Source organism: Aestuariivivens insulae (assembly GCF_022662195.1).
Taxonomy (GTDB): Bacteria; Bacteroidota; Bacteroidia; order Flavobacteriales; family Flavobacteriaceae; genus Aestuariivivens; species Aestuariivivens insulae.
Window position 1 is genome coordinate 57,672 of record NZ_JAKMCS010000011.1, and the last position, 54,667, is coordinate 112,338.

Genomic DNA, 54,667 nt, shown 5'->3' on the forward strand with positions numbered 1-54,667 from the left:
AAATACTTTTGATTTAGCCCATTATTAGTAATAATATCGCTAAGCTATTCAGAATGGAAGACAACCAAGCATAGAACCTATTGATTATGAGATGAGTTACTCTTTTCACTTCAATTATGTTCAGTATAACACATCAAAATAACAAAACACTGTCCCTTTATATTATGACATATATAGATATCCAAAATATTTTAAAAGGAATTTGTGTATTCGTGACTAAGATTTTTTAGAAGCTAAAGCATTAAATTACATAGTTTCAACTATTTTTGAGATCAACAAATTGTTAGCGATGAAAAAACATATTGTAGTCCTTACTGGAGCAGGTATGAGTGCCGAAAGCGGCATTAAAACATTTCGTGATGCCGATGGGTTATGGGAAGGACACGATGTGATGCAAGTTGCTTCACCACAAGGCTTTGCCGCCAACCCAAAACTGGTTTTGGATTTTTACAACCAACGACGAAGACAATTATTAACGGTTGAACCCAATAGTGCACATTATGCTTTAGCTGAGTTGGAACGCAATTTTAAGATGACCATCATTACCCAAAATATCGATGATCTCCACGAACGTGCTGGAAGCAGCAATATTGTTCATTTGCACGGCGAGTTATTTAAAGTAAGAAGTACCGTTGATAAAACCGATGTACAGGAATGGAAAACCGATTTGGTTTTAGGCGATGTTTGCAGCAAAGGGCATCAGTTGCGTCCACATATTGTTTGGTTTGGCGAGGATGTCCCCATGATTGGGAAAGCCATTAGTATTTGTGAAACCGCAGATATCTTAATCATTATTGGTACATCCATGCAGGTATATCCCGCAGCAGGGTTAATGCATTATGTACCTGGAGATACTCCTGTCTATTTTATTGATCCAAACCCCAATATTAACAGCAATGAAAATTTAACGGTTATCTCGGAAAAAGCAACTATTGGCATTCAACAAGCTATCAAAATGATTAAGAGTGAACAATCCTAAAGGTTAAGTTTATTCTTGGATCAATTGCCCTAGTAGTTTTAGGTATTTTATGTTTCCAAAAATGCTGTGTTGTACCCTTCATAAGCAACAAACTACCATGGTTTAAAGGAATGCTAACCGTTTTTAAATTGGCATTATTAATATGTTTTAGTTTGAATGGCCTGGTTTCCCCAAAAGACACCGAAGCTATAACTGGATTCACCCCTAACTCTTTCTCATTATCTTGGTGCCAATCGTTACTATCCTGCCCTGAACGATAAAGGTTTAACAAACAGCTTGTAAACTTAGTTTTTGCTAGAATCTCAATACGGTTTTTAACAAACAACAAATCGGTATTCCATGGATGTGGGTGCATAGAAATACCCGAGTATCTATAACTTTTGTTCGTATCACCATAAAGCGCCGTTAATCTTGGCACATTAAATTCCTTGCCATAAAATTTAATCTTATCCTGTTGCCAATTAATGGTACTATACAAACTCTTATAAAGTGTATCACTCTCTTCTAAAGTAAATACGTTATCGTAAAGTATTATATCGGCATCTGGCAAATTAAAATGTTGTATTTCAAGCCGATCTTTAAACAAATTAAAAACGTTATGGTCTTGCATTTTTAAGCTTACAATTTATTCTTCTCCTCTATCCACTTACTCATATACTTGGTACTTTGCAAGGTATGGTGTTGCAATAGCTGTCCTATAAAATTGTTCTGACGTTTGGTGCTTAATTCTTCAGTTACAGTAGCTAAAGCTTGTAATAGCCTTTCCTGATGCACCCCCTTATCAAAACGTTCATTTATAATTTCAAATCCATTTTGCTGCATTTCACACCAAAGTTTCTTTTCTGTGTATAGTTTAGCAGCTGAGCTTACAAATGCATCAGGTTCATCCTCAACGTACCCGTTTGGCTTAAAATTACCAAACATACCCTCGGCAGCTATTGTAGTCATAATACAAGGTGTCCCGTTTTGCATGGCATCGACCAACTTACCTTTTAATCCAGCACCAAAACGTAAAGGCGCCAAACATACCTTGGCCTGTTGCATCACTTGGTTGACATCTTCAGCAAAGCTTTTTATTAAAAACCCTTGCTTTTCATTATGCAACTGTTGTACTTTTTGAGATGCGTAAGCGCCATAAATATGTAATTCTGCCTTGGGCAACTCCTTTTTAATTCTGGGCCAAATCATATCTTTTAAATATAAAGTGGCATTATAATTAGGGGGATGCAAAAAGTTTCCTATCGTTATAAAATGTTGACGTTCCTCAAACTTAGGCAAGGCTTTAACTTTAGTTTCAGGAATAACATCCAACATAAAAGGTAGGTAACATAATAGCGATTCATCTATATTGAACTGCATTTTTAGAATCAGCATTTCAGCTTCAGAAATAATCAAACTTAAATCGCTTCTATAAATACTTGCTATTTCACGTTTCGTAGTATCATTAAACAAATACGTTTTATCAAAATCTGCATTATCCTTAAATGCCTGTTGCCTCCCCTTACGCAACCCATGGAAATCTTCAGTATCTAACACCCTAAGTGCATTTGGACATTGTTCGGCAACCCGCCAACCAAATTGTTCTTCGGTCATAAAACGATCGAACAAGACCACATCTGGATTCAGTGCTCTTACAAAACGATCAAAACTGGAATGGTTTAGTTCTATTGTTTTTTGGTCTACTCCAATAGTTTCCAGGTTAAAAGCTCGGTCTGTTTTAGTACATGCGCTAGCAAAAGTTATGTTGTAGTTTGCAGCTTTAAAAGCTTCAATAAGTTGCATCATGCGACTTCCTGCAGCAGAACTTTTGGGCTCTGGCCATACAAAACCAATAATCAATAGTTTTTTTAATGCCACCAATTCAAGAATATCTTTGGACGTTAATCCTAATTTAGAAACTGTCTATACTTCATTCAGGTTTTGGCGCCAGGGCATATTTTGTACGCACTAATTTCGCCCAGTTAACGACGGCTTCAATTTGGTCATTGCTTAATTTGGCTTCATCGTGTGTCCATGTATATGACTTCAATGGCATAAATCGTTCTTCAACCATTTCTATTAACTCTTCAAACTTGTGGTTTTTACGCTTTACCGAATTGCCCACCCAATTTGACATATTAAAATGCTTTTTCCCATCCTTAATATGCCCTGCCAACCAATAATTTACCGGCGTTATATTATTATACCAAGGGTATCTGGTAGAGTCGCTATGGCAATCAAAACAGCTTTCCTTTAAAATAAGTTTTACTTCTTCTGAAGGGTTTGTTTCTGTAAAAAAGGGTTCAACAGAAGCTAGATCACCTTGATTTTTTTCTGGACCAAAAAACTGGGCAATTACCAAAAGTATCAGCAAAAGCAATCCTATCTTTTTTATTTTCTTCATCTGCTTTGATTTATTTTTATAGTATTTTTAGAACTCTAAAATATAAAATAATTAGATGAACACAGAGGATTTACATGAAGAATTAAACTATGTTAACGCCTCCCGCAAAAACCGTTTAAAATATGCCCATCTGATCTTAAACGACTTAACTTTATTCCCTAAGCTTTTAGACATTATGTTTATGGTCGATGATAAATTATCGTGTAGGGCGGCTTGGATTTTAGAATTTGTTTGCATTGAATACCCCTATGCTATAGTACCCTATTTAGATACATTTAGCAATAACCTTAAAAAAGTGCATTTAGATTCCGCCATACGACCGGTTTCCAAGGTTTGTAGTTTAATTGCCAAAGCTTATTGCTCTAAAACCACAAATCCATTAAAAAAAGCGCTAACACCAACACATAAAGAATTAATGGTTGAAGCCTGTTTTGACTGGATGATTAGTGACCAAAAAGTAGCTGCTAAAGTACACGCTATGGAAACGCTCTTTTTATTGGGAAAAGACTCTAATTGGATCCATAAGGAACTAGCATTGATTTTAGAACAGGACTTCCATACCCAGAGTGCGGGCTTTAAGGCCAGGGCAAAGCGAATTCTTAAGAGAATAAAGCAAGAGAACCTATAATGCCATAACGGCTGCTAACTTTTTTTCGCTTATATTTAGCAACTTACTCTTAACCAGTCGCTTCGTTAGGGTTTTCCAGTTTTTATCTTGGTCAAAAACAGATTTTAAAATGGGAAATGCTTTATTATAATCTTTGTTATTCAATAAATTAATAGCATACCAATACGTCATCTCTAAATTATCTGGAAACAGTTTTTGTGCTTGTAGATACAGGCTTTCCGCTTTTTTAGAATCTCCTTTCTCCATGGCCAAGTCCCCCTTATTCATATAGTCGTATGCTTCATGTATTTTTACTAATCGCTCCAGTTCCTGTATAGGGTTTTCATGATCTTCAACCCTAAGATCCATGACCACATCTTCCCATATATTGCCTGTTGCATGTCCCTTAACAATTAATATCGCAGCCGATTGTTTGCCACGTATGTCTCCTTTTTCGTTTTCTGCCGCCTTTAATGCCGCCAATACACGGTAACTCAGGCTACCTTTTGTACTCTCGAAAGCTTTAGCCATCGCATCCCAAACCGTATTTTCCAGCATCATGTTGGCTTGAACAGAAAAGTTTTTGCCTTGTCTATGGCCAGCCTCGTCAATGCATTGATTTCCCGTATGCGTTGCTACCAATCCTTTATTATTCAAAAAAGCCACCTGTCTGTACATTGCTCCTGAATCGTTTTCCAGCAGTATGTTCAAAGCTTGTTCTGGTGACAAGCCTTGCTCCATCAAGGCCAAGCCTTTTGGTCCGTAACTTGGATTAACCAACGATTGGGTAGCAACAACCCCAACACCGGCTTTACCATAAGTGACCACACTACCTACACTAAACCAATGGCTTTGTACCGCCACAGCCATCTCTCCTGTTAAGGAATCCCTAGCCACAATGGAATAGGTATGTGTAAAAGGTTCAGATGTTTTATAAAATTGAGCCATAAGCTCCTGGGACAAAAGAATAACCAATAAAAACTGTATAAATCGCATATCGCAAATATTTTACATAAATATACTATTTTATCGTTTGAATTTAGTCAACAAACTTCCTATCGATTCTTAAAATCTTCTGTTCAAAAAAAGCTATCTTTGCAACTTCAAAAAAAATAACACAACATGTCATTATCAGCCTTAAATGCCATTTCCCCAATTGATGGAAGATACAGAAGTAAAACCAGTGAATTAGCACCTTTCTTTTCGGAGGAAGCCTTAATAAAATATCGCGTTTTAGTAGAAATAGAATATTTTATTGCGCTTTGCGAACTACCTCTACCGCAATTAAAAACGATAGACACTTCTCTTTTTGAAGATTTAAGGTCGATTTACAAAACTTTTTCCAGTGAAGATGCCTTGGCCATTAAGGATATCGAAAAGGTAACCAATCATGATGTTAAAGCTGTTGAATATTTTATAAAGGAAAAATTTGATGCTTTAGGCTTATCACAATATAAAGAGTTTATCCATTTTGGACTGACTTCGCAAGACATAAACAATACGGCCATTCCTTTAAGTATTAAAGAGGCCATTAATCTGGTTTATACCCCAGAATACCAAAGTGTCTTAGACAGGCTTAAAGCTGTGGCAAAGGAATGGAGCCAAGTACCGATGTTGGCCAGAACGCACGGGCAACCTGCTTCCCCTACCCGTTTAGGAAAAGAAATAGAGGTGTTTGTTGTTCGTTTGGAAGAACAATTTAATTTATTGAAAAACATCCCCAATGCTGCAAAGTTTGGTGGTGCTACTGGAAATTTCAATGCACACCATGTTGCCTACCCCAATATGGATTGGAAAGCGTTTGGAACTAGCTTTGTACAAGAAAAACTAGGACTTCACCATTCGTTCCCTACCACACAGATTGAACATTACGACCATATGGCTGCATTATTCGATGCCCTTAAACGTATCAATACTATTATTTTAGATTTAGATAGAGACATATGGACCTATGTATCCATGGATTATTTCAAACAAAAAATTAAAGCCGGTGAAGTTGGTAGTAGTGCCATGCCCCATAAAGTGAATCCTATTGATTTTGAAAATAGTGAAGGAAACCTTGGTATTGCCAATGCCATTTTTGAACACCTGTCGGCTAAATTACCTGTTTCAAGGTTACAACGCGATTTAACCGATAGCACTGTTTTACGTAACGTAGGCGTACCATTTGGCCATACCATTATTGGATTTAAATCGACATTAAAAGGATTGAATAAATTATTATTGAACGAGGCCAAATTTGCCGAAGACCTAGAGAATAACTGGGCAGTGGTTGCCGAGGCCATTCAAACCATTTTACGCCGTGAGGGGTATCCTAACCCATATGAAGCCTTAAAAGGTTTAACGCGTACCAACGAAAAAATAAACCAAAATTCCATTTCAAATTTTATTGATACCTTAGAGGTCTCTAACGAGATTAAAGAAGAGTTAAAACAAATTACACCTAGTAATTATACTGGAATTTAAAAAATGATACTTAACGATAAACAATCGTTATTACTCTGTGGCGTTTTAGCAGCTGGCTTATTTGTTACGGGAATATTCAATATACTCGATAACTTTATTGTATTGACTATATTGGTGCTTATTTTTTTAATAATTATTGCCAATATTATATATACAAAGAGTAAACATTTTGAAGAAGATCTTAATGACTCTCAAGAAAAAAACTCCCAATAGTACCAAATATTGGGAGTTTTTCATTAACATTTATACTGCAAAATCATTTAAAAAAGTTCATAATATCTGACGACACTTGGGACGCATCGAAATTAGAATCCCTTAATGCAGAAACCAGGGTCACCATTTTTTCCGGACTCATATTATTGCCCAAAACCCTAACGATAGCAAAACCTAAATCATTAGCATTTCCAAACACAACCACCTCATCGGCTTCATCGTCATCACCTATATATTTAACGACTACTTTATTTCCTTTATCACTAAACTCTATTAAATCGTTATATTTTTTATGGTTTAAAATGGTTTTCACTTTAGCTAATTCGGTGTTAAAGGCTTCCATATTGGTCTCATTCGCCTTAAACCCTAGAAAATTTAATCGCTTTACCGAATTATAAGCCTCCATCTGTTCCTCATTAAATTGGGACTTATCCACTTCAATCATAGATAACGGAACATCTTGGGAAATGAAACTAGCTGATTCTTGATTATCTACAAAGTACCTTTGTAAACTAACCCCATCACCACAGCTTGTTAAAAAAACTGTGGCCAATAGGGTGTAAACTATATATTTAACTGTGCGTTGCATGATTGATATTTTGCTTTGCTTATTTATCTTTTTCTAAATGTTGCCCTCCAGGGATATTCATCTTTTGGGTAAGCTTAGAAATTTCATTCAAATCGATATTGCCGGTAAGCGACACCACTACGGTTTCAATTTTACGCGCCTTGCCGTTAATTTCAATTTTATCGTCCATAACCTTGTCTATGCCATTAACAAAGATTAAAAGCTCTTCTACATGGTCTGCATCTTTACCTTCTTTCACATAAAACTTCACTTCGCTACCATCGTCTTTAACTTCCATTAGCTCTTCCAATGCACTGGAACGCGATTTAACCCATTTTGAAATATCTGCCGATATGGACTGATTGTCTGTTACAATGGTCTTAAAACTGGTGATGCTCTTTACCATATCCATATAGGCCTTTGCTTCAGCATCATCGGTATCTATACCAATTTTTGCTATCATTTGGAACATTTTGGGTTTAATGTTCACATAGGTCACATCTGGGTTTTCACTATATTTTTCGAAAACGTTTTTTTGTGCCATTCCTATTAAAGGCAACAACATTAATGCCATTACCAATACTACTAATCTATTTTTCATGTTATCTATTATTAAAATTTGTACGGTTAATTATCTGTTTGTTTTAAAAATTATACTGGTTGTATTTTCTATTTCAGCAAGGTAACCCAAGGTAGAAGTGCCTTTATTAACTTCGTTTAAGTAACCTACTGTAGCCGTCCCTTTGTTCATATGATTTGAAATCATAGCCAACGATTTTGACACTTCGTTAAAAGCAACTTCAGGATCATCAATAGTACCAACATTATTAGGTTTATTAAAATAAAACCCTATCATAAGAACCGCTACTGCTGCGACAGAAATCCACTTATAATTAAATGTTCTCTTGGTTTTTAATGGAACGTCTTTAGTAAACTGTTCTTGTTGGTTTCCCAAAAAATACGTGAATAATGGTTTATACATTTCTAAATGTGGCGCAACGGTGTCGCTGGTAAAATAGGTTTTTAACACTTGCTCTTCTTTAAGCGATGTTTCTCCATTCTCGTATTTTTCAAGTAATTTTTCTATATTATTTAATACCATAATTATGTGTATTAGTTAATTTTTCTCGTATTGCTTTTCTGGCTCTGGACAGGCTTACACGCACCGCCGTGTTATTCATATCCAGCATCTCTGCAATTTCATCGTAATCGTATTCCTCTATATCCCGCAGTTGAATAATTAATCGTTGTTGTTCTGGTAACTCTTCTATAATTTTAGCGACCCAATTCACGCTATCGTTTAATTCAACTTGCTTTTGCAGGGCGGTTTGTTTGTCTTCGTAATTACTATGGACTATCTTCAAGTTTTGTGATTGTTTCGACTTTAGCTTATCAAAACAAAAATTCTTGGTCATGGTCATAGAAAAAGCTTCAACATTTTTATACTCCGCTATCTTTGCTTTATTGTTCCATAACTTTAGCAGGACCTCTTGCGTGGCGTCTTCGGCTTCTTCTGTAGATATAAGTAAGCGTTTAGCTAAACGAAATACTTTATCCTTAAAAGGCATTACAATATTTAAAAACTCACTTTGAGTCATGCTTTGGTTATGGTTTAGTTCTAAATAGCTCTTTTATTGCTATTTGATATTACGACGAACAACAGATCATTTTGTTACAATTATTTTTTATTATACAATAATGTAAGTAATTTTACGATTTACCCAAATAAAACTTTGCAACTATGAAAATAGAAAAATTATCCTCAAACCTATTATTAATTCTATGCATAACATCACTTCTACTCGTTAATTGCAGTAAAGACAATAGTGTTCAGGAAGTTGAAGTAGAAGAACCAAAACCGGTTGTTTTAAATAACGAAGTAAATGATTTTGTATGGCTAGGCCTGAACGAAATTTATTTGTGGAAGGATGATGTTCCTAATTTAGCAGACAATAAGTTTTCCTCTTTAGATGATTATTATACGTTTTTAAATGGCTATGACACTCCTGAAATATTGTTCGACGCTTTGTTGTACCAAAAAGATGTTGTTGATAAATTCAGTTATATTGTTGATGATTATGTTACTCTGGAAAACTCTTTTGAAGGCACCACTAAAAGCAACGGACTGGATTTTCAATTGGTAAGATTGGGTAATTCCAACGATATATTTGGTTATGTTCGCTATGTAGCCAATAACTCTGATGCTGCTTCTAAATCGATTGCAAGAGGGGAATTCTTTTTAGAAGTAAATGGACAACAGTTAACCATTAACAACTATATTGATCTTTTATTTGGCACTAACAATACTTACACATTAGGCATGGCAGACATTACTAATAACACCATTGCCCTAAATGGAAAAACAGTTGATTTAACAAAAACAGATTTTACCGAAGACCCTATTTTGATCAATAAAGTAATTGATGCTAACGGTACAAAGGTAGGTTACTTAATGTACAACCAATTTATAGCCAACTTCGACACTGCTTTAAATGAGGCTATGGCATTATTAAAGTCTGAAGGTATATCCGAACTTGTTTTGGACTTAAGATATAATCCAGGCGGTCGTGTTAGTTCTGCAATTATTCTGTCAAGCATGATTACTGGACAATTCACTGGTCAAATTTTTTCAAAAGAAAAATGGAACAGTAAATACCAGAATTATTTTGAAAACAATGACCCCGAACGTCTTATTAACCGTTTTACAGACAAGCTGTTAGACGACACCCCTATTACCAAACTTAATCTAAACAAGGTTTATATTCTAACCACGAGCGGGTCTGCTTCAGCAAGTGAATTGGTAATCAATGGTTTGAAACCTTACATTGATGTTGTTCAAATTGGAACAGCGACAACAGGTAAATATACAGCTTCTGTAACGCTATACGATTCCAATAACTTCAGTAAAGAAAATGCAAACCCCAATCATAAATATGCCATGCAGCCTTTAGTTTTTAAATCGGCCAATGCCAATAATGTTTCCGATTATTACGACGGTTTACCACCAGATTACCTAATTACTTACCAAACCTCGTCTGGTGTTGTTGCCGAAGGTGAAAACATTTTAGATTTAGGTGTTTTAGGAGATGAGAACGAACCTTTTTTAGCCAAAGCTTTATCCCTAATAACCGGTACTACAACAAAAACTATTACCGGAAAACCTGATTCAATAAAAGGGTTAGATCTTACAACTATTGCCGATTCTAAAGATTTTACACCATTAGGTAAAGGGATGTATATTGAGTTAAATACAAACAAATAATTTAGATGAAGTTCTTGAAAACCCCAATAATGCTGTTAGTAGTTGCCCTATTAACCATTAGTTGCTTTGAAGACAACGACGACAATACAATAAGCGCCAACCAAATAAACGATTTTGTTTGGAAGGGGATGAACATTTTTTACCTCTATAAAGATAATGTGCCAGACTTGGCCAATGACAGATTTTCCAGTGACAGTGAATATGCTGATTATTTAAATGGGTTTTCTAGCCCTGAAACACTGTTTGAAAGTGTTATATACAACAGAGAAACAGTAGATAAATATAGTTGGATTGTAGACGATTACATTGCTTTAGAACAGTATTTTAGTGGTGTTTCCACAAGTAATGGGATGGAATTTAGCTTGTTTTTACATCCTAACAACAATAGTAAAGTCTTTGGAGTGGTAAGACTTGTGCTTAATAACAGTGATGCTGATAATAAGGGATTGAAACGAGGTGATATATTCGATGCCATTAACAACACTCCCTTAACAACATCAAACTATAACAGTTTATTAAGTGAGGACAGTTACACTCTAAATTTAGCTATGTATGACACAAACAACACACCAGAAAGTACTGATGACAATATAGTTTCAACATCGGAGGCCGTATCTCTCACCAAATTGGAATATGCCGAAAATCCTATTTTTAAAACAAACATCTTTGATGTAGGGGGTGAAAAAGTGGGCTATTTAATGTACAATGGCTTTACGGCAGATTATGACTCCCAACTCAACAATGTCTTTGCTGATTTTAAAGCCAATAATATACAGCACCTTGTATTGGATTTACGCTATAACCCTGGCGGATCTGTCAACTCTGCCATTCTTTTATCAAGTATGATTACCGGACAGTTTACCGGAGATATTTTTAGCACAGAACAATGGAACAGTGAATTTCAACAAGCTATAGAAAATGAAGACCCTGAACTCCTCATTAATAGGTTTACCAATAATGATGAAGGGGCTGCCTTAAACAGTTTGAACCTTAGTAAAGTTTACATTATTGCTACTGAAGACTCTGCATCTGCGAGCGAGTTAGTTATCAACAGCTTAGACCCTTACATCAATGTAGTACATATTGGTGAAAACACTACAGGAAAGTATCAAGCATCGACGACTCTGTACGATTCAGAAGACTATGGTCGTGAGGGTGCAAACCCTAACCATACGTACGCTATGCAACCCCTTATTTTTAAATCGCTTAACAAGGTTGGCTATACAGATTACATCGATGGTCTTACTCCAGACATTGAACTCCATGAAAATTATTTAGACCTTGGCATTATAGGGAATGAAAATGAAACGTTACTTGCTGCGGCATTAAACGATATACTAAATGCAACGGGAAAAACTTTTGCCAATTCAAAAACAAACAATAGTTTACAACTCTTTGAAATAGACCAACAGTCAAGTCCATTTGAAAATGATATGTATATTGAGAAGGAACTACCTGAAAACATTTTAAACCAACTAATTTTTGACTAAACACAAAACCTACTTCAACTGGAGTACAGGAAAAGATTCAGCATTAGCCTTATACCATTTATTACAGGATCCCAATTATACTGTAGAGGAACTTATAACAACCGTTAACAGCCATTATAATCGGGTGTCCATGCATGGGCTTAGAAGGGAATTACTGGTAGCACAAACCCAAGCCATTAATATCCCCTCCAGCTTTATTGAGTTGCCCGAAATGCCCAGTATGGAAACCTATGAACAAAAAATGGGGGAAACCGTTTCTAAGTTAAAAGAAAATGGCTTTACCCATAGTGCCTTTGGGGATATTTTTTTGGAAGATTTAAGAACATATCGGGAAAACCAACTGGCGCAACAAGGGTTTAAAGCGGTGTTTCCCATTTGGAAACGCGATACTAAAGCATTGATACATGAGTTTTTGGATTTAGGCTTTAAAACCATAATCGTATGCGCCAACTCCAAGTACTTTAACGAAGACTTTGTGGGTACTGTTATAGATAAAGATTTTATTGATAAGCTCCCCAAAGGCGTAGACCCTTGTGGCGAAAATGGAGAATTCCATACCTTTTGCTTTGATGGCCCTATTTTTAAGAACCCCATTCCATTTAGCATTGGAGAAAAAGTATACCGAGAATATAATACTCCTAAAACGGACGATTCGGTGTGTAAAGGCGATAAATATGGTGTTTGGTATTGTGATCTTATTGCTGAATAAGAAATTTTAAATAATCAAGTTTTTTAAAATATAAGTGTTGTTTTCGTTTTTTCCATTCCATGTATTTGCAAAAGTAGGTTTGCTTGCTTAGTCATTTCGATCGTAGAGAGAAACCAATAAGGTTCAGCGAAGCTAAATCGCATTAAGAAAGTAACACTAATACCATTAATAATGTGATGTCTCAATCGTACCTCATTTCGACATGACCAGAGCTATTGATTAACACATGCAGTCATTTTTTTAACGTGTCGCACTTAGCCTATCAAAGCGAAAGCAGGAATCCATAAAAAATGCCTCCAACAAAGGGAGGCATTTTCACAAGAGGTTAAGCAGTAGATAAAATCGTTATAGGTTTATATTCAACCCTAAGTTGACATTTCTTCCTTTAGTGGTATACCCCAGAATTTCAAAATAATCTTCATTGAGTAAATTGGTTATACTGGCAAAGAGCTTCACTTTATTTTTTACCAGTTTCTGACTAAAATATAAGTCAACTAAAGAAAAGGAAGATAGTTCAACATCTTCATAAGTTGAGAAATTCATATCTGCCCTACTTCCCACAAACTGATAATTTAAGGAAGCAAACGTATTTTTACAAAAGTTATAGCCCAAACCAACATTAACTTTATGCTTTGGCAACCTTAAACGTACGCCATCCTTCAACTCGGTAAATGTATAATTGGCAGAAATGGATAGATCTTTAACCAAATCGAGTTGCGCTTCAAGTTCAACACCATGAACCCTTGCATCGGCAGCGGCATTTTCGTAACCTGTAGTATAAATAATGGTGTTCTCCTCTTTTCTATTAAAATAAACACCGCTTAAACGAACTCCTTTTTTAGTGTTATACTCCAAACCACCTTCTATGGTTCTATTTTCTTCTGGTTCCAAGTCGGGGTTTGCGCCATAATATCCAAACAATTGGGATAAATTAGGAGCTATAAACGACGTGGCATACGATCCAAACACCTTGGCATAACCTTCATCTAATGCTATACTATAAGAAGGGTTTGCACTATAAACCAAATGCGTACCATATTCACTATGAATATTCAACCTTCCTCCCACATTTAAGTTTAAACCAAAATCTGAAACATAAACCATATTCACATAAGGATCGGTATTCGTAAAACTTTCTTCTTTAGAAAACTGACTCCTGTAATCGCCATAATTCAAACCAACTATAGTATAGAATGTATCATCAAACACATATTTATTAAAAGCATCCACAATGTAGCTTTTGGCTTTATGGGCAGACCCAAAAGTTGAAATAGTTTCCCGATCTATCTCGGTGAAGGCAGCATTAACTTGAATACTACCGTTACCGTATTTAAACTCAGGTGACAGCCCTACCCTTTTTTGTTCAGACAAGTATTCATCGTTTGTATCAGCAAAAGTATAAGTAGGTGCTGGGTACCCATCAATATCTGCTTTGAACTTATCATAACTAGCAAAAGCCGTAATATTAAAGGCATCATTAATTTTGTAACCCAATCTTGCATTCGTATTAAATCTAGAAAACGGATCCTTTTCTGGAGTGTCCGATTTTGCTGCCGACAACCCATCAACGTATCTATTGCCAAAGCTTGCCAAATAAGTAAGCTTATTCAAGGTTCCATTTATCGATACACTATTGGTAAAACTAGCGGCATTATAATTTAGATTGTCTTGATCTTGGTTCGTTCCAACTACTGTTAAGAAATTTCCAGATATACTTTCTTTAGACGACTTTTTAGTCGTAATATTAATGACTGCCGTGGCTGCCGCATTCCCATATAATGTACTGGCAGCTCCTTTTATAATTTCTATAGATTCAATAGTGTTTAAATCCAATAAACGCAAGTCCAATTCATTCGAGACCATAGAAGGATCGTTCACCTGTACACCATCAATAAGCACTAACACCTGTCTGTTATTACCGCCCCTTATAAAGCTGGATATGTTTTGCCCTTCAACACTTCTACTTCCGTTAACCACAATACCAGACTTTGTATTAATTAATTCGGCAATGGTTTTTCCTTGGCTCTTTTCAATTTCCTGTTTTGAAATTTTAATAACCGTTTTACCTGAGTGCTCTCGCTTCAGCTTAAACCTAGAATCTGATACAACAACTTCATCCAGTTGTTCTACACTAGTTGAGTCGGCTTGCTGTTGTGCAAACCCAAATAATGATATACCACAACACAGCATACCAAAAACACTTGCTTTTTTGTTCATTTAATTAACTAATTGCTCGAGAATCGCATGGATTATCATACGTAAACTTTTATCCCGAAAGTTTGACTTTATTGTTTGAATTTGGCAGGTCTCCTGACTTATCCCACACTATCGTACCTTCCCATTAACCTGTGTTAACAGTGGTTTGAAGACATAGTGCCTCTTCAAGAGATGCCCAATCAAAATTGAGCATGGAACTTACAGTTGCGGGAACAGCTCTGGAATTACACCAGATTCCCTTTTAATTGGCTTTGCCTTTCGAACTTTTTAATCGCTTCAATAGTTCTTAATGGCATTGCCAAACCAAAATTCGGTGCAAAGATAAGGTCTATTTTAATTTTAAAGATCCCTAAAAAGAAAAAAATATTAAATAGATTCTTATGATGCACGATAAAGTTCCTTTTTGGCTTTTTTTTGGGGCAAATGGCAAGCCACCGTGCTATACGCTATAGTTTTTTTAAATATGCAAGGTTTTTCAACGACTATAATTGTTAGCCATCTTGGTTCTTGATTCTTTGTGCCTTGGTTCCAATTGCTAGATATTTTAAAAAAGCTGCCGCTCCTATCACTTTTGCGGAGTTTTAGACTTTTAACATTATATATTACAACCTAGAAGTTTGAGTCTTGTCCTGAAAGTCCCTCCTAATTTTCAAGACACTAGCATCTAACTTTGGACATCCTTTTTACCTTTTCAATCCCTTTAATCTTCATCAATCTTTTCAATCTTATTGTACCCAGTTCTTAACTTATCAGCCTTAAATTAGCAAAATAATAATCCTTGTGGGATTCTTTTTTTTGAACTTGAACGTCAATTCTATTTTTAAAAAAGGGAGCGTTGACGACTAAGGTATGGAATTCGCCATTTTCACCACAGGCATCAATCCCCATGGCTTCTAAGGTTTCAACCAAAGCAATATCAATGGTTTTCCCTAAAAACGCTTCACCTAAATCTTGGTTACAGGATACTATAATAGCCTCAATGCCAGCAGTAATCATATCCAAAACCAACTGACGCCTATTCCCCTGCCATAAGGGCAACACCGCTTTAAGGTTAGCAGCCCCAGAGACTTTCTCCTCCCACTGCTTATGAGCCTCTATATCAATATCACCAAAGACAGCATGCGATAACGAATACGTTTCGGTTAATAGCTTTAGGTTCTTTATATAATTGGTTTCATAGGCTTCCCAAGTGCTATTAAAAAAATGGATTGGCACCCCCAGTGCACTGGCTTGGGCCTGAAGAATCTCTTTTGATATACCATGCGATCGCGACCGTTCTCCAGTCTCGTTCATCACATTTAAAAGTAGGGTTGGTTTGTAGCCCAATGCCACAGCTTTATAAAAGGCATAGCAGCTGTCCTTACCACCACTCCAAGAGCATAAAAAATTCATATTTTAAAATTTAATAGGCCAAAAATAAGTGTCCGTAACCGCTATTACAAAAAAAATAAAGACCTTTGACACTTAATCGTGTCCCATGCGCTTTATTCTTTTTTACATAAGTACTCTATTAATTTTATCAGGCTGTAAAGAACAAAAAAAACAGCTTACCCCTTCAGTCCCAACTGAAACAACTTCCGTCAATATAAAATATGCCAAAGGCTTTTCCATAAGGCACTTTAACGCCCATAAGGAAATTACCATTACCCGTGCTTGGCCCAAAAGCAAAGACACACTTCGCTACCTGTTGGTTGACAAAGAATACGACATACCATCACACAACAATAAAACCACAGTCATAAAAACCCCAATAAGCAAAGTAGTTGTAATGTCTACCACCAACATTCCAACCTTGGAATATTTAAATGTAGACACCTGTCTAATAGGCTTCCCTAACACCAAATTCATCTCTTCCGAAAAAACCAGAAAAAGAATTGATAACGGAGATGTTAAGGACTTGAATAACGACTTGGATATTAATATGGAGCTGCTTCTCGAATTAGCACCAGAACTGGTTATTGGCTTTTCGGTTAATGGGAATGACAAAACCCTTAACCAAATAGAGAAATTCAACATTCCAGTTGTTTTGGATGGTGCTTGGACCGAAGAGCATCCCCTAGGAAAAGCAGAATGGATTAAATTTATAGCTGCCTTTTTTAATAAGGAAAAAGAGGCTGATTCTATTTTTAAAACCATTGAGTCTTCCTATTTAAAGGCTAAAAAACTGGCTTTAAATGCCCCTAAGCGACCTAGCGTATTGTCGGGATCGATGTTTAAGGATGTTTGGAACGTTCCGGGAGGCAAAAGCTTTATGGCCACTTACTTTAAAGATGCCAATACCCGCTATTTATGGGAGACCAACCAAAATACAGGAAGCCTCCAGTTGAACTTCGAAAATGTACTGCAAAAAGCACAACAAGCCAATTTTTGGATTGGGGCCGGAAACTTTGACAATAAGGAACAAATGGCAAACAGTAGTAAAGGTTACGTTTTTTTTGATGCCTTTAAAGACAACAACATTTATACCTATACCAATAAAGTTGGCCCAAAGGGCGGATTATTATTTTACGAATTGGGATCGTTACGGCCAGACATCATCTTAAAGGACATTATAAAAATTGCGCATCCGGAGTTACTCAAAAATTACGACCTTTACTTTTTTAAACGTTTAGAATAATTGCCCAACAAAAATACATACCGACTCACTTTAGGCGTATTGATTATACTCCTATTGCTCTGTTTCATCACCAATATAAGCTTGGGATCCGTATCCATTTCCAATTCAGAGTTATTGGGCATACTCTTTGGTTCTTCAGAAGAAAGTGCCCTACATCAAATTGTATTTAATTATCGATTACCTAAGGCATTAACGGCCATCATTGTAGGTTCTGGTTTGGGAGTCTCCGGATTGATGATGCAAACCTTGTTTAGAAATCCGTTAGCAGGTCCCTTTGTACTGGGCATTACCTCGGGTGCCAGTTTGGGAGTCGCCCTAATCATTATGGGATCGGCTTTTTTCGGAGGTGTCCTGGCCAGTGTGATAATATCTAAATGGAGTATTGTAATAGCGGCTAGCCTGGGAAGCTTTTTGGTTTTATTATCAGTTTTAATTGTTTCAACCCGTGTAAGAGATACCATGGCCATTCTTATTATTGGACTTATGTTTGGCAGCATTACCACTGCCATTGTAAGCGTTCTTTCCTATTTTAGTTCGGCCGAAGAATTACAACAATATATTTTCTGGGGATTTGGTAGTTTAGGCAATTTAACGTGGAATGAGGTATTGGTGCTCTTTATTATTTATTTTTTGGGGATATTGCTTAGCTTAACCTCCATAAAAGCCCTCAATACTTTATTATTGGGAGAAAACTACGCCAGAAGTTTAGGCTTGCACATTAAAAGAAGTAGAATGACTATTATTATTGCTACCAGCTTGTTAGCAGGGACCATTACGGCTTTTACCGGTCCTATAGCTTTTGTTGGTTTAGCCATTCCACATATGACAAGACAAATATTTAATACCTCAAACCATAAATTATTATTACCGGCCGTGTTTATTTTTGGGGCCATTATTATGTTGATCTGCGATAGTATTGCACAACTCCCTACCAGCGATTATACCTTGCCCATTAATGTGATCACTTCGTTAATAGGCGCTCCTGTTGTGATTTGGCTACTGGTTAGAAAACGAAAAATGGTATTTTAAAACCGTAAAACCCTCTGAACGCGTGACAAGCAAATCCGAACATATTATTTTAAGCACCAAAGATTTAGCTATTGGATATACTTCCAAGAACTCTAAAAATAGGGTGGCCTCCAATATCAACATCGAGCTTCACAGAGGTGAACTCGTGGGGTTGGTAGGAGCCAATGGTATTGGAAAGTCTACTTTATTAAGAACACTTACAACGCTTCAAAGTCCACTTGGAGGCTCCATCGTATTGAATGATAAAACGCTTTCAAATTTCACGTCGGTAGAATTGGCCAAAACCATGAGCTTGGTACTAACGGAACAAATTGTATCCAAGAACTTGTCCGTTTTTGAATTAATTGCTTTGGGAAGACAACCTTATACCAATTGGATTGGTACCATGGCTGCCGAAGATATGGCCATGGTCAATAAAGCACTAAAGCTAACCAACATCAAGGATATTAAACATAAAAAATGTTTTGAACTTAGTGATGGTCAATTGCAAAAAGTAATGATTGCCAGAGCCCTTGCGCAGGATACAGATTTAATCATCCTGGACGAGCCCACCACTCATCTTGATATGTACCATAAGGCGTATATTTTAAAACTTCTTCAAAAATTAGCTAAGGAAACTCAAAAAACCATCCTCTTTTCGTCTCACGAAATTGATTTAGCCATACAACTATGCGATACAATGATAGTTATGACCAAAGAAGGTGTTTATGCCGACGAGCCCTGTAATTTAATTACCAAAGGAATCTTTCAATCCCTGTTTCCAAAAGACCTCATCGACTTCGATTCCAATACAGGAAGTTTTAGAGTAAAAAAATAATAAAGCCGCATCCAAATGGATGCGGCTTTAGAATTCAAAAAAGTTGATTTTAAATACTAAAATCCTATAACTAACTCAAATTATATTACATAATGATATCCAAAGGCTTGGTTGTTTTCCAGGCACCTCGCGTGAAATCAGGGAACTTTTGGGAATCGCCATGCGCTTTTACCGAAGCTTCACTTAATGGCCCTACTGCACTCCAGAAACAACCTTCATACACATTTTGATCTAAAGGTTGCCCTTTACGCAAACATTCAACAATGCGATAAAGCATCATGAAGTCCATTCCGCCATGGCCTCCCATCTTCTTGGAAACCTCACCCAATCGCTTATATAATGGATGTTCGTATTTTTCATAAATAGCGGCCAAATCCTCTCCTTGTGCCCAACTATGGTGGTTTTTAGTTGCTCCTTCAACGCCACCCTCTAAGGCTATACGTGTTGGGAATCCAGCTAAGGTTCCGTTAGTCCCTTGAATTAGATTATGTCTTGAATACGGTCTTGGGCTGGTTTCGTCCCATTGCACCATAATGGTTCTACCTAAGGTAGTTTTAATGATTGAGGTATTGATATCACCGCCTTTAAAGTCCAATTGGTTCCACTTGTGGTCTTTATCAAAATGTTTTTTAGCGTATAAATTCCGTCCTTTCCCCGGTGAAGAAAAAGAATTGATGCGCTCGAAATTATCTTCGCCCCTTGCTAAATTCATATACTGAGCAACCGGCCCTAAGCCATGGGTTGGATACAGGTTCCCGTCTCTTTTGGCATATTCGTAAGTTCTCCATGATCCTGTTCCACGCTCAACCTCATGCATTTGCCCGCGTAGTTCGTGAATATATGCGGCTTCTCCATGAAGCAATTCGCCTATAACCCCTTGCCTGCACATATTAAGGTACAACAATTCATCACGTCCATAATTAACGTTCTCCATCATCATACAGTGCTTCTGGGTTTTCTCAGAAGTTTTCACTATATCCCACATTTCTTTAATGCTTACGGCAATGGGCACTTCTACAAAAGCATGTGCACCAGCTTCCATTGCTGCTATGGCCATTGGCGCATGCAAACTCCATGGGGTTGCAATAACTACCATATCTGGTTTAACCTCATTCAACATCTTTTTCCACTCATCTGCTCCTCCGTGATAGGTCTTTATATCTTTATGACGTTGTCCCGCACCAATCGTTTTACATTTTTCGGCCGACTTTTTAGCCAAATCTTCATATAGATCGCTTATCGCCACGACTTCTGTTCCTTCTATAGTTGCAATTTGTCTGGCATGGCCCGAACCTCTGGCCCCTACACCTATAAAGGCACATCTAACCGTATTAATTTTAGGAGCAGCAAAGCCACCCATATAATTTTCCTTGTATGCATTAGGCGATTCATAGCTATTAGCATTTATAAGGTTTGGTAAGAAAGCCAACCCTACACCTGCCATCGATGATTTTTTTAAAAAATCCCTTCTGTTATTAGAATTCATATACTTCGTGTTTAGATTTTGTGGTCTAAATATACATTCTGAAGTCGTATAAAAAGGTGAACAAATGGGTGAACGCTTTATTTTTTTGCAAAAAAAATATTTTCTTTCTGGCATTACTTCTTTAGCAAGTCCTGATAATTAACATGATAGGGCTCAGCATAAAGGGCTTCATAATTTTTTGAAAATGTAACATAGGCATTTTGTGCAAGCCCGTGTTTCCCCAAAGCAACCAGTTCAATAATTAAAATTTGTAGTGCGTTTTCGTTAAGACTATCGAATAAGAGAATGGTTTTTGCCATTTTAACGCATAATGGCTCAGGTAAATTAGTATGGTGGGTATGGTATATTTTTGATAGCAGATATTCTATTTCATTGGACAATTTAGCCTTAAAATAATCGGCCCATTCGGTTTGGGTACTTTGTAGAACATTACCTTTTTTTAGCAGCTCAAGAAAAGTCTCCAAAGCATCCAAAGCTATAGTTCCACTAGCTTCCATGTCCCTTTCTATCTGCTCCTTCAAACGAATGTATTCGAATACATCTACTTCTAAACTTTCAGCATTAACCATACGCCATCGCTTATCTTCAAAAACCACCTGTAACCCGTCTATTTGGGACAATACCATACGTAATTTTCGAATATTACCATTCCTGTTCTCTTTGGCCTTGACTTTAGATACGCCCGGCCAAAATGTCTCTGTTAGTTTATTGGTAGTAACACCATCTTTTTCATCGAGTGCCGATAAAACTAAAAATGACACCAGTTGCTTATGCAGTGGCGAAAATGATGGTTCCTGCCCTTCAATTAGTTTTAGCTGAAAACTACCAAAAAGACTTAATCTGTCTTTTTTAGCTTCAGTCCTAGGTTCATGCTTAATATAAGGCTTAGCGACTTTTAACATTGTGTTTTTAATCCCTTTTCTTTTATAAATTACAATCGCGATTATCATAATAAAAACAAATATTATAACTCCTATTATTAAAAACATATAATTTATACTACTTCCTGAAGCCTCATTATCACCTTCAAACAACATAGTAACTTCTTTTTGCGAAAGCCCTCTGTCCCAAATCTTCAGATTATCGATCGACCCATAAAATTGTTCTCCCCAAATATTGTTTCCTATCACCAAAGATTGATTGGACGGAATGATTTCGGAAGTATCTATATTCCCTATCTTTTCTCCATTAAGGTAAAAATCGACCGTTGTTCTAGGATTATATACCACCACCAAATGCTGCCAAATTCCTAACTTAAGAGGTTGCTCTACCATATGATCCTTTATGGTAGCCGTAGTAAAATCGGGCATACTTTTATTTAGTTTAACCGAAAACGCCAAACCAACCCCTACAATTCCCATAAAATCCTGTTCCTTTTCCGGTTTTAACCAAGCCGAAACACTTATTGGCGTTTCAAAATCGAGCGTATTCGGTTTGGAGTAATCAATAAAAGCATCTAGGGTATTCAAATACAAAACAGGCCCTCGCTCTGGATCTGTAATAAAAGAAATATCCTTTGTTATAATCCTATCCCAGTCTTGCTCTGCATGGTTTACAACACTTTTATCAAAAGAAAAATCGTATTCCAGGGCATCTTCTAACGCTACGTCATACGCTGTAAATAAACGCGGGGCATCGGTTTGGGAAGCATGGTGAATGACTTCTGCCGGAGTTATACGGTAACCATTCTTATAAGGAGACAATACTTGCTCCTTTTGGATTAAAGGAAAAGAGAATTTCGCCGGCGTCATTATTTTGGGCGATTTTCGCCATGACACCTCGTTTAACAGAGCTCCCTTATATTCCACAACACCCCTAAACCGCCTAGTACGATTTAAGGAATCTACTACGTATTTTACATGTGCAACATCCATATTAGGGGCTTCTATAAAATGTGGAGCGGTTCCCGTTGTTTTCCAGAACTCAAAAACATGGTTAAATAAAGTAGTGTCTGTAGCCACTGGTGTCCTAAAAAGTACAAGCTTATCTATGGGATCTCTGGAAAACCTGTCTAAATATTTATTTTCATTTCGAACACGTTCAATGGAAGTTTCAGCCAAGTCTTGTTCAAAACCAACGATTAATTCTACATCCCGCGCTTTAAGTGATTCTATCTTGGGCCAATGGTCGCCTTCGATTAAGAAAAAGTTTTCAGATAAATGCGTTTTCAGATAATTGAGAAACGCTTCTTGATCGATTGTTCCTTTAAAAACTAAAGCGATTAAGGTACTGTCTTCTTTTGCCAAAAACTCTTCTATATCGGAAAGCACAGTTTCCAATGGTTTCTTCGTTGTACCACTTTTTACAGCATAACTTGTATTGGTTCTTTCTACCTCTAAAAGAAAAGCACGGGCTCCCTGCTGAAGCTTATAAGCAATGGAATCGGCTGAAGATTGGCTAGCAAAAACATAATCGTTAAGCATTAGATCATTTTGGGCATGACTTTGTTTTGTAATGAAAAGTGCAAAAAACAACAATAGCAACAGATATTTTTTTGTTAGCTTGAGAAACTTATCTATTACCATTAATCACTTTTTTAAATGAATTTTTTACTTTAGAAAATCTAATTAACCTTCCCTAAAACATCTTAACCAATCACTCCCAACCAAAATTATATAAAAATAGTAGAAGTGAAAAGAAAGGTACTTAAAAGATAAATTGTAAACCATAGAATTTATTACTTTTACTCAATAATCGAGATTTAAATATTCCGAGGCTTACCTCGAAATCAAAATATTTTTCCTAATAAATACTTCGTGGGCCTGCCCCGAGGTAGTTTACCTTAATTCTAAAAAGCACCATGAACGACAGTCTTATTCTTATCCTTGCCATACTTATTTCTGCTGCAATTGGCGGCTACATAGGAAACCTCTTTACAAAACTTAAGGGTAATAGTGAAAAAAGCACTTTGGGAGAACGCCAAAACCAAATGCAAGTCACTATTGAAGATTTAAAGCAACAATTGGATAAAGCCGAAAACGAACGCGAAGAAATAAGACGTGAAAAAGAGTTTTTAAATACAGAATTAGCCAGAAGAAATTCTGAATACGAAAATTTACAACAACTTGCCTCAAAAAAGGACAAAGAACTGGAAGAACGCCAGGAACAATTACGTAAAGACTTTGAATTGCTTGCCAATAAAATCCTTGAGGAAAAATCCAATAAGTTCACAGAACAGAACAAAGAGAATATTAAGAATATTTTAAGTCCACTTCAAGAAAAAATTCAAGGGTTTGAAAAAAAGGTGGAAGCCTCTCAAAAAGAAAGCATTAGCATGCATTCTGCTTTAAAAGAGCAATTATTAGGTCTAAAAGATTTGAACCAGCAAATGACGAAAGAGGCCACCAACCTTACCCGTGCTTTAAAAGGCGACAGCAAAATGCAAGGAAATTGGGGCGAATTGGTTTTGGAGCGCGTACTGGAAAAATCGGGCTTGGAAAAAGACCGCGAGTATTTTGTACAGCAAAGCTTTACCAGAGAAGATGGTTCCAGGGTTATGCCCGATGTGGTATTGCATCTTCCCGATAATAAAAAAATGATCATTGACTCTAAAGTATCGCTTACCGATTATGAGCGCTACGCCAATGCCGACGAAGACGAAAAAAGTCCTTTTCTTAAGGCTCACGTCAATTCTATTAGAAAGCACGTCGACCAGTTGTCTGCTAAAAACTATCAGGATATCTACGATATAGAATCGCCCGATTTTGTATTGATGTTCATTCCTATAGAACCCGCTTTTGCTGTTGTGGTACATGAAGACAACAGTATTTACAATAAAGCTTTCGAAAAAAATATTGTTATTGTAACACCATCTACCCTACTGGCAACACTGCGCACCATTGACAGCATGTGGAACAATGAAAAACAACAGCAAAATGCTATTGAAATAGCCAGGCAAGCTGGTGCGCTATATGATAAGTTTGAAGGTTTGGTAAAAGACTTAACAGGTGTTGGTAAGGACATAGATAGGGCTAAAACCAATTATTCTGCTGCTATGAATAAGCTTGTAGAAGGGCGTGGGAATTTAATCACCAGTGTTGAAAAGCTTAAAAAAATGGGAGCCAAAGCAAAAAAGACACTACCTGAAGCTATTATAAAACGTGCTCAGGAAGAAGAATAAACTAGTTAATACTACCTAAATCGTTATCAAAACCTAGCAGTATTCCACTTTATTAGGTAAACATTTGTTTATCACCTAAAAACGTGATATATTTGATTATTCCGTAATAAAGGAATAATTTATATTATGCCATAAAAACAGAATAATTAACAATATTCCATTATTATGGCATTTAAACCGAACTATCATGACGAGTGTTATTACAGGTGATATAATAAACTCAAGAGCTCAAGAAAATCCTGAAGCTTGGCTTAACGCATTAAAAAATGCATTGCTAATATTAAACCCTGATTCAAAGTCATGGGAAATATACAGAGGAGATAGTTTTCAAATAGAAATAAAAGATTGTTTATCAAGCTTTAAATATGCCGCATACATAAAATCTTGTATAAAATCTATTTCTGGATTAGATGTTCGATTAGCCATAGGTATTGGCGATAAAACCTACCAAGGTAATCGAGTAACTGAATCTAATGGAGAAGCCTTTGTTTTTTCTGGGGAAGCTTTAGAAGCTTTAAAAAAAGAAAAACAAAACCTAAGAATTAAAACTAAAGATTTTGAACTTAACAAAGAACTCAATCTCTATTTCAAGCTAGCTCTTATTGCCATGGATAATTGGACCCCAAACTCTGCAGAAATTGTAAAACTTAGTCTTGAAAACCCCAACATTCTGCAAAGTGAATTAGGGAAAATAGTTGGCATTAGCCAAGATGCGGTAAGTAAGAGACAAAAAAGAGCGTATCTCAATGAAATCTTGGAATTAGACCTTATGTATAGACACAAAATAGCCACCTTATCATGATTTTAATTAAACTTTTAATAGTACATTTTATTGGAGACTTCTTTTTACAGCCTAAAAGCTGGGTTACAAATAAAGAGAAGAAAAAACTAAAATCACCTAAATTATACCTACATGTATTAATCCATATGGCCTTAACGGCCATTATACTTTGGGACATCTCATTAATTCCTATTGCTATAATTATAGGTTTGTCCCATTTAATAATTGATGCAACAAAGCTTTTGGTACAAAAGAAAAAAACAAAACGTCAACTCTTTTTTATAGACCAGCTTTCGCATATATTAATTATTGTTCTTTGTTATTTTTTCTTCACCCAAGACCCCTTACAATTTGAAAAAGATTTAATAGAAAACGGTTTATTACTACTACTCTGCTTTCTATTTTTAACAACTCCTGCCTCTATAATTATGAAAACCATTTTTATAAAGTGGAATATTTCAGAACTTACTAAAAATAACAGGTCCCTTGAAGGTGCAGGGAAATATATCGGTATATTAGAACGCTGTTTAGTGTTTATATTTATCATTTTTGATCATTGGGAGGCCGTTGGTTTTCTCATCACGGCTAAATCTGTTTTCCGATTTGGCGATTTAAAAAAATCCAAATACAGGCAGCTTACAGAATATATTTTAATTGGCACACTTATTAGTTTTAGTATTGCCATAGTAACAGGTATCATTTATAATATTGCAATTACTTATGTTTAAAAACATAACGGACTCACAAGTAACCATCACAGAACTAATGCTTCCGGCACACTCTAACTTTAGTGGTAAAATCCATGGGGGGTACATTTTAAACCTAATGGACCAAATTGCCTTTGCCTGCGCTTCAAAACATTCGAGACACTACTGTGTAACTGCTTCTGTAAATCGAGTAGATTTCTTAAACCCTATAGAAGTTGGCGAGCTTGTAACCCTTAAAGCTTCTGTAAATTATACGGGACGCACTTCTATGGTTATTGGCGTACGTGTAGAGGCAGAAAACATTCAATCGGGCGAAAAAAAACACTGTAACTCCTCTTATTTTACCATGGTGGCTAAAGATGAACAAGGTAAAAATGTAAAGGTACCAGGCATTATATTAGATTCTGAACAAAGCATTCGTAGGTTTTCAAGAAGTATTGCCAGACAAGAACAGGCGAAACACAGAACTTCAAAATTCAAATCCTCTGAATTTAAAATCGAAGAACACTTAGAGCTATTAAAGCATCATAACGCTAAAATTGAAATTTAATTTTTCAATTAAAAATAAAGTCTAAAAAAAGCATTAGGGGTGAAACCCAACGACATTTGCCTGGTTTCGACAGCCTCACCTTCGTTTACACGGTAAAAGTTGTTAATCTCATTCTCCCTATCAAATACATTCCATACAGAAATCCCTGTATTTACTTTAGTCCCTTCACTTAATTTAAAGTTATAAATGGCAGATATGTCCAACCGCAAATAATCCTTTAAAGTAGCGGCATTGGTATTAGCATAATTAATTTCATTATTAACTACTTCATCACCTCTCACCGGTCTCGTTGTTGGTTTGCCCGAATGCCAGTTTAATCCTGCTGCTAATTTTAAACGGTTTAAAGCATATGTGGCACCAAAACTAACATTATGGACTATATTGTAATTACTTGTAAATGGTTGGACCTCTAAAGTCTTAAACTCATAATCATTATCCATATACGAATACCCCAACCACGCATCCAATAGATGGATATGCTTCCTCAATAGCACATCTACTCCAAAAACCGTATAACTGCCTTGGGCTTTAGCAAATTCATACTGATTTTGAAAACCTTGACTTTGAGATGTTATGCCCTTAACTCGCTTTAAATACGTATCTAAATTAAATAGCCACCCCCGCTTGCTAAAATTTATACCTGTTGAAATTTGTTTGCTTCTTATAATGGGAATATCCTCATTATTAGCTAATTGCCAACGGCGCTTCTCTACTCCTAAAAAATCGCTTTGAAAGTTAATAACCTGTGAGGTATTTTGATGCTTGAACTCTCCCAAAACTTCAAATGTTAAACCATCCAATAATTTTTTATTGAAACTAAACCTAGGTTCCCATATCAACTTATTAAACTTATTAAAATAATTAAACCTTATCCCTACATTTAAAGCCATATTCTTGTTTGTGGACTTATAACCTAGAGCGGTAAAAACACCATGTGTTCTAATAACTTCAGAAACGAGGTTCCTAAACAAAGGATTGTCTACATCATCTAAATTAGTAACTTCCGTCTCTACAAAATGATACCCATTTAACAGTTGTAACCTAGGGTTTATATTATAAAGTGTTTTTAGCTTTATACTACTCTCTGAAACACTGTTTTTTTGCAAGAAACGTTGGTTATCTTGAATATTAACATTTATCGCCTTTAAAGTATAATCGGTTTCATAAAACTCAAAAGTAGTTTTAAATACATCATTCCAAGTGCGCTCATAATTGAGCCCTTCAGCAATACTGTTTTGCGTTAGGCTACTTTCTCTAGATTCGGTGCCTTCGCTACTAATTAGGTTTTCATCAAACAAAAGTTCGTTATAAACATTAATAAAATTAAGTTGTAATTGGTCTTTATTACTTACTTTATAAATCCATCGAAATGAGGTGTCGTAAAAATCAAACTTTTTATTGGTATTGATTTCTGTAGATGTATTGTTACTAAGCTCTGTGTTTTGGGAAATTCTATCGAAAAACGCAGTATACGTTGGTGTTTTTAAAAAATCGTTTATCGATTTTCTTGCGGCTATTTGAATGGATGACTTATTTCCCAAAGGAATGTCCAGGAAACTGTTTAAATTAGTGAAATCAACCCCTATGCTTCCTTTGAACTTAGTATTTACCTCCCTCTCCGTACGCATATCAATAGTCCCAGAAACACCATCGGTGAAAGATACATCGCTACCATTTTTTCTTAAAAAGACCTTTTGTGTAATTTGTGGATTGTACATAGATATTAAACCAAAAAAATGACCAGATTGATACATTTTAATATTATCCCACAAAATTAAATTTTGGTCATGCGAGCCTCCCCTTATATTTATATTGGAAACGGTTTCGTTTACACTTTGAACGCCTGGCAATGCCTGAACCGAGTGCAATACATCGGTTTCGACTAACCCTGGAAGAATCTTAAAATTAGAAAAGTTTATTTCAAAAGAACCGTCATTAATTTTGCTAATACCACTAACCAAATAATTTGAGATAATAACTTCGGACAAAGTGTAAAAATCTTGATCTAAGAAAACATCACTACAATCATTAAAATTGAATGTATTGATATCTATCTTTAAAGTTCTATAGCCCAAACAACTAATAACAATGTCTTTATTGGAACGATTTAATGTTAATTGAAAAAAGCCTTTTTCATCACTAACCACAGCATCACCATTACTATAAACAACAGCATTCTCTATGGGTTGTGAATTCTTATTTCTAATAACGCCACAAATGGTTATTGATGCTTTTGGGGTTACAAGCACTATGTTTTGTCCCATTAAATTAAACGACAAATTTGTTTGGCCTGTCAAGTCTTGTAGTATCGCGTCAAGTGTTTTTGTGGAATCGGGAAAATGTACTGTTACACCACTTACCAAATCTTCAGCATAATTAAATTTCACATCATGCTCGCTTTCAATAAAAGTAAAAACAGCTGTTAGTGCTTTTTTATTATCAACCTCTTGAGCCGACACAACACCCATAAATAAAAGTATTCCAAAAAATAATAATGTAAACTGCCTAATTATTTTTTCCATGAATAATAACTAGGTTTGAATCGCTCAATTCGTAGGTCATACCCATTGGTTGTGTAATGGCTATCAAGGCTTTTTTGATGTTATTATGCTCAAATGCACCTGTAAACAATCTATTTACATCCATGTTTTTTGCAACAACCTCAACCTGATATTGCCTTTCGAGTTCCGCTAGCACCTCCTTTATGGGTATAGCTTCAAAAGTGCTCATATTATCCAACCAGGTTGGCCCATTGCCCGAGATTTTTTGAGCAGAAAAAACACCATCGTAAAGTTTAAAAACATCGCCGGCCTGCAATTGTTTTGTTATAATATTTGATGTTACTTTTACAACGCCCTCATAACATTTTACCTCAAAAAAATGGTCGCGTTGCTTTACATTAAACACAGTACCGATAACTTCAACGGTACCATTTTTTGTTTCAACGGTAAAGGTTTTACCCTTAGCCACCCTAAAGAAAGCCTCGCCATGAAGTTTTAAATTTCTGCTTTTTTGCCAATCTTTTGCATGGTATTCAATCTCAGAACCAGCGTTTAGCTCTACTATTGAATTGTCTGGAAGCTCAATAGTTATTTTTTGACTCGCCAAAGTTTTAATCTTTTCTGTATCATCAAAGAAAAAAGTAAAATAAACACCCAGGGCTATTACAACTATACTGGCTATTTTTAACAGATAATAGCCTGAAAACCATTTTTTACCAAGCGATTTTTTTGAATTATATTGATGTTTAAAGCGCGTAAAGTCATCTGCTTCAGAAAATTGATCTGCTTTAAAACGCTTAGCCGTATCAACTATATAGTTATTGAACTCAGCATCATCCAATCTGTCAAAAGCCTCCCTTTCAGATGCTGTTAAATCTCCTTTCAACCATTTTTCTATGAGATAATCTTTATCCATGCTTAAGTTGTTTTTACTATATAACACCTAAAAGGGCCTTTCTCCTGATTATTTTATTTTAAAACCTTCCAGCTCATTCCTCAAAATATTAAAAGCGCTATAAATTCTGTACTCCACCGCTTTTTGCGAAATCCCTAAAATATCGGCTATTTCACTGTGTTTCTTGCCTTCAACCTTATTCAGCATAAAAGCCACACGTTGCTCTTCGCTTAAGGACTCCAATACGCTTTTATAGTGTTCTAAAAACTGCTTTTCTTCTAAAACAAACTGAGGGGTTTCATTGGTTTGTTCCTGCTTTTTGTTTTGTCCATACTTTAAAACTACCTTTTGATGCTTAATATCGTTTAGCACCATATTATTGGCAACAGTAAATAAAAATGAACGTGCTTTGCCTACATTTACCTTTTTACAATACCCCCATAGTTTAATGAACGCTTCCTGTGTAATATCCTTTGGATTAATTTGCGCCCCATATTTATAATATAAAAAATCATGCAACTCATTAACATACTTATTATAGATACGTTCAAAATTCTTTTCGTCGCAAAGGGTTTTGCCTAAGTCTTTAACACTCATATAAAATTGTTGCCACTAAAGTTATATAAAATTTATAAAAAAGTTTCAGGAGTTTTTTAATTTGAGTTGTTATATAATTAAATCGGTCAAACTTATGCCTTTCGCTTTAAGATATATCTTTATACTACTTGCCTTGTGTATTGCAACTTTAAATTCATGCAGGACAGAAGAAGAAGAGCTTATTCAAGCCCCTGAAGAATCTTTGCTTACACCAAACTCTAAAGTGGCCAGTCTTATGCTTAAAACGACAAGCAACGATGGTTCTATTGATAATATTATAGACAAATCCAACTGTTTTTATGTAAAGCATCCTTTTCAAGTTACGGCCAATGGTGAAGACCTTACCATTAATACGGTTGAAGATTATAAAATTGTAGAATATATTTTTGATGATGATGACGATGATATTGATAACCTAACAATTAAATACCCCATTAATATAGTACTTAATGACTTTACTGAAGTTGTGGTTAATAGCGCAACTCAATTAAACAGTTATTCAAAAAACTGTAATGGTGAAAATGAAGCAGATGACGATATAGAGTGTGTTGACTTTGGTTACCCCATAACGGCTTCTGTATTTAACACCAATAGCGATTTAATTTCTACCGAAACTTTTACAAGTGATCCTGATTTGTTTGGGTTTATAAAGACTATTAATACTGACCATTTTGTAAGCATTAATTTCCCCATAACAGTTATACTTACAGATAATACCGAAATAACCATAAACAGTTTGCAAGAACTTGAAACCACAATTGAAATCCATAAGAATGACTGCGACGAAGATGATGATTATGATTATAACGATGATGATTGTGATGACTGTAACATTGAAGCATTAATCGACCGCCTTACAAGTTGCTCCAATTGGAACGTAGACAAATTGGAACGTTACGGTAACGATTATGACAATGCATACAATGGCTATACCTTTAACTTTTACAACAACGGAAATGTCTCGGTATATTGGTCTGGCACAAGTGCCTATGGTACCTATACGGCAAACGGAACTGGAAACAATATAACGGTTACCATTAACATACCTGAGTTACCTTATTGTAATAACGATTGGGTGCTACACGAAATATCGGAGTATACAAAAACCAAAGTGGATTTACGCGTAGGAGGCGACGACAGGCTTCGTTATGAAAACAACTGTAACTAAGAAATAAGCTAGTAGAAATAGTATATGAAAAAGAAAAATTTCATTTGTTAATTAATTATTCAATATTCAAAAAGTTTAATTTTTAACACTAGCTGAAACAGCTTCAGCTTAAATGCTGAAGCTGTTATTTAAACCAAATTAAAAATGAAGAAATTAATTGTAATTATTATCATCGTTATAATAGCTTCAATAATAGGCTACAATTACATTTATCAGGACCATAGAAACATAAAAGAAGAGCAAGCCGCTTTTACAACAACCGCCATCATGCTTTCAAATGAGTTTTCTATAGACCCATCTACTTCAGAAAAAAAATACCTGAATAAAACCATAGAAGTCAGCGGCACCATTACTGCAAAAAGTGATAATACCATAACCTTGGACAACACTGTGTTTTGTCAATTATCCCAAAATATAGATATAAAATTAAGCCCCAATGCCCCAATTAAAATTAAAGGACGTGTTATAGGCTATGATGATTTATTGGAAGAAATCAAATTAGACCAGTGTAGTATCACTAATTAATTTAAAATCAACATCATGAAGGCAAAATTATTTTTAGCATTTATTCTAATGTGTGTTATGATTTCAAACGCACAGATAAGATTTACCGAAGTAAATATTGCAACTGAATCTGTAACAATTAAAAACTTTGGTAATTCTACCGTAAACATTTCTAGTTGGCAATTATGTGTTTACCCTGCATATGCCCAGCTAAATACTATGACTGGAAGTTCATTAAATTTAGCTGCAGGAGCATCAGTAACATTTACTAGTACCATAAGTCTATCTGACAATGATGGAGAATTGGGGCTATATATAAGTGGGCCTTTTGGGACAGCTTCAAACATGAGGGACTATATACAATGGAAGGCTGGTGGTCATTTTAGGGAAAGTGTAGCTGTTGCAGCTGGAATATGGACTTCTGGGACTTTTATTTCCTCCAGTGCCCCCAATCCGTATTCCTATACAGGAGATGGAACAACATTTAATGGCGTAAACGATTGGGATCCTACTTTAAGTGCTAACGAATTCTCTAAAAGTGCTCTTAATATATACCCTAACCCAACCACTTCATACATTTATATTAAAAATGCAGATATGCTTAACATTAAGTCAGCATTAATCACAAACATAATAGGAGAGCGAATAGTTAACTATAACGTTACCAAATCTAGAATTGATGTGTCCAATTTAAGGCAAGGCTTATATTTTCTAAATATTACAACTAATAAAGGCAAAACCATTAAACGATTTATAAAGCAATAACCTATGCCCCCCTTTAAATTATAAGGCTCTCATACCTTTTAAGGTTGATTAAAATAAAAAAAACTAAATCCCATTAATGTTATCATAAAAATAGCCCCAACAATAAGACACGTTATAGGCTATTGTGATTTATTGGAAGAAATCAAATTAGACCAGTGCAGTATACTTACAAACTCATTTAAATTTTTAATGCAATGAAAAAAGAGGTCTTTGCACTTATTATATTATTAAGCGCTTACAGTTACGCCCAAACGATTTGGAATGGTCCTACAATGACATTCACAAAACCAAATCATGCCGACTTTACATTGGAGCAGTACCAAGACAGGATAACATCTAATGTTTGGATTACACGGGGAAATAGCAAAGGCATTTTTAACATCAAACAAGAAGTGTCTTACACAGGTTCAGGTACAAGTGGCAATTCCCCTGTTGATACAGAATGGGCATTTGGGACAACCGATAACCTTGGAAGTTTAACGTTTACAACATGGGCAATAGCAATGGATCAATCTCCTATGTCCCAAATAAATAAAGATATGGTTGTCCATCTAATTTCCGATAATATTTATATCGATATAAAGTTTTTATCCTGGTCTAACTTCAGTAGTGGTGCTGGCTTCAGTTACCAGAGGTCAACAGATTCCCAATTGAGTACCGAAGAATTTTCAATGGCCAGCTTTAAAATATTACCTAACCCCAGCAACTCTTTTATAAAAATAACATTACCACAAAGCATAAACGAAGCATCAATATACATTTACAATATATATGGAAAGAATATTCTTAAAAAGAATATTACAAAAGTCAATTCATCCATAAATATTGCCTTTTTATCTAATGGTTTGTATATTGCTTCCTTAAATTATAACAACCAAACATTTATAAACCGTTTTATAAAAATTTAAAAAACTTGTTAAATATGAAAAAACTGCTTCTTGTTGCTCTTCTACTACCCACAATCTATAATGCGCAAAACGACCTATTGGATGAAATTGATACAGATACTACATGGACCAATTATACAGATGCGGTGTTTAAGGGTCTAAAAATTGTAAATTTTGAGTCTACTAAATTAGTGGCTAAAAAAGAGTTTACCCTTATAGTATCCCATCGTTTTGGGAGTGTAAAAGATGGATTCGACAATTTTTTCGGACTCGATGAGGCCGTAACTCGATTGAACTTTGTTTTTGGAATCTCTGATGGTCTCAATATTGGTGTGTCCAGAAGTTCATTTCAAAAAATCTACGAAACCTCTTTAAAATATAGGATTTTAAGGCAACAAAAAAACGGTTTTCCTTTTACGGTTGTTGGCTTTAATGCTTTTTTAATTAACACGGGATTAGAAAAAGATAACCTGCCCTATTTAGAGTTTAAACATCGTTTGGGTTATACTGCCCAAGTATTAATATCAAGAAAGGTTAACACCAATTTATCCCTGGAATTGGCTCCCACCTTTTTTCACGATAATTATGTTGATAACGACGAGCAGGACAACTCTCAATATGCTTTGGGTTTTGGAGGACGCTATAAATTAGGAAAACGATGGTCTGTAAATGTCGATTACGGTTGGCATCTTAATAGGGCCGATAATTCGCTTTATAAAAACCCATTGTCTATTGGTTTCGATCTGGAAACCGGTGGCCACGTATTTCAAATGCATTTTACCAATGCACAATCGATGAACACCAATGGCTTTTTAGGTCAAGGTGCTGGCGATTGGGGCGATGGTGATTTCTATTTTGGATTTAACCTAAGCCGTGTATTTTAAAATAACCCCAAACCAATAATATTTAAAAGATGAAAAATATAGTTACAACAGCCTGTTTACTTTTAATTACATTATATTCTTGCACCAATGCCAGTTTAGATGATCTAACTGACAACAACCCCATACCTTCAACTGTCACGTATAACGCCCATGTTAAGTCCATAATAGACAATAACTGCATAAGCTGTCATAAATCTCCACCGGCAAATGGTGCTTCTATATCATTATTAACCTATACCGATGTTAAAAGTGCCGTGCAGAATAATAATCTAATAAGCAAGATTAACGGTAATGGCCCAGGTGCGCAAATGCCTTTTGGAGGACCTAAATTACCACAAAACCTAATCGATATTATTGAAAAATGGGAGGTCGATGGCCTTTTAGAAAATTAATAACCCTTAAAAATCATATGCTATGAATTTAAAACATTTTATTTACGCCTTTTTATCCATTTCACTTTTGCTAAACTGTTCGAGTGGTGGAGATGACCCCTCTGAGCCCAATACCAACAATCCAGATCCAGACCCAGATACTTCTGGAAAAGTCACTTATGATGCCGATATAAAAAGCATCATGACTAGTAACTGTACCTCATGTCATGGCAGCCCAACCTCACAAGGTGCTCCAATGTCATTAACTACCTTTTCCCAGGTTAAGGCAAATGTAGACAAGATTATAACTCGGGTAAACAGTTCATCTAACCCAATGCCACCAGCTTCAAACGGTACTTTATCAAGCTCAGAAAAGAATTTAATCCAACAATGGAAAGATGATGGGCTCTTAGAAAAATAAACTATTTGGTTCGATTTTTGAACAACACCAAACAAAATATATTAAAATGAAAAAAATTGTATATTTCCTTTTTTTAGTAAGCACATCTCTATTAGCGCAAACCAAGTATATTACAAAAACCGGAACTGTTAACTTTGAAGCTTCAGTCCCTTCTTTTGAAGAGGTTAAAGCTAGCAATAATAGTGTCACCGCAATTATCAATACAGAAAACGGCGAGTTTGCAGCACTAGCTCTAATAAAAGGATTTCGTTTTAAAAATGCCTTGATGGAAGAGCATTTTAATGAAAATTATGCCGAGTCTGATACTTATCCAAAAGCAACGTTTAAAGGTAAAATTGCTGACTTTAACCTTTCAGAACTAAAACAGGAAGTTCTAAAAAAAACGATTAGCGGGGAACTATCATTTCATGGAAAGACTAAAAAATTAGAAAACTTAACCGTTCACATCTCTAAAGACGATGGTAGCATTAGCCTTTCTGGAAGCTTTAAAGCCCTTGCTTCAGATTTCGACATCAAGATCCCTAAAATTGTACGTAATAAAATAGCAGAAGATATAAAAGTTTCCTTTATTTTTGATTTACAAACCAAATAGTTCTTTACTGAAATAAACTTATAGGCTTTATGAAGAGATTTTTTCTAAAGATTTTATTAGTTATAATTGCCATAGTCTCTGTCTATTTTCTATTCACGTACTTTGCTGTATATAGCGAAGGAGATAGATCTGGAGATTTAGTAAAGTTCAGTAAAAAAGGCGTTATTTTTAAAACTTGGGAGGGAAAGCTCAGTCAAGGTGTATCTGAAGAATTACAGTTTGAATTTTCGGTTGAAGATAAAGACAAAAAGGTTATTAATGATTTACAAGACCTTCAAGGCAAATATGTTAAACTACATTATATAGAACGCTACCGTACTTTTTTCTGGTTGGGCGAAACCAAATATTTTATAAAGAAAGTTGAGGAAACACAAAGGTCTAAGTAAAAAAGCCGCTGGTTACTGAGATTGCTCAAAGTACAGCGGCTTGTTTATTAATTTCTATTTAGTATTATTTACTCAAATACATTTTTCGTCTAGAATACAAATCGTAAAACTGATCATCTTTTAAGCTATCTATAAACAAGATACTCTCTCCTGTACTCTTCATTTCCGGTCCTAACTTTTTATTTACGTTAGGAAATTTATTAAACGAGAATACGGGTTGCTTAATAGCGTAACCATCAAGTTTTGGGTTAAAATTAAAATCCTTAATCTTCTTCTCTCCCAACATGATCTTAGTGGCATAATTTACATAAGGCTCGCCATAGGCCTTCGCAATAAAAGGTACTGTTCTTGATGCTCTTGGGTTTGCTTCAATAATAAAAACGGTATCGTCCTTTATCGCAAACTGGATATTAATAAGCCCCACTGTATTTAATGCCAAAGCAATCTTTTTCGTATGGTCCTTAATTTGTTGCATTACAAACTCACCCAAGTTAAATGGCGGTAATGTAGAATTACTATCACCAGAGTGGATACCACATGGCTCGATATGCTCCATAATACCAATAATATAGACCTCTTCTCCATCGCAAATCGCATCGGCTTCTGCTTCTATAGCGCCATCTAAATAGTGGTCTAACAACAATTTATTGTTTGGTATCTTTCTTAATAAATCTACAACGTGCTCTTCTAACTCTTGCTTATTTATAACAATCTTCATACCCTGGCCACCAAGCACATAAGAAGGTCTAACCAAAATAGGGAAGTCTAATTTATCGGCTACCTGTAAGGCTTCCTCGGCAGTTTCTGCTGTATCAAATTCAGGATAAGGAATATTATTTTCCTTTAACAGCGTTGAAAAGCTTCCGCGGTCTTCAGCCAAATCAAGCGATTCAAAACTTGTCCCTATTATCTTTATACCATACTTGGTTAGCTTTTCTGCAAGTTTTAATGCGGTTTGTCCGCCTAATTGCACAATAACCCCTTCTGGTTTTTCATGCTTGATAATATCGTAAATATGCTCCCAGAATACAGGTTCGAAATACAGTTTATCTGCCGTATCAAAATCGGTTGAAACCGTTTCAGGGTTACAGTTAATCATAATAGTTTCATAACCACATTCGGCAGATGCCAATACCCCATGTACACAACAGTAGTCAAACTCAATTCCTTGTCCTATCCTATTAGGTCCAGAACCTAAAACCACTATTTTTTTCTTCTCGGTAACCACACTTTCATTATCGGCATAACGTTTTCCATCTGCCGTTTCCATATCACTTTCAAAAGTAGAATAATAATATGGTGTTTGTGCCTTAAACTCAGCCGCACAGGTATCTACCAATTTGTATACACGGTTAATACCCAATGCTTCCCTTTTATTATAAACCTGACTTTCCAAACAGCCCAACATGTGTGCAATCTGTCTATCACCATAGCCTTTTTGCTTGGCTTCCAACAAAAGGTCTTTCTCAATACTATCTATGGTATATGTTGAAATTTCCTTTTCCAAGAAATATAGCTCTTCGTACTGTCTTAAGAACCACATGTCTATTTTGGTAATCTCATGGATTCTACTCAATGGAATACCCATTTTAATGGCATCGTAAATAATAAATACCCTATCCCATGATGCATAGGTCAGTTTTTCAATAATTTGATCGTATTTGGTATTTTCTTTCCCATCGGCCCCTAAACCATTACGCTTAATTTCAAGCGATTGTGTAGCTTTATGTAAGGCCTCTTGGAACGAACGCCCAATTCCCATAACTTCACCTACCGATTTCATTTGAAGCCCTAAGGTTCTATCGCTACCTTCAAACTTATCAAAATTCCAACGTGGTATTTTTACAATCACATAATCTAGGGTAGGCTCAAATAATGCCGAAGTGGATTTTGTTATTTGATTGCTCAATTCATCCAAAGTATAACCAATGGCCAACTTCGCTGCAATCTTAGCAATAGGATATCCTGTTGCTTTACTAGCCAAGGCAGAAGAACGCGATACCCTTGGGTTAATTTCTATAGCAATAATCTCTTCTTTTTCATCTGGAGATACCGCAAACTGTACATTACATCCACCTGCAAAATCACCTATACTACGCATCATATGAATGGCCATATCACGCATTCTTTGATACGTCCTATCACTTAAGGTCATCGCTGGAGCTACGGTAATGGAATCCCCTGTATGGATTCCCATAGGATCCATATTTTCTATAGAACAGATAATAACCACATTATCGTTAGCATCCCTTAACAGCTCAAGCTCGTATTCTTTCCAACCTATTAAGGCTTTATCTATCATAACCTCATGGATTGGCGAAATCTCTAACCCACGTGTTAGCAATTCATCAAATTCTTCCTCTTTATGCACAAAAGAAGCACCTGCCCCTCCCAAAGTATAAGAGGCTCTAATAACTAATGGGAATCCAAACTCCTGAGCTATCTCTTTCCCTTTTAAGTAAGATGTAGCCGTTGCTTGCGGTGCCATGGGAATGCCTATTTTAAGCATCAGTTCCCTAAACTGCTCCCTATCTTCGGTAATATTTATGGCATCTATATCCACACCTATAATTTCAACACCAAAATCTTCCCAGATTCCTTTTTCATCGGCTTCTATACAAAGATTCAATGCTGTTTGACCTCCCATAGTTGGTAATACAGCATCTATTTGCGGGTGTTCCTTTAAAATCTGAATTAACGATTTTGTATTAAGTGGCAACAAATAAACATGATCTGCCATAGATGGGTCTGTCATGATAGTTGCTGGATTGGAATTAATCAATATCGTTTCAATTCCATCTTCTCTTAACGATCTTAAGGCTTGGGATCCAGAATAATCGAATTCGCATGCTTGCCCAATAACAATAGGTCCTGAACCAATAATTAGTATCGATTTAAGTTTAGAATTTTTCGGCATTTTCTTGTGGTTATGTATTGTGTATTAATTCGTTACAAAAATAGTAATCGGTAGATATAAAAAAAGGCGTTACGCTTAAGTAACACCTTTTTATTATCAACAATTGTTAATCATTATTTTTTATGTCTAGTTTCAGATGACACAGATAATTTTTTTCTTCCTTTAGCTCTTCTACGAGCCAATACCTTTCTACCATTAGCAGAAGCCATTCTTTCTCTAAAACCGTGTTTGTTTCTTCTCTTTCTTTTAGAAGGCTGAAATGTTCTTTTACTCATTATCTTGTATCTTTAAAGTCTAAAATTGTAATATTTCTGTCTGTTGTTTTGTGCTTTTCCAAAACTGAGGGCAAATATACGAAGCCTTTATAACTTTGCAAATCATTTTTACAAAATATTTTGTAATTTTTTTTTCTTTAAGCAAAACCCGATAAACCCTTTATTTATTTGATTTCATCCCTTCTTTTGTTCATTAAAGATGCTTAATTTTTGATTTAATTTTAGTTTATTTGCAATCTAAACGAATCTTAAAGTTTCTTTTTTTCAAAAAACGTCGTGAAATAGTATTAAAAAACACACTATGTACAATAAAATTATAAAACTCATCATAGCAATTGGAATCTTTGCTTACGCCGTTTATCAATTTTCTGAAGGCAATATAGGTAATGGTATCATGTATATTCTATTATCGTCCATCTTTGTTTTCCTATATTTTAAAAACGAATTTATCCTATTAGCTTTTTTACGTTTACGTAAGCAGGACTTTGATGGTGCAAAAAAATGGTTAAACAAGATAAAGAATCCCGAAAGTGCTTTAGTAAAAAAGCAACAAGGGTACTATAATTACTTACATGGTATCATGGTTTCGCAAAGTAATATGAACGAAGCCGAAAAATACTTTAAAAAAGCCATTTCATTAGGATTAAGTATGAGCCACGACTTAGCTATGGCCAAATTAAACCTTGCTGGTATTGCATTTTCAAAGCGCAGAAAACAAGAAGCACAAAAATTACTTAGCGAAGCTCAAAAGTTGGACAAACAGGGTATGCTTGCCGATCAAATTAAAATGATGAAGCAAAACATGAAACGTGCTGTTGGTCCAAATCAACACTATGGTGCCGGTGCTTCCTTAAGAGCCCAAAAAAGAAGAGGCAAGTAAAATAGCATCTTGATGTTATGCTTAAATAATGGATAAGGTATTTATCCGTTTGAGTGTGTCGAGGTTTACTGTAGGCATGTATCAAAAACCTGTCTGCCGATAAGCAACAAATAAACTTACCATAAAAAGTACTTCTCGATACAATTTTACTCCACTGCGTTCCGTAAAACCACTCGAAGAGACATTAGACTCTTATACATTATCCACACTAAACAAATTAATTCAGCATAACACAATTGTTTTTCAGTATAACAATTAAATGATGAGTTCTGCAGAGTACGTGTTGTCTAACCATACTTGCATGAAAATACTATAAGGTATTACCCTGGACTAGTTTCAAGGCCTAACTAATACTCTTGCCCATTTTAATTAGAAACCATTATCCTTTTATTGATAATAGCCCTCTTTGGGTATTTCAATTTGGTATAATTTTCTGCTTTTGTTATTTAAATGTGGTTCCCGCAACCAGGGATTATGAAGTTTTAATATCTTATAATTTATTCCAAACCGCTCTGCAAATTTGGTGAAATCTGTAACAGCTGTATCCACTTCTACTTTATAAGTAGGCACATCACTATATAAATCTTTTTCCCTAAAGTTGAATCCGTATTTGTTAGGGTGGGATAAAATTTCCTTTAAAGCTACTATCCTAAAAACATAACGTCCAGTTTCCTCACCCAATAGTAAATCGTAATAATCTGTTACGCCCTGTTCTTCCAAGCGTCTTGAAATCCCTGTATTTCCAGCATTATATGCAGCAGCAGCTAAAGTCCAAGACCCAAGTTCTTCTTTAGACTTCAACAGATATTTACAGGCCACTTCAGTAGCTTTTTCTAAATGGTAACGTTCATCTACATTAGTATTTACTTCTAAGCCATTTTCCTTTCCTGTAGATTTCATGATTTGCCAGACGCCTCTTGCTCCTGCTGGCGATACAGCATTGGTTAACCCACTCTCTATAACCGCAAGATATTTAAAATCGTCCGGCACACCGTACTTTGCCAAAATAGGTTCAATAGTAGGAAAGTATTTTTTGGCGCGCTTAAACATAAGCAGCCCATTAGATTGCCAATAGGTATTAACCAACAATTCCCTATCCATTCGCTCGTGAATATCTGGATTTTTTAAGGGCATAGGCTCTCCTGAAAAATCCAAATATTGTGGCACTTGTAATGCATAAACATTATAATCGTTTATCAATTTCTTTTCGAAATTTTCGTCGGTTGGAGCGTCTTGAAGGGCATAAATAAATAGGAGACATAAACTTAATAATCCCACAAACGCTAGTGCTTTTTGTACTATCTTCATCATTTATAAGTTTTGCCTAAAATTATAAAAAATAATCCAATCGGTATAGGCTAATCCTATAAAACACATACAGTAATTATAACTATTGAAATGGTTTTTAGGGCAAATGGCAAGCCACCGCACTATCCGTTTTAGTTTTTTAAAATTTTTGGATTTTAAAAAAGCTGCCACTCCTATTGCTTTTGCAAGGCTTTAATTGTTAGTTCAGTACATAAGAAAAACCTTTGTGCTTTTTTAATACCCTTCCGACTTTAAACTCTTAAACGAGTTTAAAGCCACCTCCCCTTCTAAAGGGAAGGAGTTGTGTTTATTAATTTATTTTAACTCTTCTCCTTTCCAAGGTGGAATGGATTCGTTCCAAATGAACAGAATGAAGACAAGGTGGTTAAAACTTTACCCAATAGTTTTTCATTTTTAACAATCAACCATTATCAGGGATGTGCACTTCTAACCTCTAACCTCTAACCTCTAACCTCTAACCTCTACCCTCTAGCTCACCTTATCAATTCCTTTAACTATAAAAATGAAATTTGTTGTTCACCCAAAATATTAACTCCAATAATTTCATATATTTATGTAAACATTTGGTTTATCAACACTTATAAAAGCATAATACTGTTAATCCTATTTCCTTTTTTTGGTTTTACCCAAAACCATGAAAAAGGGCCACAATCACCATTAGCAAACCTAAAACCCATTTCGTTTCATAACCTAACCGTAGATGATGGTCTTTCTCAAAATAGTGTTATTAGCATTGCCCAAGACAGTATTGGCTTTTTATGGTTTGCAACGCAAGATGGATTAAATAGATATGATGGCAAATCGTTTAAGTATTACGATAAGCATTTTGAAGATGTTACGAAGATTAATTACAGTAAGTTGGGAAAAATCTATTTTGATAATCAAAATAAACTTTGGCTCGTCACCAATTCTGGTAAACTTGAAAAATATAGACCTGGAAGTGATGAATTTCATGCTATTAACAACATTAAAAATGTAAGCACTATTTATCAAGACAAAGACAATAGGTATTTTATTGGCACTTACAATAACGGTATCTATGCCATTACCTCTAAAAAAGATACAATTCAAATTTTGAGCACACAAGACTCTAAAGGTGCCATATATGATTTTTTAGAACATCAAGATACTATTTATGCCTCAGCTGATAATACGCTATTCAAAATTTCAAAACAGGATTTTAGATATAACAAAGTTTTCTATACAAAGAACCAAACTATCAACTACAGTTCACTAATTAAATTAGAAGACAATACCATTTGGGTTGGCACCTATGGGCAAGGGCTTTTTTATTTTGAAAAAAACAAGTTAAGGCCATTTAGTGGATTTAAAGATTATCCTCTTCCCAACAATTTAAATATTGAAAGTACTTTGTTGGACAAGCACCAAAGATTATGGATTGGCACCTATGGTAAAGGTGTCTATGTTATCGATTTTACCAATAAGGTAATTAATAACTACACGGTTCAAAACAACAATCCTTATGCTTTGCATTACAATGATATACTAAGCTTGTTTGAGGACAATACAGGAAATATATGGATTGGTACCGATGGTGCTGGTTTAAGTTATTACGACGAACACCTGTTAAAGTTTAATGTACTCACCAACAATCAACTTCCCCAAAATGTTAGCGTAGATGTTGCCCGTGCTATTTGTGTAAACCCAAACAGTAATAACCTATGGATTGGCACCTCAGGAAAAGGCCTAACTCGTATTGATTTAGCTACTAACAGCTATAAAACCTACACTACAGCAAACTCTAACTTATCATCAAACCGTATTATGAGTCTTAAGTGTATTGACGAAGATTTATGGATTGGTTATCAAGACATGGGATTGGATATTTTAAAACCTAACGGAAGTATAGAGCATTATAATAGTGATTCTAAAATAAAACTCAATACAAATGCTGTTTGGTGTATTTACCAAGACCAAAACAAAGATGTTTGGTTGGGTACTGGAGGTAGTGGTTTAATCCATTTTGATAAAAATGAAGGCATTAAAGAAAATTACACCCATAACCCTTATAACAATGCTTCGCTTTCCAGTAACAATATTAGAACCATAACCGAGGGCAACAATAATGAACTTTGGATAGGAACAGAAGATAAAGGCCTTTGCCTCTTAAACACCGATAGTAAAACTATATATAGAGTTAAAGATATTCCTAATAAAATTAAGTCCTTATTTTTTGACAAAAGCAACCAAACCCTTTGGATAGGCACTAACGGTAACGGACTATTGAAGTTTAATACCAAAACCCATAAAGTTAAAGCGTATACAACTACTGATGGATTACCTAACAATGTTATTTATGGTATTTTACCAGATAGTAATAACCTATGGCTAAGTTCCAATAAGGGAATTACCATGTTTAATGACAAGGATTCTATCCCTCTAATCATTAATTATGATAAATATGATGGCCTTCAAACCTTAGAATTTAATACAGGTGCCTATTTTAAAGACCGTAATAACACGTTATATTTTGGTGGATTAAAAGGCATAAACTGGTTTAAACCAGAACAACTAACCTTAAACCAGGTGAAGCCAAAAACCATTATAACCCAACTGTCATTATTTAACGAACCCACCCCCCTAATACCTAACCAAGAGTTTAACTATAAGCAAAACTCTTTATCCTTTAGCTTTGCCAGTTTACATTATTCGCAACCCAGTTTAAACCATTATAAATACATGTTGGTCAATCACGACTTAGATTGGGTAGAAGCAGGCCACAGCGCTAATGCGAACTATAGTAATTTATCACCAAACACATACACCTTTAAGGTTATTTCCAGTAATTATGATGGTGTCTGGAACGAAGAGCCTGCACAATACACATTTACCATAAAACAGGCTTGGTACAAAACCAACTTAGCCATAATTATGTATCTCATTACAGTTTTGGGTTTAATATGGTATATCTATAGATATTTTAAATGGCGGTGGCATATAAAAACTCGGTTAAAGTTAGAACATTCTGAAACGCAACGTTTAAAAAAGTTAGATGAATTTAAAACCAAGTTATTTACTAATATCTCCCATGAATTTAGAACACCCTTAGCCTTGATTTTAGGGCCTGCAGAAAGCCAATTATCAAAATCAAACCTTTCAAACGAAAGCAAAGAAGAATTATCGCTTATAAAGCATAATGCCAATCGTTTGTTAAACTTAGTTGATCAGCTTATCGATTTGGCAAAACTAGAGACCGGATATCAAAAATTAAGGATAGAACATGGTAATTTATCCATGCTAATCAATCAACTAGTAAGTAGCTTCAAGTATCAAATCGAACAAAAGAAAATAAAGTTCACCTCTAAAATAGCTAGTATAGAAAATGCTTGGTACGATAAGGATGTTATTGAAAAAATAATTATCAACCTTATGGCCAATGCTGTTAAGTACGCTCCAAAAAAAGGTTTTATCAACTTCAAAGCAATTAAACAGGACGATTACTTGGTTGTTACTATTCTTAATAACGGATGTGATGTCGATCCAAAAGATATCAATCAACTGTTTAACCAATTTTATCAAGTCAATCCAAATGCAGATGGAGTTGGTATTGGATTGGCTCTGGTAAAAGAGTTGGTTACTTTAACCAAAGGGCAATTAATAGCCCATTTAGTAAACAATGATGAGTTACAATTTACCGTAACAATGCCCATAAACAAAGCCTCATTTAATGAAGCAGATATTGTAGAAAAATTGAATAACGGTATAAAAAAAGATATAATAGATGCTCAACTTTCTTCGAATATCAATGGTAAGGAATTTAATATTGAAACAAGTGAGATAAAGAAACCTATGATTCTTGTCGTTGAAGACAATACCCAACTACGCCAATATATCAAATCAATACTAAAACCAAATTACAAGGTAATACTTGCAGTAAATGGAAAAGCTGGTATAGAAAAAGCTTTAAATAAAATTCCAGACCTTATTCTTAGTGATATTATGATGCCTAAAGCCAACGGTATCGAACTTTGTAACAAATTAAAAAACGATACATTAACCAGCCATATACCTATTATTCTATTAACAGCTAAAGCTGGAGAACAGAATGAGTTGGAAGGTTTGGAAGTAGGAGCAGATGATTTTATAACCAAACCCTTTAACTCCAAAATTCTAGTTAAACGTATTGAAAATTTTATCAGCTTAAGCAAATCATTACAAAAGCGCTACACACAGTTTTCTGTGTTAACGCCAAAAGATATTGCCATTACTAATTTGGATGAAACCTTCTTACATGAGGTCGAAAAAGTCCTGAACACTCATATTTCCAAACCCAATTTTAGTGCACAAGAGTTTAGCAAACTTATGGCCATGAGCCGTATGCAATTGCACAGAAAATTAATGGCACTAACTGGGTTATCAACCTCACAATTCATTAGGTCCCAACGCTTAAAAATTGCTGTAAACCTTTTACAGGAATCGGACTTGAGTGTTTCTGAAGTGGCTTATCAAGTTGGTTTCAACTCGGTATCCTATTTTATCAAATGCTTTAAAGAAACCTACAATACAACCCCAAACAGTTATATAAAAGATTAAACACTTTCTGGTTACATATGTTTTATCTTTTGTTACATAACTGTTATCCCAAATTAATATTCACAACTATATTAGCCATGCAATAATTCTTTAATACTAATCCTGTGACGGCGAATGATGTTATAAAAAAGGAAAGTAATCAAAAGAATATTATATATCTAAGCATTGATCATTTAAAAAAGGGTAAATACAACTTACGTATTACCCTTAAAGAAAAAATTATAAAGTCTATTTTTTTCACAAAAGAGTGAAATTAAAATATTAAAGATGCTATTAATCGGAGGAGAAAAAAGGAGAGCTTAGCTAAATTTATAGCGGCTCTCTTTTTTAATCTAATTAAAATCCTTTACTAAATATTTAGCTTCTTACCACAGTTTTATAAACTTTACTTCTTACCCATCTACCTTAGTTTGGCCTATTAATATGACCTTAATAATATGAATAGTTTTAGGCTCGTCATTATATTAACCCTTATAAATTGTTTAAGCTTACAGGCCCAATTATTGGAAAAACTAAAAGAGCGTGCAAAAGAAAAAGGATTGCAGGTCAAAGAAGTCTCTTACGATAGTACCGCTGTTAATAGAGGTTTTGAGGAGGAAGAAATACCAGAAATAAAATCACCTAGGGATTTTTACAATAACGATGTTGTCATGGCTTTGTATAATAACGACATTTTAGTACAGACCGCTTTTTTTGATGCTGAAACAATAGCCATGCGAACAGAACAAGTAAGCAACCCCAAACCGATCTATCATGATGACCAAGGTAAATTTTATGCCTATAATAAAGATAAAGGGCAATACGAAACCATAAAATTATTACCCGCCAGTAATATGGGGTTCATGACTGCCGGTATAACTACACAAGCCTATAAATTGCCTCCAGAACCTTATTTTAATGCTTATAAGACATTAGAAGAATTAGGCTCTGGCCTTAACTTTTTAATATTAGAACTAGCCTTTATATATAAACCAAGTCATTTTACGAACAATGACTACTATATACAAGAAACCGTTACCTGCATCAATTCCAGTACATGTACAAGGTTTAATTACAACGATCCAGAATACCCCGATAGTTACATACAATTTGATAATCAAGGTAGGTTGAATGAATTATATATAAACTCAACCAACCCTAAGTTAAAAGATGAACCCAAAGGTAAATTTGTGTTCTCGTATAGACCCTGTACCGTAAAAATTCCTGATGCAGTAGAACAATCCATGATTCCTGGGCCATTAGGCAAAATAATAAATCTTGAAAAAGGACTAGAACCGTGGAAGCACAATAAAAAAGACGAACAAAAAAATTAAAATAACATGAAAACTAAACACATTCTTTTAGCAATATGCTTTTTGAGTATAAGTTTTTCAGCCGAAGCCCAATTTTTAAAAAAGCTAAAAAAGAAAGCCGAAGAAGCTGCAAAGGAAACCGTACTAAGAAAGGTTGAAGAAAAGACAACAGAAAAAACAGAAAAGGCAATGGACACCTTGCTTAATGCAGATCAGAAACTCAAGAAAAAGCAAAATGGTGTTGAAAATGATACTTCAGAAAATGAAAATTTAAACGAAGACGATAATATGGTAAATGACAATCTTGTATCCGATGAAGATTATCCGGAAAATGCTACTGAGAACCTAAAAACAGATCAAGAATCAATTGTTGAAACACCGCCAATCAGGCCGTGGTCAAAATACAATTTTGTCCCTGGTGATCATATTATTTTTCATGATGATTTAAGCAAAGAAGAAAACGGTGAATTTCCTTCTCGTTGGGATTTAATTAAAGGAAATGTCGAAAATGCTTCGTTTGATAATGAAAACATAATCAACTTTGAAAATGAAAGTATTATCACTCCATTAATGGAAACTGATGAATATCTCCCCGAAGTTTTTACTATAGAATTTGACGCTTTCTTTGATCGGGAAATTATGAAAAATTACCTATATAACCAGGTATTCAAACTTCGTTTTTGGGATGGTAATTCACATAGTAGGTTTCCAAATAATGAAAGCACATACCACCCTCTACACATTTATCGCTTTGGTGCTTTCCTAAATGCGAGCATAAAGGGACAAGAAAGGCAATTTAAAAGTTTTGAAGAAAGCATGATGGGGATGGAGCCAGTTTGGAGGCATATCGCTATAGCTTTTAACAAGCGCTCTTTAAAAGTTTTTGTTGATGAATATCGTGCTCTTAACATTCCTAATTTAGGGTTCATGCCCAAAAAAGTTTCAATTGAAGGCTATACACATCCTCATGGAAAAGAAAGTTTCACCATAGCAATTAAGAACATTAGGATTGCCGAAGGCGGAAAAAAACTTTACGATCGTGTTCTAACAGATGGCAAAATCCTTACAAGAGGCATCCTATTCGATATAAACAAATCAATTATTAAACCTGAATCATCAGGTGTTATTAATGAAATAGCCCAAATGATGCAAGAACACCCAGATTTAAAATTTAGAATTGAAGGTCATACTGATAGTGACGGTACAGAAGAACACAATAACCAACTATCCGAGCAAAGAGCCAATGCTGTAAAGCAAGCATTAATGGATCTAAATATTGATGCTGCCAGGATGACTGTTAAAGGTATGGGAGAAAGTGTTCCTGTTTCCGATAATAATACCCCGGAAGGAAAAGCTAATAACAGACGGGTTGAGTTTGTTAAAATTTAAAATGGAACCGCGTTATAGGCCTTCATTTGACAAACCTATTAAAAATTAAATACAACTATTGCTCAATAACTCAAAATCTGCTAAAACACCTAAAACAAAATCGGCTATTAATCAAAAAAACATGGAATCATGAAAAAATCAAAATTTATTTTAGCAGCAGCCTCAACATTAATTCTAATACTCTGGGTCACTCCAAGTTTCTCTCAGGGTAATAATCCACTTGAAGAAAAAAATAATGGCGTATTCAAAGTAAAAACCAAAGCAGAAATGGCCAAAAATATCAATAAGCTTAATGAAAAAGGAAAATCAGAATTTGCAAAAGCCAAGAATGAACTAAAAAAAATCAAGAAGCCAACCTTTGATATTGCTCCTAACGAAGTATTAAATACTGACAAGGAAAAGTTATTAGGAGTAAGGCCATTAGATAAACTTGATAAAGAAATAATAAAAAATCAAAATCTTGAAAACAAAAGGAATGAGAAAAAAATATTAGAAGGATTAAAGGATGCAAATGTAGAAAATGTTAATTTTTCATTTACAAACACCTCAATAAATATTTCAAATCTTTCTATCAGTCCTTTTGCTTATTGCAGTTGGAACAAAAGCATCCTTACCCCAGTAAGAAACCAGGCCAGCTGCGGCAGTTGTTGGGCATTTGCTGCGGCTGCCGCTTTCGAACATACATATAATAAGTTATATGGGAGTGTTAGTAGTCCTGTAGATTTGTCTGAGCAACAGCTTTTGTCTTGTGGACGAACAAGCTCAGGTACTGATGCCGGATCTTGTAATGGAGGTAGTACTGGTAGAACATTGGATTATATGAAATGGAATGGCGTAACATTAGAACAATATTATCGGTATACAGCAAGTGAAGGCTCTTGCAGAACTAATAGTAGCGTCGTAAAAGTAGGAGCATGGGGTCAATTTTACCCAGGGAGATTCCCCACAGTAAATGAAATAAAATCATTAGTAAATACATTTGGATCTGTAGCAACTTATTTGAAAGCTGGGCTAAGTTCTTTCTTTAGCTATGGTGGTGGAGTTTATAATGGTTACCCTTCTAATTCAACTAACAACATAGATCATGCGGTTATTATAGTTGGATGGTGTGATAATTTAAATGCTTGGATTATCAAAAATTCATGGGGTACAAACTGGGGACCATACGGTGGTTATGCTTATGTAGGATATGATCAATGTAATATTGGAAAATATGTTTGGTGGGTGTATCCAAATAAAATACAGAGCTAATCAAGCTCAAAAACTAGGTTAAAAGTGCCAACGCATCACGTTGGCACTAGTGTAATAAGATCATTTGATTAACAAATTTGATGCTATGTTAAGTACACAAATTTTTAAATATTTACTCTTTGCTAGTTTCTGTTGGTTAATCTTTGCATGTAACAACCATAAAAAGTATGTTAATAATAATTCAATAGCGGCACAAAATAATGACACCTTGGTGCTTAATGGGTGTCAAAAAAACATAAAGGTAGCAAAGGGGACAATTATTGAAATTCAATTAGAAGCCGTTCCTGTTATAGGTTATGAATGGATTCTTAAAGATGCCTCCAAGCATTTGAAAGAACATAAAACAGACATTTTAAAATATACAGAACTGGGGCAAACCAACTTTCAAGTGCTCTACTTTGAAGCAAAAAAACGTGGGACAGAAACAATCCAATTGGAATATAGAAGAGTTTTTGAAAAGGGCATAAAAAAAATGTGCGTTATAAATATAGAAATCTATTGATTACAAAATGTTTAAGGAAACCATAATACCTTTTTATAAACTGTAATGCGCACTCTAAAAATAACTCAAATATAGTAGAAAAATTTGTGTCCTCTTTAACTAAGATTCCGAGTTACTAAGGAAATCACCTCCTCTTTGAGGATTAGGACAAGTTAAATGAGCGAAAACAATAAAAATACTAGAAACGGTTGAACAGTCTATGATACCAAGTACTTTAGAAATTACAATCAATAAATAAGGTTTAAAAGCTTGGGGATATGTCAAAAAAAGGCTAACAAAAACATTAGTAATCATGAAATCAAAATATATCCTTTTGGGCTTATTCGCTTTATCTCTATGCCATAGCTCTGAAGCACAATTCCTTAAAAAATTAAAGAAAAAAGCAGAAGAAGCAGCAAAAAAAACAATTATAAGAAAAGTAGAAGAAAAGTCTACCGAAAAGACAGAAAGAGCAATGGATACTATTCTAAATGCTGATAAAAAAATCAAGAGAAAAAACAAATTAAAAAATAACGAAATTGAAAAAGAAGAAAAAGAAAAGAAAAACATTAATTACTTAAATGATACTATCGATACCACCAACTCCTCTAGATCACCAAATGCAAACCCTTTAATGCGTTCTGGTAAAAATACTGCAAAAAATTTAAGTGGAACGTATCGATTTAATTGGGAATTTAAAACCAAAATAACCACCAGTAAAGAAGAACAAGTAGACATTAATTATTTAATAAACTCTAATACCCTCGACTATTTTGGTATGGAAATGTCTAACGAGTCTCTAAAAGATCAGGGTAAAGCTTTTATGGTCATGGATAACAAAAACAAATCTACAGTTCTATTTATGGAGATGGAAGGCCAAAATATGGCACAAATCCATAAAATACCTGATGCCAAAAAGAGTGATGGAAATTCCAATGTTAGTTATAAAGAAATTGGTACTAAAGAAATTTTAGGGTATACCTGCTACGGTATAGAAATAGAAGACAAATCGCATATAGGTACCATATATTTTACATTAGATGCCCCTATTAGTTTTAGTGCATTTTTTGCTATGGCCAATAACAAAAATGCCCCTAAGGGATTCGACCCAGCACTACTTCAGGTCTTAAAAGAAGATGCCCTTTTAATGGAAATGAGCATGTCACACAAAACGAAAAAAAATGAAAGTTTTACAATGACTCCCATTAGTCTAGACAAAAAAGAGTTTGAAATACAAAAAAAAGACTATCAGTTTATAAATATGGGATTTTAACAAGACATCCTGTTTAACCAAAAAATAATATAACATCATGAAAACAAACCTTTTAACTTTGCTTTTTTTAGCGCTATTAATAAGTTGCAAATCAGACAAAAAAGAAAATTCAAATCAATCTAACACAATAAAAACAAAGGACAATACCATTGAAGTTGTTACCAATGTTATGGATTTTGTATCTGTAGACACAATAAAGTCTGGATGGAACACCTTTAAGTACATTAATAAATCCAAAGAACCCCATTTTATCTTATTTGATGACTACCCAGATGGCAAAACCCTAGATACCATCAAAGCGAAAGTAATGCCACCTTTCGATAAGGGGATGGCACTAATTATGAATGGAGACATGGATGCGGCCATAGCTGCTTTTGGAGAACTTCCAGCATGGTTCCCCGAAGTAAAGTTTGTTGGTGGCACAGGATTGATTTCTCCCGGTATGACAGCAACAACTACTACTAAGTTAGAACCTGGGCTCCATATTATGGAATGCTATGTAAAAATGGCCAATGGTATGTTTCATGTCTCTATGGGTATGGTAAAAGAATTGTATGTTTTAGATGAAGATTCTGGCAACCAACCACCAAAAGCAGATATTAACATAACCCTATCAAGTACAGAAGGCATTACGTACGACAAGCCAATAACCAAAGGCAAACACATTTTTTCTGTGCATTACAAAGACCAAACAGTATATGAAAATTTTGTTGGGCACGATGTAAATCTAGTAAAGCTAGGTGATAATGCCAATTTGGAAGAATTGGAAGTATGGATGAATTGGATGGATCCAAAGGGACTAATAACTCCTATACCAACTGATGTCACATTTCTAGGTGGGGTTAACAATGGCATGCCCGGCAGCACCCATTATTTTGAAACTGAATTAGATTCAGGTAAATACGCCTTTATATCCGAAGTACCAAATGCAAACTCTAAAGGCCTACTAAAAACATTTACAATAGAATAATTTTTATGTTTAAGTACACTTTATATAGTTTCACAGCTCTATTTTTTGGACTATTACTTGTTACATGCAAATCAGAGACCTCTAAGCAAACAAAAGATAAAATAAGTAACAATCTGGTCATAGATGTAATAACTGAAGCCATGGAGTTCCAGATGATAGACACTATTCCTTCGGGATGGAACACTTTTAGGTATAAAAACTTGTCCCATGAAGTCCACTTTTTTATACTTGAAAAATTGCCCAATGGCATTCGACTAGAAAACTATAAAAATGAATTGGTTCCACCATTTATAAAAGCAACCGAATATATGCTTGCAGGGAATATGGAAGAAGGATTCAAACAATTTGAAAACATTCCAAAATGGTTTGATAGTATAGAAGTATCAGGAGGTGTAGGTTTGGTTTCCCCAAATTCCACAGCTAAATCAACCATTTATTTAAAACCTGGAATTTACGCTATGGAATGTTATATTCGTATGCCCAATGGTATGGCCCATGCATTCTTTGGCATGTTGAAAGAAGTAATTGTTCTAGATACTAAAAGTACAATATCTGAACCTGAAGCTAATATTAATATTTCTATATCATCAACAAAAGGAATAATTCTAAAGGACTCTATAACCAAGGGCAAACATATATTTAAAGTTGACTTCAAAGATCAAATTAAATATGAAACTATGCTAGGCCATGACATCAACTTGATTAAAGTTAATAACCCCAAATTGCTTGACACTGTTAATACGTGGATAAATGCAGCTGACCTTAATTCATTAAGATCACCATCGCCAAAAGGGGTGACATTCCTAGGCGGTGTAAACGATTGCCAAGAAGGAACCTCTGGTTACTTTTATGCCGAAATAACCTCTGGACAATATGCGCTAATTTCTGAAGTTCCAAACGCTAAGAGTCGAAATATGCTTCTTCCCTTTACTGTAAAATAATAAGCCAATAGTACATAAACAAAAAAAGCCCTTCATTAAAAAATGAAGGGCTTTACAATACTGACGCTACGGTCAGTACAAAAAAGGCAACGACCTACTCTCCCACAAATGCAGTACCATCGGCGCTAACGGGCTTAACTTCT

Annotated in this window: 50 protein-coding genes and 1 riboswitch; of the genes, 32 read left to right on the forward strand and 18 right to left on the reverse strand. The window is 35.1% G+C overall.

Annotated features, from left to right (window positions below; translation table 11 throughout):
• Positions 1–289 precede the first annotated feature (289 nt).
• Positions 290–979, forward strand: coding sequence for an SIR2 family NAD-dependent protein deacylase (locus tag MR062_RS13340; RefSeq protein WP_242205092.1), 690 nt, complete (start codon positions 290–292; stop codon positions 977–979).
• Here MR062_RS13340 and MR062_RS13345 read toward each other — a convergent pair.
• Genes MR062_RS13345 through MR062_RS13355 form a run of 3 tightly spaced genes read right to left on the reverse strand, consistent with a single transcriptional unit; the run spans position 960 to position 3,362 of the window.
• Positions 960–1,589 carry an alpha-ketoglutarate-dependent dioxygenase AlkB family protein gene (locus MR062_RS13345; protein WP_242205094.1) on the reverse strand — a complete coding sequence of 210 codons (630 nt, stop codon included), beginning with the start codon at positions 1,587–1,589 and terminating at the stop codon, positions 960–962. The two genes, MR062_RS13340 and MR062_RS13345, sit on opposite strands and share 20 nt — an antisense overlap.
• A gap of 8 nt (positions 1,590–1,597) precedes the next feature.
• Positions 1,598–2,836, reverse strand: coding sequence for a glycosyltransferase family 4 protein (locus MR062_RS13350; RefSeq protein WP_317235837.1), 1,239 nt, complete (start codon positions 2,834–2,836; stop codon positions 1,598–1,600).
• A gap of 52 nt (positions 2,837–2,888) precedes the next feature.
• Positions 2,889–3,362, reverse strand: a complete 474-nt coding sequence (locus MR062_RS13355) for a heme-binding domain-containing protein (RefSeq protein ID WP_242205100.1) — start codon at positions 3,360–3,362, stop codon at positions 2,889–2,891.
• A gap of 55 nt (positions 3,363–3,417) precedes the next feature.
• Between MR062_RS13355 and MR062_RS13360 the strand changes: the two genes are divergently transcribed.
• Positions 3,418–3,990: an adenylosuccinate lyase gene (locus MR062_RS13360; RefSeq protein WP_242205102.1), complete on the forward strand. Its 573-nt coding sequence runs from the start codon at positions 3,418–3,420 to the stop codon at positions 3,988–3,990.
• Here MR062_RS13360 and MR062_RS13365 read toward each other — a convergent pair.
• Complete coding sequence (locus MR062_RS13365) at positions 3,985–4,965, reverse strand: DUF1028 domain-containing protein (protein ID WP_242205104.1); 981 nt, start codon at positions 4,963–4,965, stop codon at positions 3,985–3,987. The genes MR062_RS13360 and MR062_RS13365 overlap by 6 nt on opposite strands.
• A 126-nt stretch (positions 4,966–5,091) precedes the next feature.
• Between MR062_RS13365 and purB the strand changes: the two genes are divergently transcribed.
• Both purB and MR062_RS13375 read left to right on the forward strand, forming a co-directional pair.
• On the forward strand, positions 5,092–6,435 hold the full coding sequence (gene purB / locus MR062_RS13370; protein WP_242205106.1) for an adenylosuccinate lyase: 1,344 nt from the start codon (positions 5,092–5,094) through the stop codon (positions 6,433–6,435).
• A 3-nt stretch (positions 6,436–6,438) separates the two neighbouring features.
• The gene (locus MR062_RS13375) at positions 6,439–6,648 is read left to right on the forward strand and encodes a hypothetical protein (protein WP_242205108.1); all 210 of its coding nucleotides are present in this window, start codon (positions 6,439–6,441) and stop codon (positions 6,646–6,648) included.
• A 43-nt stretch (positions 6,649–6,691) separates the two neighbouring features.
• On the opposite strand, the gene MR062_RS13380 is transcribed toward MR062_RS13375, so the two are convergent.
• The 4 genes from MR062_RS13380 to MR062_RS13395 are packed head-to-tail and all read right to left on the reverse strand — an operon-like array spanning position 6,692 to position 8,814.
• Positions 6,692–7,237 (reverse strand): DUF4252 domain-containing protein, encoded by a 546-nt coding sequence (locus MR062_RS13380; RefSeq protein ID WP_242205110.1) that lies wholly within the window; start codon positions 7,235–7,237, stop codon positions 6,692–6,694.
• A 19-nt stretch (positions 7,238–7,256) separates the two neighbouring features.
• Positions 7,257–7,817 (reverse strand): DUF4252 domain-containing protein, encoded by a 561-nt coding sequence (locus MR062_RS13385; RefSeq protein ID WP_242205113.1) that lies wholly within the window; start codon positions 7,815–7,817, stop codon positions 7,257–7,259.
• 30 nt (positions 7,818–7,847) lie between these two features.
• Positions 7,848–8,318: a hypothetical protein gene (locus MR062_RS13390; protein ID WP_242205116.1), complete on the reverse strand. Its 471-nt coding sequence runs from the start codon at positions 8,316–8,318 to the stop codon at positions 7,848–7,850.
• Positions 8,305–8,814: an RNA polymerase sigma factor gene (locus MR062_RS13395; RefSeq protein ID WP_242205117.1), complete on the reverse strand. Its 510-nt coding sequence runs from the start codon at positions 8,812–8,814 to the stop codon at positions 8,305–8,307. The genes MR062_RS13390 and MR062_RS13395 overlap by 14 nt, the downstream gene beginning before the upstream one ends.
• 143 nt (positions 8,815–8,957) lie before the next feature.
• Between MR062_RS13395 and MR062_RS13400 the strand changes: the two genes are divergently transcribed.
• From MR062_RS13400 to MR062_RS13410, 3 genes are read left to right on the forward strand one after another with little or no spacing between them, the layout of a single operon-like run.
• Positions 8,958–10,478, forward strand: coding sequence for a S41 family peptidase (locus MR062_RS13400; protein ID WP_242205119.1), 1,521 nt, complete (start codon positions 8,958–8,960; stop codon positions 10,476–10,478).
• Between the two features lie 5 nt (positions 10,479–10,483).
• Positions 10,484–11,968 carry a S41 family peptidase gene (locus tag MR062_RS13405; protein ID WP_242205121.1) on the forward strand — a complete coding sequence of 495 codons (1,485 nt, stop codon included), beginning with the start codon at positions 10,484–10,486 and terminating at the stop codon, positions 11,966–11,968.
• Positions 11,961–12,677, forward strand: a complete 717-nt coding sequence (locus MR062_RS13410; protein ID WP_242205123.1) for a Dph6-related ATP pyrophosphatase — start codon at positions 11,961–11,963, stop codon at positions 12,675–12,677. The genes MR062_RS13405 and MR062_RS13410 overlap by 8 nt, the downstream gene beginning before the upstream one ends.
• A 345-nt stretch (positions 12,678–13,022) precedes the next feature.
• On the opposite strand, the gene MR062_RS13415 is transcribed toward MR062_RS13410, so the two are convergent.
• Both MR062_RS13415 and MR062_RS13420 read right to left on the reverse strand, forming a co-directional pair.
• Positions 13,023–14,894 (reverse strand): TonB-dependent receptor plug domain-containing protein, encoded by a 1,872-nt coding sequence (locus tag MR062_RS13415; RefSeq protein WP_242205125.1) that lies wholly within the window; start codon positions 14,892–14,894, stop codon positions 13,023–13,025.
• A 66-nt stretch (positions 14,895–14,960) separates the two neighbouring features.
• Positions 14,961–15,166: riboswitch (cobalamin riboswitch) on the reverse strand.
• A 469-nt stretch (positions 15,167–15,635) separates the two neighbouring features.
• Positions 15,636–16,286, reverse strand: coding sequence for a Dph6-related ATP pyrophosphatase (locus MR062_RS13420; RefSeq protein WP_242205127.1), 651 nt, complete (start codon positions 16,284–16,286; stop codon positions 15,636–15,638).
• A gap of 85 nt (positions 16,287–16,371) precedes the next feature.
• Here MR062_RS13420 and MR062_RS13425 point away from each other — a divergent pair, with 85 nt between their 5' ends.
• The 3 genes from MR062_RS13425 to MR062_RS13435 are packed head-to-tail and all read left to right on the forward strand — an operon-like array spanning position 16,372 to position 19,357.
• Positions 16,372–17,511: an ABC transporter substrate-binding protein gene (locus MR062_RS13425; RefSeq protein WP_242205129.1), complete on the forward strand. Its 1,140-nt coding sequence runs from the start codon at positions 16,372–16,374 to the stop codon at positions 17,509–17,511.
• On the forward strand, positions 17,512–18,540 hold the full coding sequence (locus tag MR062_RS13430) for a FecCD family ABC transporter permease (RefSeq protein ID WP_242205131.1): 1,029 nt from the start codon (positions 17,512–17,514) through the stop codon (positions 18,538–18,540).
• 22 nt (positions 18,541–18,562) lie between these two features.
• Positions 18,563–19,357, forward strand: a complete 795-nt coding sequence (locus MR062_RS13435; RefSeq protein ID WP_242205133.1) for an ABC transporter ATP-binding protein — start codon at positions 18,563–18,565, stop codon at positions 19,355–19,357.
• An 85-nt stretch (positions 19,358–19,442) separates the two neighbouring features.
• On the opposite strand, the gene MR062_RS13440 is transcribed toward MR062_RS13435, so the two are convergent.
• Together MR062_RS13440 and MR062_RS13445 are read right to left on the reverse strand one after the other, a co-directional pair.
• A complete protein-coding gene (locus tag MR062_RS13440; RefSeq protein WP_242205136.1) occupies positions 19,443–20,843 on the reverse strand; it encodes a Gfo/Idh/MocA family protein in 1,401 nt (466 codons plus the stop codon).
• A gap of 113 nt (positions 20,844–20,956) precedes the next feature.
• The gene (locus tag MR062_RS13445; RefSeq protein WP_242205137.1) at positions 20,957–23,368 is read right to left on the reverse strand and encodes a LamG-like jellyroll fold domain-containing protein; all 2,412 of its coding nucleotides are present in this window, start codon (positions 23,366–23,368) and stop codon (positions 20,957–20,959) included.
• A gap of 275 nt (positions 23,369–23,643) precedes the next feature.
• Here MR062_RS13445 and MR062_RS13450 point away from each other — a divergent pair, with 275 nt between their 5' ends.
• The 4 genes from MR062_RS13450 (at position 23,644) to MR062_RS13465 (ending at position 27,001) form a co-directional block, all read left to right on the forward strand.
• On the forward strand, positions 23,644–24,963 hold the full coding sequence (locus MR062_RS13450) for a DNA recombination protein RmuC (protein ID WP_242205139.1): 1,320 nt from the start codon (positions 23,644–23,646) through the stop codon (positions 24,961–24,963).
• Between the two features lie 187 nt (positions 24,964–25,150).
• On the forward strand, positions 25,151–25,765 hold the full coding sequence (locus tag MR062_RS13455; RefSeq protein WP_242205141.1) for a SatD family protein: 615 nt from the start codon (positions 25,151–25,153) through the stop codon (positions 25,763–25,765).
• Positions 25,762–26,472, forward strand: a complete 711-nt coding sequence (locus MR062_RS13460) for a DUF3307 domain-containing protein (RefSeq protein WP_242205144.1) — start codon at positions 25,762–25,764, stop codon at positions 26,470–26,472. The genes MR062_RS13455 and MR062_RS13460 overlap by 4 nt, the downstream gene beginning before the upstream one ends.
• Positions 26,465–27,001 (forward strand): acyl-CoA thioesterase, encoded by a 537-nt coding sequence (locus tag MR062_RS13465; RefSeq protein ID WP_242205146.1) that lies wholly within the window; start codon positions 26,465–26,467, stop codon positions 26,999–27,001. Before MR062_RS13460 ends, MR062_RS13465 begins: the two co-directional genes overlap by 8 nt.
• Before the next feature lie 8 nt (positions 27,002–27,009).
• Here the strand turns inward: MR062_RS13465 and MR062_RS13470 are convergent, their stop codons facing one another.
• Genes MR062_RS13470 through MR062_RS13480 form a run of 3 tightly spaced genes read right to left on the reverse strand, consistent with a single transcriptional unit; the run spans position 27,010 to position 30,994 of the window.
• A complete protein-coding gene (locus tag MR062_RS13470) occupies positions 27,010–29,523 on the reverse strand; it encodes a TonB-dependent receptor (protein ID WP_242205148.1) in 2,514 nt (837 codons plus the stop codon).
• Entirely contained in the window at positions 29,507–30,418 is a 912-nt protein-coding gene (locus MR062_RS13475; RefSeq protein WP_242205150.1) for a FecR family protein, read from the reverse strand. Before MR062_RS13475 ends, MR062_RS13470 begins: the two co-directional genes overlap by 17 nt.
• Before the next feature lie 48 nt (positions 30,419–30,466).
• Positions 30,467–30,994, reverse strand: coding sequence for an RNA polymerase sigma factor (locus tag MR062_RS13480; protein WP_242205152.1), 528 nt, complete (start codon positions 30,992–30,994; stop codon positions 30,467–30,469).
• A gap of 94 nt (positions 30,995–31,088) precedes the next feature.
• On the opposite strand from MR062_RS13480, the gene MR062_RS13485 reads away from it, so the two are divergent.
• The 9 genes from MR062_RS13485 to MR062_RS13525 all read left to right on the forward strand — a co-directional run bounded on the left by MR062_RS13485 (position 31,089) and on the right by MR062_RS13525 (position 36,972).
• Positions 31,089–32,162: a hypothetical protein gene (locus MR062_RS13485; protein WP_242205154.1), complete on the forward strand. Its 1,074-nt coding sequence runs from the start codon at positions 31,089–31,091 to the stop codon at positions 32,160–32,162.
• 144 nt (positions 32,163–32,306) lie between these two features.
• Positions 32,307–32,687, forward strand: coding sequence for an OB-fold putative lipoprotein (locus MR062_RS13490; protein WP_242205156.1), 381 nt, complete (start codon positions 32,307–32,309; stop codon positions 32,685–32,687).
• Between the two features lie 15 nt (positions 32,688–32,702).
• On the forward strand, positions 32,703–33,431 hold the full coding sequence (locus MR062_RS13495; protein ID WP_242205159.1) for a T9SS type A sorting domain-containing protein: 729 nt from the start codon (positions 32,703–32,705) through the stop codon (positions 33,429–33,431).
• Positions 33,432–33,625: 194 nt separating this feature from the next.
• Complete coding sequence (locus MR062_RS13500) at positions 33,626–34,339, forward strand: T9SS type A sorting domain-containing protein (RefSeq protein WP_242205161.1); 714 nt, start codon at positions 33,626–33,628, stop codon at positions 34,337–34,339.
• Positions 34,340–34,353: 14 nt separating this feature from the next.
• Positions 34,354–35,202 (forward strand): DUF5777 family beta-barrel protein, encoded by an 849-nt coding sequence (locus MR062_RS13505; protein WP_242205163.1) that lies wholly within the window; start codon positions 34,354–34,356, stop codon positions 35,200–35,202.
• 29 nt (positions 35,203–35,231) lie between these two features.
• The gene (locus MR062_RS13510; RefSeq protein ID WP_242205165.1) at positions 35,232–35,594 is read left to right on the forward strand and encodes a hypothetical protein; all 363 of its coding nucleotides are present in this window, start codon (positions 35,232–35,234) and stop codon (positions 35,592–35,594) included.
• A gap of 22 nt (positions 35,595–35,616) precedes the next feature.
• Positions 35,617–35,994: a c-type cytochrome gene (locus MR062_RS13515; protein WP_242205168.1), complete on the forward strand. Its 378-nt coding sequence runs from the start codon at positions 35,617–35,619 to the stop codon at positions 35,992–35,994.
• Between the two features lie 46 nt (positions 35,995–36,040).
• Positions 36,041–36,586 carry a YceI family protein gene (locus MR062_RS13520; protein ID WP_242205170.1) on the forward strand — a complete coding sequence of 182 codons (546 nt, stop codon included), beginning with the start codon at positions 36,041–36,043 and terminating at the stop codon, positions 36,584–36,586.
• Between the two features lie 29 nt (positions 36,587–36,615).
• Positions 36,616–36,972, forward strand: a complete 357-nt coding sequence (locus MR062_RS13525) for a 6-phosphogluconate dehydrogenase (protein WP_242205172.1) — start codon at positions 36,616–36,618, stop codon at positions 36,970–36,972.
• Positions 36,973–37,036: 64 nt separating this feature from the next.
• On the opposite strand, the gene carB is transcribed toward MR062_RS13525, so the two are convergent.
• Positions 37,037–39,889: a carbamoyl-phosphate synthase large subunit gene (carB, locus tag MR062_RS13530; protein ID WP_242205173.1), complete on the reverse strand. Its 2,853-nt coding sequence runs from the start codon at positions 39,887–39,889 to the stop codon at positions 37,037–37,039.
• 113 nt (positions 39,890–40,002) lie between these two features.
• A complete protein-coding gene (gene rpmH / locus MR062_RS13535; protein WP_027878648.1) occupies positions 40,003–40,164 on the reverse strand; it encodes a 50S ribosomal protein L34 in 162 nt (53 codons plus the stop codon).
• A gap of 301 nt (positions 40,165–40,465) precedes the next feature.
• On the opposite strand from rpmH, the gene MR062_RS13540 reads away from it, so the two are divergent.
• A complete protein-coding gene (locus tag MR062_RS13540) occupies positions 40,466–41,044 on the forward strand; it encodes a DUF2892 domain-containing protein (protein WP_242205175.1) in 579 nt (192 codons plus the stop codon).
• 387 nt (positions 41,045–41,431) lie between these two features.
• Here MR062_RS13540 and MR062_RS13545 read toward each other — a convergent pair whose 3' ends face one another.
• On the reverse strand, positions 41,432–42,352 hold the full coding sequence (locus MR062_RS13545) for a lytic transglycosylase domain-containing protein (RefSeq protein ID WP_242205192.1): 921 nt from the start codon (positions 42,350–42,352) through the stop codon (positions 41,432–41,434).
• Between the two features lie 621 nt (positions 42,353–42,973).
• On the opposite strand from MR062_RS13545, the gene MR062_RS13550 reads away from it, so the two are divergent.
• From MR062_RS13550 to MR062_RS13585, 8 genes are all read left to right on the forward strand, one after another.
• Positions 42,974–46,927, forward strand: a complete 3,954-nt coding sequence (locus MR062_RS13550) for a two-component regulator propeller domain-containing protein (protein WP_242205195.1) — start codon at positions 42,974–42,976, stop codon at positions 46,925–46,927.
• 437 nt (positions 46,928–47,364) lie between these two features.
• Positions 47,365–48,240, forward strand: coding sequence for a hypothetical protein (locus MR062_RS13555; RefSeq protein ID WP_242205177.1), 876 nt, complete (start codon positions 47,365–47,367; stop codon positions 48,238–48,240).
• Between the two features lie 6 nt (positions 48,241–48,246).
• Complete coding sequence (locus tag MR062_RS13560; protein ID WP_242205180.1) at positions 48,247–49,608, forward strand: OmpA family protein; 1,362 nt, start codon at positions 48,247–48,249, stop codon at positions 49,606–49,608.
• A 129-nt stretch (positions 49,609–49,737) separates the two neighbouring features.
• On the forward strand, positions 49,738–50,859 hold the full coding sequence (locus tag MR062_RS13565; RefSeq protein ID WP_242205182.1) for a C1 family peptidase: 1,122 nt from the start codon (positions 49,738–49,740) through the stop codon (positions 50,857–50,859).
• Positions 50,860–50,944: 85 nt separating this feature from the next.
• A complete protein-coding gene (locus MR062_RS13570; RefSeq protein ID WP_242205183.1) occupies positions 50,945–51,361 on the forward strand; it encodes a protease inhibitor I42 family protein in 417 nt (138 codons plus the stop codon).
• Positions 51,362–51,653: 292 nt separating this feature from the next.
• On the forward strand, positions 51,654–52,613 hold the full coding sequence (locus tag MR062_RS13575; RefSeq protein ID WP_242205185.1) for a DUF4412 domain-containing protein: 960 nt from the start codon (positions 51,654–51,656) through the stop codon (positions 52,611–52,613).
• Between the two features lie 37 nt (positions 52,614–52,650).
• Complete coding sequence (locus MR062_RS13580) at positions 52,651–53,583, forward strand: hypothetical protein (RefSeq protein WP_242205187.1); 933 nt, start codon at positions 52,651–52,653, stop codon at positions 53,581–53,583.
• Between the two features lie 5 nt (positions 53,584–53,588).
• The gene (locus MR062_RS13585) at positions 53,589–54,524 is read left to right on the forward strand and encodes a hypothetical protein (RefSeq protein ID WP_242205189.1); all 936 of its coding nucleotides are present in this window, start codon (positions 53,589–53,591) and stop codon (positions 54,522–54,524) included.
• Positions 54,525–54,667: the final 143 nt, after the last annotated feature.

Coding starts and splice junctions, on each gene's coding strand:
- MR062_RS13340 (WP_242205092.1), top strand. CDS start 290: ATGAAAAAACATATTGTAGTCCTTACTGGAGCAGGTATGAGTGCCGAA.
- MR062_RS13345 (WP_242205094.1), bottom strand. CDS start 1,589: ATGCAAGACCATAACGTTTTTAATTTGTTTAAAGATCGGCTTGAAATA.
- MR062_RS13355 (WP_242205100.1), bottom strand. CDS start 3,362: ATGAAGAAAATAAAAAAGATAGGATTGCTTTTGCTGATACTTTTGGTA.
- MR062_RS13360 (WP_242205102.1), top strand. CDS start 3,418: ATGAACACAGAGGATTTACATGAAGAATTAAACTATGTTAACGCCTCC.
- MR062_RS13365 (WP_242205104.1), bottom strand. CDS start 4,965: ATGCGATTTATACAGTTTTTATTGGTTATTCTTTTGTCCCAGGAGCTT.
- purB (WP_242205106.1), top strand. CDS start 5,092: ATGTCATTATCAGCCTTAAATGCCATTTCCCCAATTGATGGAAGATAC.
- MR062_RS13375 (WP_242205108.1), top strand. CDS start 6,439: ATGATACTTAACGATAAACAATCGTTATTACTCTGTGGCGTTTTAGCA.
- MR062_RS13380 (WP_242205110.1), bottom strand. CDS start 7,237: ATGCAACGCACAGTTAAATATATAGTTTACACCCTATTGGCCACAGTT.
- MR062_RS13385 (WP_242205113.1), bottom strand. CDS start 7,817: ATGAAAAATAGATTAGTAGTATTGGTAATGGCATTAATGTTGTTGCCT.
- MR062_RS13390 (WP_242205116.1), bottom strand. CDS start 8,318: ATGGTATTAAATAATATAGAAAAATTACTTGAAAAATACGAGAATGGA.
- MR062_RS13395 (WP_242205117.1), bottom strand. CDS start 8,814: ATGACTCAAAGTGAGTTTTTAAATATTGTAATGCCTTTTAAGGATAAA.
- MR062_RS13400 (WP_242205119.1), top strand. CDS start 8,958: ATGAAAATAGAAAAATTATCCTCAAACCTATTATTAATTCTATGCATA.
- MR062_RS13405 (WP_242205121.1), top strand. CDS start 10,484: ATGAAGTTCTTGAAAACCCCAATAATGCTGTTAGTAGTTGCCCTATTA.
- MR062_RS13415 (WP_242205125.1), bottom strand. CDS start 14,894: ATGAACAAAAAAGCAAGTGTTTTTGGTATGCTGTGTTGTGGTATATCA.
- MR062_RS13420 (WP_242205127.1), bottom strand. CDS start 16,286: ATGAATTTTTTATGCTCTTGGAGTGGTGGTAAGGACAGCTGCTATGCC.
- MR062_RS13425 (WP_242205129.1), top strand. CDS start 16,372: ATGCGCTTTATTCTTTTTTACATAAGTACTCTATTAATTTTATCAGGC.
- MR062_RS13440 (WP_242205136.1), bottom strand. CDS start 20,843: ATGAATTCTAATAACAGAAGGGATTTTTTAAAAAAATCATCGATGGCA.
- MR062_RS13445 (WP_242205137.1), bottom strand. CDS start 23,368: ATGGTAATAGATAAGTTTCTCAAGCTAACAAAAAAATATCTGTTGCTA.
- MR062_RS13450 (WP_242205139.1), top strand. CDS start 23,644: ATGAACGACAGTCTTATTCTTATCCTTGCCATACTTATTTCTGCTGCA.
- MR062_RS13455 (WP_242205141.1), top strand. CDS start 25,151: ATGACGAGTGTTATTACAGGTGATATAATAAACTCAAGAGCTCAAGAA.
- MR062_RS13460 (WP_242205144.1), top strand. CDS start 25,762: ATGATTTTAATTAAACTTTTAATAGTACATTTTATTGGAGACTTCTTT.
- MR062_RS13465 (WP_242205146.1), top strand. CDS start 26,465: ATGTTTAAAAACATAACGGACTCACAAGTAACCATCACAGAACTAATG.
- MR062_RS13470 (WP_242205148.1), bottom strand. CDS start 29,523: ATGGAAAAAATAATTAGGCAGTTTACATTATTATTTTTTGGAATACTT.
- MR062_RS13475 (WP_242205150.1), bottom strand. CDS start 30,418: ATGGATAAAGATTATCTCATAGAAAAATGGTTGAAAGGAGATTTAACA.
- MR062_RS13480 (WP_242205152.1), bottom strand. CDS start 30,994: ATGAGTGTTAAAGACTTAGGCAAAACCCTTTGCGACGAAAAGAATTTT.
- MR062_RS13485 (WP_242205154.1), top strand. CDS start 31,089: ATGCCTTTCGCTTTAAGATATATCTTTATACTACTTGCCTTGTGTATT.
- MR062_RS13490 (WP_242205156.1), top strand. CDS start 32,307: ATGAAGAAATTAATTGTAATTATTATCATCGTTATAATAGCTTCAATA.
- MR062_RS13495 (WP_242205159.1), top strand. CDS start 32,703: ATGAAGGCAAAATTATTTTTAGCATTTATTCTAATGTGTGTTATGATT.
- MR062_RS13500 (WP_242205161.1), top strand. CDS start 33,626: ATGAAAAAAGAGGTCTTTGCACTTATTATATTATTAAGCGCTTACAGT.
- MR062_RS13505 (WP_242205163.1), top strand. CDS start 34,354: ATGAAAAAACTGCTTCTTGTTGCTCTTCTACTACCCACAATCTATAAT.
- MR062_RS13510 (WP_242205165.1), top strand. CDS start 35,232: ATGAAAAATATAGTTACAACAGCCTGTTTACTTTTAATTACATTATAT.
- MR062_RS13515 (WP_242205168.1), top strand. CDS start 35,617: ATGAATTTAAAACATTTTATTTACGCCTTTTTATCCATTTCACTTTTG.
- MR062_RS13520 (WP_242205170.1), top strand. CDS start 36,041: ATGAAAAAAATTGTATATTTCCTTTTTTTAGTAAGCACATCTCTATTA.
- MR062_RS13525 (WP_242205172.1), top strand. CDS start 36,616: ATGAAGAGATTTTTTCTAAAGATTTTATTAGTTATAATTGCCATAGTC.
- carB (WP_242205173.1), bottom strand. CDS start 39,889: ATGCCGAAAAATTCTAAACTTAAATCGATACTAATTATTGGTTCAGGA.
- rpmH (WP_027878648.1), bottom strand. CDS start 40,164: ATGAGTAAAAGAACATTTCAGCCTTCTAAAAGAAAGAGAAGAAACAAA.
- MR062_RS13540 (WP_242205175.1), top strand. CDS start 40,466: ATGTACAATAAAATTATAAAACTCATCATAGCAATTGGAATCTTTGCT.
- MR062_RS13545 (WP_242205192.1), bottom strand. CDS start 42,352: ATGAAGATAGTACAAAAAGCACTAGCGTTTGTGGGATTATTAAGTTTA.
- MR062_RS13555 (WP_242205177.1), top strand. CDS start 47,365: ATGAATAGTTTTAGGCTCGTCATTATATTAACCCTTATAAATTGTTTA.
- MR062_RS13560 (WP_242205180.1), top strand. CDS start 48,247: ATGAAAACTAAACACATTCTTTTAGCAATATGCTTTTTGAGTATAAGT.
- MR062_RS13565 (WP_242205182.1), top strand. CDS start 49,738: ATGAAAAAATCAAAATTTATTTTAGCAGCAGCCTCAACATTAATTCTA.
- MR062_RS13570 (WP_242205183.1), top strand. CDS start 50,945: ATGTTAAGTACACAAATTTTTAAATATTTACTCTTTGCTAGTTTCTGT.
- MR062_RS13575 (WP_242205185.1), top strand. CDS start 51,654: ATGAAATCAAAATATATCCTTTTGGGCTTATTCGCTTTATCTCTATGC.
- MR062_RS13580 (WP_242205187.1), top strand. CDS start 52,651: ATGAAAACAAACCTTTTAACTTTGCTTTTTTTAGCGCTATTAATAAGT.
- MR062_RS13585 (WP_242205189.1), top strand. CDS start 53,589: ATGTTTAAGTACACTTTATATAGTTTCACAGCTCTATTTTTTGGACTA.